Below are 54,980 nucleotides of genomic sequence, written 5' to 3' on the forward strand. Positions count from 1 at the left end.
GGGGACTCCCCTTCCCGGGCGGACCTTTCGGTCGTTCGCGGCGGTTCAGCAGCAGTCGTCGACGACCAGCCCGGCCGGCAGGTGCTCGCCGCCGAAGACGCTGACGGTCGCGTGGTCGCCGCCGAGCGCGGCGACGGCGAGCAGCAGCGCGCCGGCGGTCCAGGTGGTGCGTTCCTCGGGCCAGATCGCGTCGTCCTCGAAGACGTAGCCGGTCCAGTAGGAGCCGTCCTGGTGGCGCAGGTGCTGGATCCAGCGGAGGATCTCGACGGCCCGGTCGGACTGGCCGGCGGCCCACAGTGCGAGGGCGAGTTCGGCGCTCTCGCCGCCGGTGACCCAGGGGCGGTCGCTGACGCAGCGGACGCCGAGGCCGGGGACGACGAAGCGGTCCCAGTCGGCGGCCAGCCGGGCCGTCGCGTCCTCGCCGCGCAGCGCGGTGCCGAGGACGGGGTAGTACCAGTCCATGGAGTAGCGGTCCTTGTCGAGGAACCGCTCGGGGTGGTGGGCGATGGCGTGCTGGAGCCGTCCGGCGGCCAGCTCCCAGTCGGGCTGGGGCCGGTCGAGGTGGTCGGCGACGGCGAGTCCGCAGCGCAGGGCGTGCAGGATCGAGCAGGAGCCGGTGAGCAGGGCGTCCTGGGCGGTGTCGCCGTTCTCGTCCTGCCGCCAGGCGATCGCCCCGCCGGGGAGGCTGAGCCGGACGGTGTGGTCGAGGGCGCGGCTGACGGTGGGCCAGATCCGTTCCAGGAAGCGGTCGTCGCCGGTGGACAGGTGGTGGTGCCAGGCGCCGACGGCGACGTACGCGCAGAAGTTGGTCTCCCGGGCGCGGTCGGTGGCGGTGCCGTCGGGGATGCCGTCCTGGCCGTAGGCGTAGGCGGCGTACCAGGATCCGTCGGGGTTCTGCCGGTCGGCGAGCCACTGGTAGGCGGCTTCGGCGGCGGCGTGTTCGCCGGCGGTGTCGAGGGCCATCGCGGCCTCGGTGTGGTCCCACGGGTCGAGGTGGCCGCCGTGGAACCAGGGGATCGCGCCGTCGGGCTGCTGCTGGGCGAGGATCGAGCGGACCGTGTCGGCGGCCCGGTCGGCGTCGAGGACGCCGTCCAGCAGCAGCGCCGCGGGGACGGCGGCCGTCACTCGCCGGTCCGGGGCTTGCTGGCGTACACCACGAAGGACTTGCCGATCACCGGGTTGAGCGCCTTCTCGGCGGCCTTGGTGAGGGTGGAGACCACGGGGGTGCCGACGATGTCCCAGACCAGCAGCTGGTGGTAGGCGCGCACCGGCAGGGCCTTGTCGTTGTTGACGCCGACGGCGCACTTGATCCACCAGTACGGGGAGTGCAGGGCGTGGGCGTGGTGGCTGCCGTAGGGCTGCAGGCCGGCTTCGCGGACCTTCCGGACGAGTTCGTCGCCCTTGTAGATGCGGATGTGGCCGCCCTCGACCTCGTGGTACTCGTCGGACAGCGCCCAGCAGATCTTCTCCGGCAGGTAGCGGGGCACGGTGACGGCGAGCAGGCCGCCCGGCTTGAGGACGCGGACCATCTCGGCGAGCACGCCCTTGTCGTCGGGGATGTGCTCCATCACCTCGGAGATGATGATCTTGTCGAAGGTGTCGTCGTCGAACGGGAGGTTCAGCGCGTCGCCCTCCATGGCGGTGGCGCTGGCCCCGGCGGGCGCCTCGCCGGCCTGCTCCATGGCGGCGAACCACTTGCGGACCTCGGCGATCTCCTCGCCGTTCTGGTCCAGGGCGACCACGTTGGCGCCGCGCCGGTAGCACTCGAACGCGTGCCGGCCGCCGCCGCAGCCCAGGTCGAGCACCCGGTCGCCTGGGGCGAGCGGGAAGCGGGAGAAGTCGACGGTCAGCACTGCGGGGCTCCCATTCACGAAGGGGTGTTGCGAGAGTTGACGGGCCGTCGGCCGGCCGCGGCGTCAGCCGACGTAGCGCCAGCCGGGCCCGGAGCGGGCGGCGGCGCCCGCTCCGGTGGCGATGGCGGCCCGGTAGCGGTCGGCGGTCAGTTCGGCGGCCCGGGCCCAGGTGAACCGGTCCAGCACCCGGGCGCGTCCGGCCTCGCCGAGGCGGGCGCGCAGCCCGGGGTCGTCGAGCAGGCGGCCGAGGGCGGCGGCGAGCGCGCCGGCGTCGCCGGGCGGGACGGCCAGGCAGGTCTCGCCGTCGGGTCCGGCGACCTCGGGGATGGCGCCGCCGGTGGTGGCGACCAGCGGAGTGGCGGTGGCCATCGCCTCGGCGGCGGGCAGCGAGAAGCCCTCGTACAGGGACGGGACGCAGGCGGCCTCGGCGGAGCGGTACAGGTCGACGAGTTCGGCGTCGGTCAGGCCGGTGCGGAACTCGATGTGCTGCTCCAGGCCGAACCGGCGGACCGCGTCGGCGACCGGGCCGTCGCCCTTCTGCGGCTTGCCGACCACCACCAGGTGGGCGTCGCGTTCGGTGCGGACCTTGGCGAGCGCCTCGACCAGGTGCACCAGGCCCTTGAGCGGGACGTCGGCGCTGGAGGTGGCGACGATCCGGCCGGGCACCCGGGCGGTGTCCGCGGACGGCGACCAGAGGCGGGTGTCGGCGCCGATCGGGACGACCGAGATGGCGTGCGGGGCGGCGCCGAGGTGCTCGGCGATCTCGGCGCGGGAGCTCTCCGAGACGGTGATGACGTGCTCCAGCCGCCGGGCCACCCGCTGCTGCATCCGGGTGAAGGCGTACCAGCGGCGCTTGCCGAGCCGCTCCAGCCGGGTGGCGGCGGCGTCGATCTCCAACTGCCGGTCCACGGTGACCGGGTGATGGACCGTCGTGACCAGCGGGAAGCCGTGCCGGGCCAGGCCGAGCAGGCCGTAGCCGAGGGTCTGGTTGTCGTGCACCACGTCGTAGCGGCCCTTGTGCCGGGCCAGGTACTGGCGGGCGCGCAGCGAGAAGGTCAGCGGCTCGGGGAAGCCGCCGGTGCGCATCACCGCGAACTCCAGCAGGTCCACCGGGCCGCGGAACTCGGCGGCGGCGGGGGTGCGGAACGGGTCGTCGGAGCGGTACAGGTCGAGGCTGGGCAGTTCCACCAGGCGCACCGAGCCGGGTCCTTCGACCTCGTCGAGGACGGGGTACGGCTGGGCGCCGATCACGTCGACGTGATGGCCGAGCCGGGCGAGCTCCCGGGACAGGTGGCGCACGTACACGCCCTGGCCGCCGCAGAACGGGTCGCCGCGGTACGACAGCAGGGCGATCCGCAGCGACGGCGGCGGCAACGCGGTCATCCGGGGCCCCTCTTCCCTACTCACCGGGACCGGCGACGGACACGGCCGCCGACCGGTAAAGTAGATCACGTTTCACAGTGGTGCAGGCTCGCCGTCGGGGAAAGTGAACAACGGGAGACCTCGAAGATTACCGGGCCGTAGCTGGCCGTCAGGAGCCCTGGCAGGTGATTCACGCCACGCTGCACGGCCGCCCGTCCCCGGGGTTTCCGGCCCGCTCCAGCCGCCCGCCCTTCGATCCCCCGCCCCGGGAGTGAACGTGACCGCGAATGCCGCCGCCGACGGGACGCTGACGCCGCGCCAGGCCGAACGGCGCCGGGGCATCCTGCGGGCCGCCACCGCGCTGGCCGCCCGGGGCGGCTTCGAGGCGGTGCAGATGCGCGAGGTCGCGGAGAGCGCGCAGGTCGCGCTGGGCACCCTGTACCGCTACTTCCCGTCCAAGGTGCACCTGCTGGTGGCGGTGATGCGGGAGCAGCTGGAGCGGCTGCACGAGCAGGTGAGGCGGCGTCCGCCGACCGGGGCGGACCCGGCGGCGCGGGTCGCCGAGGCGCTCACCCACGCCTTCCACGCGCTGCAGCGCGAGCCGCGGCTGGCGGAGGCGATGGTGCGGGCGCTGTCGTTCGCGGACCGCTCGGTGGGCAGCGAGGTGGACGAGGTCGCGCAGGTCACCTCGGCGATCGTGCTGGAGGCCGCCCGGCTGCCGGACCCGCCGACGGCCGGCCAGCAGGCGGCGCTGCGGGTGGTCGCCCACACCTGGCACGCCACCCTGCTGGCGTGGCTGTCGGGGCGGGCGTCGCTGGCCGAGGTGCGGGCGGACCTGCACACCGCCGCCCGGCTGCTCACGCCCGCCGGACCCGAGACGGAACTGCAACTCGTTCCACCACCGGTCCGGGGCGGCGGCGCGCCGGTCGGCGGCTAGAGTCTTGGGGGCGCGGACCGGCCCCCACCGGACCGCCGACAACTTCATCCGCCTCCGAGGCCGGGGGAAGCCGGTGCGATTCCGGCACTGACCCGCAACCGTGAGCTGCGCCGTTCCGCGGCGGAGCGCAGTCGGACTGCCCGGCCGGAGACGAGCGGCCCTCCTCCGTCGTGGGTCTACGGGCGGCCCGTGCGCACGGGTCCGCTGCGACCGCTCCCGAAAGGCTTCTCCCATGCTGACCGCTGCCCGTCTGGGCGCCGCCGCGCTGGCCGGCGCCCTGCTCGCCGGTGTCGCCGCCGCGCCCGCCCTCGCCGACCCGTCGCCCGGGGCGTCCGCCTCCGGTTCCCCGTCCGGTTCGGCCTCGGGCTCCGCGTCGGGTTCGCCGTCGGCGTCCTCGGGCGTGCCGGCCGGGCTGTACGGCAAGGGCGACCCGCAGTACGACGGCGTGTGGCGGCAGTCGCTGGCGCTGATGGCGCTGCACCAGGAGAAGGTCGAGCCGGCCGACGCCGCGGTGCAGTGGCTGCTCGGCCAGCAGTGCGAGGACGGCGGCTGGCCGTCCTACCGGGCCGAGGGTGCCGCCTGCACGGCCGCCGCCGAGGACTCCAACGCCACCGCGATGGCGATCCAGGCGCTGACCGCGCTCGGCGGCCACCAGCAGCCGGTCACCCGCGGCATCGACTGGCTGCGGGCCCAGCAGACCGTGGACGGCACCTGGGCGTACAACCCGGGCACGCCCGGCGACGCCAACTCCACCGCGCTGGTGGTGAACGCGCTGCTGGCCGCCGGCCTCGACCCGGGTGCGACGGCCGCCGCCGGCGGGCAGTCCGCCTACCAGGGCCTGGCCTCGTTCCAGTTGGGCTGCTGGGCCGCCGCCGAGCAGCGCGGCGGGTTCGTCTACCAGCCGGTGCCGGGCGGCCCGGCCGCACCGAACACGCTCGCCTCCGCGCAGGCCCTGCTGGCCTCCGCGGGCGGCCACCTGCCGGTCACCACCGCGGACCGCAAGGACGCCGCCCCGAAGGCCCTCGCCTGCCCGACCGGGGTCACCGGCGACGGCCCGGTCGCGCACGCCGACTCCGCCGAGGCGGACGCCGCCTGGCTGACCGGCAGGCTCGCCGCCGGCGGGCAGCGCCTGCTGCTGGACACCCCGGGCGCGGCCGCCGCCGCCGACTTCAACTCGACCGCCTGGGCGGTGCTCGGCCTGGTCGCCGCCGGCCACGCCGCGGAGGCCGCCAGCGCGGCCGACTGGCTGGCCGGCAACGGCTACGCCTGGGCCGCGCAGGGCAGGAGCGGCACCGACCCGGCGGCCACCGCCACCCTGGTGCTGACCGCCCGCGCCGCCAAGCTCGACCCGTACAACTTCGGCGGCGCCAACCTGGTGCAGCTGCTGGCCGACTCCGGTCCCGAGCCGAAGGCCGGCCCGGTCGGCGGCGACCCGCAGGCCACCCGCGCGCCCGGCTCGGCGATCACCGAGCCCGACGAGAACAGCGGCTTCTCGGCCGGCTGGCTGATCGGCGTCGGCCTGCTGGTCGGCATCGGCGCGGGCATCCTGCTGAGCCTGAACCGCCGCCGCCAGAACCAGCCCGCCGCCGAGGCCGCGCCGTCCGCCGACGACGCCTCGGACGAGCGGCCGGAGCAGGACCGGTGACCGGCCGGCCGCACCGGACCGCCGCCCCCGCGGCGGCCGTCGCCGTGCTGCTCGGGCTGCTCGCGGCGCTGCTCGGCCCGGCCGCCGGGTCGGCGCACGCCGCGGAGTACCGCTACTGGTCGTTCTGGAAGGGCGGCCCGGACGGCTGGTCCTACCAGCAGGCCGGGCCGACCGGGACGGTGCCCGCGGACGGCGCGGTGGACGGCTGGCGGTTCGTGCTGAGCCCGGACGGCGGCCAGGACGCGCCCCGGCCGTCGGCGGCCGCCGACTTCGGCGCGATCTGTGCGGCCACCGCGCCCAGCGGCGGCCACAAGCGGGTCGCCGTGGTGCTCGACTTCGGCACCGCGAAGGACGCCCCGAACGGTGAACAGCCTGCCGCGGCACGCTCGTTGTGCGCCTCGGTGCCGACCGCCGCGAACTCCGCGGAGGTGCTGGCCGCGGTCGCGCCGCCGCTGCGCTACGACTCCGGCGGGCTGCTGTGCGCGATCGCCGGCTACCCGAAGGCGGGCTGCGGCGAGGCCGTCGGCGGCGCCGGCTCCGCCGCGTCGGGCGGCTCGGCCGGCCGGGGCGACGGCGGTCCGGACCTCGGCCTGATCGCCGGGGCCGGCGCGGTGGTCCTGCTGGGCGCCGGCGCGGTCTGGCAGGCCCGTCGCCGCCGCACCCGCTGACCATGTCCGTCGACCGCCTGCGCCGCACCGCCGCCGATCCCCCGAACTCGGCGGCGGTGCACAGCCGTTCGCTGTCCCGCCAGGTGCACCCCGGCGCGTGGTGGCTGTGGTCGCTGGGCCTCGCGGCGGCGGCCAGCCGGACCAGCAATCCGCTGCTCCTGCTGCTGGTGCTGGCGGTGGCGGGCTTCGTGGTGGCCGCCCGGCGCGGCGACGCCCCGTGGGCCCGCTCGTACGCCGCGTTCCTGCGCCTCGGCCTGCTGGTGCTGGCCGCCCGGATGGTGTTCGCGATCGTGCTGGGCTCCCCCGTCGGCGGCACCCACGTCCTGTTCACGCTTCCGCAACTCCCGCTGCCGGGCTGGGCGCAGGGCGTCCGGCTGGGCGGCTCGGTGACCCTGGAGGGCGTGCTGTTCGCCCTGTACGAGGGGCTGCGGCTGGCCGTGCTGCTGGCCTGCGTGGGCGCGGCGAACGCGCTGGCCTCCCCGTCCCGGCTGCTGCGCTCGCTGCCGGGCGCCCTGTACGAGGCGGGCGTGGCGGCCGTGGTGGCGATGACGTTCGCGCCGAACCTGGTCGCGGACGTCCGCCGCCTGCGCGCGGCCCGGCGGCTGCGCGGCCGCACCGACCGGGGGGTGCGGGCGGTGCTGTCGGTGGGACTGCCGGTGCTGGAGGGCGCGTTGGAGCGCTCGGTGGCCCTGGCGGCGGCGATGGACACCCGCGGCTTCGGCCGCACCGCCGACGTGCCGCGCCGAGTGGTGCGCACCGGCGGGGCGTTGACGCTCACCGGGCTGCTCGGCGTGTGCGCCGCCACGTACGGGCTGCTCACCGCGGGCAGTCATCCGTGGGCGCTGCCGGTGCTGGCGGCGGGCGTCCTCGCGCTGGGCGCGGGGCTCGCGCTCGGCAGCCGACGGGCCGTCAGAACCCGTTACCGGCCCGACCCGTGGGCGCTCCCGGAGTGGCTGACGGCGCTCTCCGGCGTGCTGGTCGCGGCCGCCCTGATCTGGTACGCGGGCCGCTGGCCGGAGGCCCTGACGCCGCCGGTGGTGCCGCCGGCCGCACCCCGTCTGCCGCTGCTGCCCGCCGTGGCCGTGCTGATCGGCCTGCTGCCCGCCTTCGCCACCCCCGAGCCGCCCCGGAGCACCCGGTGATCACTTTCGAGCAGGTCGGCGTGCGGTACGCCGACACCCCCGAACCCGCCCTGCGCGGCGTCGACCTGACGATTCCGGAGGGCGAACTCTGCCTGCTGGTCGGCCCGTCCGGCGCCGGCAAGTCCACCCTGCTCGGCACCGTGTCCGGGCTGGTGCCGCACTTCACCGGCGGCGTCCTGGAGGGCCGGGTCACCGTCGCCGGCCGCGACACCCGCACCCACCGGCCGCGCGAACTCGCCGACGTGGTCGGCACGGTGGGGCAGGACCCGGCCGGGCACTTCGTCACCGACACGGTCGAGGAGGAACTCGCCTACGGCATGGAGTCGCTGGGCCTGCCGCCCGCCGTGATGCGCCGCCGCGTCGAGGAGACCCTCGACCTGCTCGGCCTCGCCGACCTGCGCGGCCGCGCCCTGTCCGCGCTCTCCGGCGGCCAGCGCCAGCGGGTCGCGATCGGCTCGGTGCTCGCCGTCCACCCGAAGGTGCTGGTGCTGGACGAGCCCACCTCGGCGCTCGACCCGGGCGCCGCCGAGGAGGTCCTGGCCGTCCTGCAGCGGCTGGTGCACGACCTCGGCACCACCGTGCTGCTCTCCGAACACCGGCTGGAACGCGTCGTCCAGTACGCCGACCGGGTCCTGCTGCTGCCCGGCCCCGGCGAGCCCCCCGTCCTCGGCGACCCGGCCGCGCTGATGGCCCGCTCCCCCGTCCGCCCGCCCGTGGTGGACCTCGGGCGGCTGGCCGGCTGGGACCCGCTGCCGCTCACCGTCCGCGACGCCCGTCGCCGCGCGGCGGCGCTGCGCGAGCGGCTGCCCGCCCCCGCCGCTCCCGCCGACCGCCCGCCGGCCGGGCCGGCGGTCGCCACCGTCTCCGGGCTGGTGGTCCGGCGCGGCCCCGTCGCCGCCCTGCGCGGCGTCGAACTCGCCCTGTTCCCGGGGGAGATCACCGCGCTGATGGGACGCAACGGTGCCGGCAAGTCCACCCTGCTGGGCAGCCTGGTCGGCCTGCACGCCCCCGACTCCGGCACCGTCCGGGTGAACGGCCTCGTTCCGCACAAGTCCCGCCCCAAGGACCTGATCCGCTCCGTCGGCCTCGTCCCGCAGGACCCGCGCGACCTGCTGTACGCCGAGACCGTCGCCGAGGAGTGCGCCAGCGCCGACCGCGACGCCGCCGCCGAACCCGGCACCTGCCGGGACCTGTTGGGTGCCCTGCTGCCCGGCATCGACGACGAGCGCCACCCCCGCGACCTCTCCGAGGGCCAGCGCCTCACCCTCGCCCTCGCCGTCGTCCTCGCCGCCCGGCCGCCGCTCCTGCTCCTCGACGAACCCACCCGCGGCCTCGACTACGCCGCGAAGGCCCGCCTGGTCGACATCCTGCGCACCCTCGCCGCCGACGGCCACACCGTCCTGCTCGCCACCCACGACGTCGAACTCGCCGCCGAACTCGCCCACCGCACCGCGGTCCTCGCCGAGGGCGAGATCGTCGCCGACGGCCCCACCCCCGAGGTCGTCCTCGCCTCCCCGACCTTCGCCCCCCAGACCGCGAAGATCCTCCCCCCGTACCTGACCGTCCCCGACGTCGCCGCCGCCCTCGCCCACCAGGAGCAGTCGTGACACACCGCCGGCCGCGCCCCGCACCCCCGGAGCGCCCGCGATGAGCCCCCGACCGTCCCCCGAACCCGCCCGGCCCGTCGCGCCGTCCGCCCCGCGCGGCGAAACCGCCGGAGGCGAGCGCACCCGACACCGCCACCCCGAACGCGCCACCACAGGCCGTCAACTCCGCGCGCCGCACCGCCCCCTCGCCTCCCCCGCACCCCCGGAGCGCCCGCGATGAGCCCCCGACCGTCCCCCGAACCCGCCCGGCCCGTCGCGCTCGGGCGGCGCTCGGTGCTCGCGCTGGGCCTGGTGTCCGCGATCGGCGTGGCCGCGTTCGGGTGGCCGCTGCTGGCCTCGCGGGACTCCGACCTGGTGGGCCATTCCGCGGACGCGCCGTGGCTGTTCGCCCTGCTGCTGCCGCTGCTGCTGGCCGTGCTGGTCGCGCAGCTCTCCGAGGGCCGGAGCGCCGCGGGCGCGCCCGGCCTGGACGCCAAGGCCGTCGCGATGCTCGGCGTCCTCGCCGCCGCGGGCGCGGCGCTGCGTCCGCTCGGTGCGGGCACGGCCGGGCTGGAGCCGATGTTCTTCCTGATGGTGCTCTCCGGGCGCGCTCTCGGCCCGGGCTTCGGTTTCGTCCTCGGCGCGCTGTCGATGTTCGCGTCGGGTCTGCTCACCGGCGGCGTGGGCCCGTGGCTGCCGTTCCAGATGCTCGCCATGGGCTGGGTCTGTCTCGGCGCGGGGCTGCTCCCGGGCGCCGCCCGGCTGCGCGGCCGGGCCGAGCTGCTGCTGCTGGCCGGGTACGGCGTCGTCTCGGCGGTCGGCTACGGCGTGGTGATGAACCTTCAGGGCTGGCCGTACATCGGCGGGTTGAGCACGTCGATCTCGTTCGTCCCCGGCGACCCGCTGCCCGCCAACCTGGCCCGTTTCGCGGTGTACTGCCTGACCACGTCCCTCGGCTGGGACCTCCCGCGCGCGGCGCTCACGGCCGTCCTCTGCCTCACCGTCGGCGGCCCGCTGCTGCGCACGCTGCGCCGTGCCACCCGCCGGGCCGCGTTCCGGTGAGCGGGCGGGGCCGGCCCTTCCGGGGCCGGCCCCGCGCAGAGGGTGTCCTACTGCTTCGAGGCGGCCTGCTGGACGACCTCGAAGGACCACAGCTCCGAGCCGGTCGCGGCCGGCTTGGGCCGCTCGCCGCCCGCGCCGCCCTGGTGCGCGGCCTTCCGCGGGCCCTCCAGCCACGCCTGGTACGACTCCTCGTCGCGCCAGCGGGTGTACACCAGGTACTGGTCCGTTCCGTCGACCGGGCGCAGCAGCTCGAACCACTCGAAGCCGTCCGAGTTCTCGACCGCGCCGGCCCGCGCGGCGAACCGCTGCTCCAGCACCTCCCGCTGCTCGGCGGGAACAGTCAGCACATTGATCTTCACGACGCTCATGGGCCCATCCTTCCCCACCTCACATCGGGACGGCGCAGCGACGCCATGGCGGTGATCGTGGCGGTGATCCGGCGCCGGTCGTCGACCCGGCCGGCCACCTCCTCGGCGTGGTCGGGCAGGTCCTCCGCGGCCGCGCCGGCCGCGGCAGTGGTTGCGGGCGAGGTTGGTCGCGACGCCCAGCAGCCACGGCCGCAGCGACCCGCCGTCGGGGGTCACCCTGCCGCGCGACCGCCACGCCTCCATGAAGGTCGCCGACATGACGTCCTCGGCGGTCGACCAGTCCGCGGTGAGGCGGAAGGAATGGTTGTGGACGGTCCGGGCGTAGCGGTCGAACAGCTCCGCGAAGGCGCTCGGGCCCCCGTCCCGTACCCGGGTCCGGATATCTGTGGTCACCCCTGTGAACTGTCCGGCATCCGCGGACGGGTTCCCGTGACGTGCGCCACCGCGCGCCGACGGCCCGTCAGGAGCTGCGCCCGGACAGGGCGAGGGCCCAGGTGAGGCAGCCGAAGGCGGCGGTGGCGGCGACGGCCCGGACCAGGTTCCAGCGGACCCAGACGTCCTCGAACGCGGCGCGGACGGCGGCCGGGTCGGTGAGGCCGTCGGGGGCGCCGGCGGCGGCCAGCCGGTCGTTGAGCGGGACGTTCACCGCGCCGGTGACGACGAGCACCACCAGGTACAGGACGGCGGCGGCGCCGATCCACAGCAGGACGGTGCGGTCGCCGCCGCGCCACTGCAGGACGCCCGCGGCGACGATCAGCACCAGCGCGCCGAGGAAGCCGAGCATGAACCAGCCGTTCAGGATCGCCACGTTGATCCGCTGCATGGTGTCGACGAACGCGCGGTCGTCGACCCTGGCCAGGCCCGGCATCACCGAGCAGGCGTAGGAGTAGAAGAGTCCGGCGCCGAGCCCGGCGGTGAGGGTCGCGCCGATCAGCGTCAGGGTGCGGAGAACTGCCATGCCGTGGGCCCCCGTTCGTTCGGTCATGACGGTCAGTCAACTCGCCGCGGCGGTCAAGATCCATGGCCCGGAAGCTCGTTGGCATGCGCGAGCGTCCACCTCGCCGGCGCCGGGCGGCTACGCTGGCCGGCCATGGACGCGCTCGCCGCACTGCTGACCGGCCCCCGGGCCCGAGGGGCGTTCCTGCTGCGGTCGGTGTTCGACCCGCCGTGGTCGCTCCGGATCGAGGACCGGGCGCCGCTGACCGTGCTGACCCCGGTGCGCGGAGACGGCTGGATCGTCCCGGACGGCGGCGAGCCGGTACCGCTGCGCACCGGCGACCTGGCGATCGTCCGGGGCCCGGAGCCGTACACCGTCGCCGACCGGCCGCAGACCCCGCCGCAGGTGGTGGTCCACCCCGGCCAGGTGTCGACCACCCTCGGCGGCGAGCGGATGTGCGAGGCGCTCGACCAGGGCGTCCGCACCTGGGGCACGGCCAGGGACGCGGCGACCGTGCTGCTCAGCGGCAGCTACCCGTTGCACGGCGAGGTCGGCGGGCGGCTGCTGCGCGCCCTGCCGCCGGTGCTGCGGCTGCCCGCCGAGGAGTGGAGCTCGCCGCTGCCGGCCCTGCTGGAGGCGGAGATCGGGCGGGACGAGCCGGGCCAGGAGGTGGTGCTGGACCGGCTGCTCGACCTGCTGCTGATATCCGCGCTGCGCAGCTGGTTCTCCCGCGACGCCCGGCACGCCCCGGCCTGGTACCGGGCGCACTCCGACCCGGTGGTGGGCCGCGCGCTGGGCCTGCTGCACGGCGACCCGGCGCGCGCCTGGACGGTGCACGAGCTGGCGGCCGAGACCGGTGTCTCCCGGGCCGCGCTGGCCCGGCGCTTCACCGACCTGGTCGGCCAGCCGCCGATGGCGTACCTCACCGACTGGCGGCTCGCCCAGGCCGCCGACCTGCTGGCCGAACCGGACGCCACCCTCGCGGCGGTGGCCCGCCGGGTCGGCTACGGCAGCGGCTTCGCGCTCAGCGCCGCCTTCAAGCGGGTCCGGGGCCTGAGCCCGCAGCAGTTCCGCGACCGGGCGGGCGCCGCGACGGGCTGACGGGGCGTGGGGCGGGCAACCCGCGCCCCGCGCGGTTCCCCGCACATCGGACAGCGGGCACCCCGCCCCGAGCGTCCCTGTCGTCCCGTGGGATGGTCCTGCATAATCACCCCGTTCGATTCCGACCCGAGGAGGACCGGCCCATGTCGGCAGACCGCTGCCCCCGCTGCGGCACCGCACGGACCGCCGGCGGCTGCGCGTGCCCCGCCGCCTCCCCGGTCGAACAGACCGAGCTCCTGCCGCCGTTGGACGGCCCGCAGCTGGTGCGCCCGTACGTCGCCGGCACCCCCGTGGTGGACGCGGGCGACCCGTCCGTCGACCCCTTCGCCACCCGGGTCGGCCCGCCGCCGGTCCAGCCGATCACGGGCCCGCAGGCCGGACCGGCCCCGTTCGCCGCGCCGCAGCCGCCCGCCCGGCCGCCGCACGTGCCGCAGGCCGCCAGCCCGTTCGGTCCGCCGCAGCCGGCCGCCCCCGCCCAGCCGCTCGCGCACGAGCCGTTCGCGCCGCAGCCGGACGCTGCGGCGACCCGGCTGCTGCCGCCCGTCCCGCCGCAGGGGCCGCCCGCGCCGGAGCAGTCCGGGCCGGCCGGAGCGCCGGAGCAGGGCGTCCCGTTCACGCTGGGCCGGGTGGTTCCGCCGCCGCAGGCCGAGCAGCCGACCGCGCTGATACCTCCGGTACCGGCCGGCCCCGAACCGGCCACCGCGCTGCTGCCGCCGGTCCCGGCCGAGGACGCCGGAGCGATCCGGCCGCTCGGTGCGCACCCGCAGGACGGGTCCGAGCCGCCCGGCCGTCCCGCCCCCGCCGACCTCGGCATGTTCGCCTTCCGGGGCGACGACGAGGCCGCACCGGTCAGCCGGGCGGACCGCCGTTCGCAGCGCCGGCAGAGCGCCGACCGCAAGCGGCTGGTGATCGCGGGCGGAGCGGTGGGCGTGACCGCGCTCGGCGCGAGCCTCGCGATGCTGCTCTCCTCCTCGCCGACCAAGGTCGACAAGGCGCTGCCGGCGCCGACCGCCCCGTCGGTGGTCTCGTCCGCCTCGGCCACCCCGAGTGCGCCGCCGAGTACCGACGCCTCCCCGACCGCCTCCGCGACGACGGCGGGCCCGTCGCCGGTCCGCACCACCGCCCGGCCGACGCAGACCGTCACCACCCACCCGGCGGTCACCCCGACCACCGCCGCGCCGCCCGCGCCGACCTCCGCACCCCCGACCCAGCCGTCCTCGCCGCCCGCGTTCCGAACACTGCGGCTCAACGACACCGGGCCGGAGGTGACGCAGCTCCAGCGGCTGCTGATGGCGTACAGGTGCGACATGATCGGCCCGCTCGACACCGACCGGACGAACACCGACCCCAGGCGACCGGGGTTCGGCTCCTGGACGCAGTCCGTGCTGAGCACCTTCCAGATCGACAACCGCAAGAGCCTGCCGGGTGTCCAACGGGGCGTCTACGACCAGCAGACCCAGGCCCTGCTCCAGACGTTGGCGCAGAACCCGGACTGCTGACCGGACGGACTGACGGCGCGTCAGCCGGTGACCGCCTTGAACAGGCTGAACCCGGCCAGCGCGATCATCGCCAGCGCGGCGACCCGCACGATGACCTTCATCGGCACGTGCCGCAGCAGCTTCTGCCCGCCGACGACGGCGATGCCGCCGACCGCGCACAGCGCCAGCCAGGAGCCCAGGCCGACGGCCAACGGGTCGGCGTACTTGGCGGCCAGGTTGGCCGTCATGATCTGGGTCAGGTCGCCGAACTCGGCGACCGCGACGATCACGAAGCCGGTGCCGGCGACCCGCCAGAACGAGCTGTTCCTGGGCTCCTTGCCCTCGGCCCCGTCGTCCTCGTCCTCCCTGTGCCACAGCAGCATGCCCGCGCCGAGCAGGAACAGGGCGCCGGTGACGCCCTCCACCCAGCGCTGCGGGAGCAGGGCCAGCAGGCTGCCCGCCACGAGCGCGAGCGCGACCTGGACGGCGAACGCGGCGGCGATGCCCGCGAACACGTAGCCCGCCCGGTACTTGGTGCCGAGGACCAGGCTGGCCAGGGCGGTCTTGTCCGGCAGTTCGGAGAGGAAGACGATGCCGAACGTCAGCGCGGCGATGGACAGGCTGTTCATCGGAAAAGGGCAGTCTCTCGGTCTCGGGCCGCCGGCCGGGTGCCCGTGGAAGGGGGCGCCTCGGCCCGGCAGCACTGGTTCATGGTCACAGCACTGCGGCCGAAGGTCTCGCCGACACCCCGCGAGGTGCGGCGCGCCTATCGAGCGCCGACCAGCCCCCGGCCCACCAGTTCCAGCACCGCCGCGACCGCGACCGCCTCCACCGCCAGCAGCGCCACCAGGACGAACAGTTGCACCGCCCCGGCCTGCACGGGCGTCGCGCCGCCGAGCAGCATGCCGACGAACGCGCCGGGCAGGGTGACCAGTCCGACCGTCCGGGTCTGGTCGAGGGCCGGGACGAGCGAGGTCGCGGCGGCGGTCCGGCAGATCTCCAGCCGGGCGTCGCGGCCCTCGAACCCGAGCGCCAGCGCCGCCTCCACCTCGCCGTGCCGCAACCGCAGTTCGTCCAGCGCCCGCCGCCCGGCCAGCGAGGTCGCGGTGAGCGCCCCGCCGATCAGGATGCCCGCGACCGGGATCACGCTCAGGCCCTTCGGCGGCAGCAGGCCGGTCGCGGCCAGCAGGAGCAGCACCGGCAGCACCCCGGCGGCGATCGGCACCGCCGCCCACGCCCATTCCCACCGGCCGCCCGGACCGGCCCGGCCCTCGCCGATCCGCCGGCCCGCGGTGCGCACCGCGACGGCGAACATCAGCACCACGAACAGCGCCGACGCCCATAGCGAGCGCACCACCCAGGTGATCACCAGTGCGACGGCCGCCAGCTGCACGGCCGCCCGCACCCCGGCGCGCAGCACCGCCCGCCCGTGGCCGAGCCCGCCCTTCCCGGCGACCAGCGCGGCCGCCCCGAGCAGCACCGCGCACGCCGCGCCGAGCGCCCAGGTGACCGGCAGCAGTTGCGAACCCGCGCCTGCGGAAAGCGCTTTCACGACACCTCAGATCCAACTGGTGAACCACATCCGGTCGCGCCACTCGGACATCGGGATCACCTCCGCCGTGTACAGCGGGTGAAAGTACGCGAAGCACCCGACGATCGCCAGCACGATCAGCCCCGCCCCGGCCGCGCCCCACCGCCGCCGGCGCGGCGGGCAGCCCGCCGGGCCGAGCATCGCCCCCAGCATCTGCGTCACCGCCAGACAGAGGAACGGCACCAGCAGCACCATGTAGAAGGAGAAGGTGGTCCGGTGCTGGTACTGGAACCACGGCAGGTAGATCCCGGCGACCCCGGCCAGGATCGCGCCGGAGCGCCAGTCCCGCCGGAAGAACCACCGGTACAGCGCGTACGCCAGCGCGAAGCAGGCCGTCCACCACAGGAACGGCGTCCCCAGCGCCAGGATCTGGCTCGCGCAGCCGTCGGCGGAGGCGCAGCCGCGCTGCCCGTCCGGCACCTGCTCCCAGTACATGGACACCGGCCGGCTCTGCACCAGCCAACTCCACGGATTCGACTGGTAGGTGTGCGGGGACGACAGGCCGGTGTTGAAGTCGTACATCTGCGCGTGGTAGTGCCACAGGCTGCGCAGCGGCGCGGGCACCCAGCTCATCGACACCTGCGGCAGCGGAACGTCCACCAGCGGCGTCCGCTCCGGCGACAGCCCGGCCCGGCCGTCCGCCCAGTGCCGGCCGTACCCGCCGTCGGACGCGAGCCAGCCGCTCCACGAGAGCACGTACACCACCAGCGCACTGCCCACCATGGACAGCGCCGCCGGCCACAGGTCGCGCCGCAGCATCGACCGCCACGGGCGCCACGCACCGGCCGCCCGCCGGCCCGCCCGGTCCCACAGCAGGGTCAGCACCGTGAACACCGCCAGGACCTGCAGCCCGTTCCACTTCACGGCGCACGCCGCCCCCAGCAGCACCCCGGCGGTCAGCCGCCACGGCCGCCCGCCGAGCCGGACCTCGTCCCCGGCCCGGCCGCCCTCCGCCCGGGCGGCCCGCAGCAGGTCCCGGGTGCGGTCGCGGTCGATCAGCAGGCAGCCGAACGCGGCCAGCACGAAGAACGCGGACACCCCGTCCAGCAGGCCCACCCGGCTCATCACGAACTGCAGTCCGTCCACGGCCAGTAGCAGCGCCGCGACGCACCCCAGCAGCGTCGAGCGGAACAGCCGCCGCCCGATCCGCGCCAGCATCAGCACGCTCAGCGAGCCCAGCACCGCCACCACGATCCGCCAGCCGAAGGGGTGCAGCCCCCAGAACCGCTCCCCCACCGCGATCGCCCACTTGCCCAGGGGCGGATGCGCGACGAACGCCCCCTCCTGGCTGAGCGGGATCACCTGCGGCACACCGAGGATCAGCTCGTTGGCGTTGTCCGGCCACACCGCCTCGTAGCCCTGCTGCAGCAGCGACCACGCGTCCTTCGGGTAGTACGTCTCGTCGAACACGAAGGCGTTCGGGTACGGCAGGTCCCACAGCCGCAGCACCCCCGCGAACACCGCCACCCCGACCGGCCCCCACCACCGGAACCGGTCCCGCACCTCGGCCGCCTGCGCCATACCCTCCCCTGTCCGCCCGCAAGTTGACGACATGTCCGCAATGTCGCAAATCCTAGCCGGTGGCGAATGCGCGGACGGGAGCGGCAACCGGGGCGCGCGGGGACGCCTCCCGGCTCGCCGGGGCACCCGCCGCGGCCGGGCGCCCCACCGCTACCGTTTGACCCTCGACCTGGTCGAGGGCCCAGGGTCTACCGCGTGGAGAGCACATTGCGCAGCATCGGCGAGATGGCCCGGGCCAGCGGCCTGAGCGTCAGCGCCCTGCGGTTCTACGACGGCGCCGGCGTCTTCGCCCCCGCCGTCGTCGACCCGCACACGGGCTACCGCTGGTACGCGGACGAGCAACTGCCGGACGCCCGGCTGCTGACCCGCCTGCGTCGGGTCGGCATGCCACTGGCCGGGATCACCCGCGTCCTGACCGGCACCCCGGCCGAGGCCCGCGCCGAACTGGACGCGCACCTGCGCCGGCTGGAGGACGGCCTGTCCGATGCCCGCCGTGAACTCTCCACGGTCCGTGCCCTGCTCGACTCGAGGGAGTCCCCCATGCCGCAGACCCGACTGACCGTCCCCGCCGCCCGCCTCGCGGCCGCCCTGGACGCGGTGCGCTTCGCCGCCCCGGCCGACGCCGCCGCCCCCGCCGTCGCGGGGATCTTCCTGGACGCGGAGGACGGCGTGCTGCACCTGGTCGCCACCGACCGCTACCGCCTGGCCGTCGCCGACTGCCCGGCCGCACTGGCCGGCCCGGCCGCCTCCGCCCTGCTGCCGACCGCCCTGGCGGACGCCGCCCGAGCCCTGCTCGACGACGCCGACGAGGCCGAACTCGTCCTGGACGGCGGGCAGTTCACCGTCCGCGCCGGGGGCCGCGAGCTCTCCGGCGCGCCCGCCGACCACGACTTCCCGGACTACCGCCGCCTGCTGCACCTGGAGCCCACCCACCGGCTGACCCTGACGGCGGACCAGCTGCACAGCATGCTCACCGCCGCCGAGCCGACCGTCGAGACCCGCTCCCAGGACGGTGTCGACTTCCCGGTGAGCGCCCTCACCGCGACCGCGGCCGACGCCCTTCCGGGCGCCTCCCCGGCCGAGCTGCTGGTCCACGTGAACCGGGACTTCCTGCTGGAGGCGGTCGGCGGCGCCGACCAGCTCGTCCTCGAACTCGGCGGCCCGATCGCCCCGTTGGCGATCCGCTTCCCGTCCCGGGAGGACACCTTCTCGCTCCTGATGCCCACCCGGCGCTGAACCCCGCCCCGCCGCTGCCGGCCCGGGCGTTCCCGGGCCGGCAGCGGGATCCACCCGCTGCCGACCGACGACGGCCGGCCCGCGGCCTTCACCGAACGGCTCCTCGGCGACCGGACCGCGCGGAGCCGCCGCGCCGGTGACCGGTCAGGCCACCGCCTCCAGCTCCCGCAGCTCGCGCTGCGGGACGTTCAGCACCCGGACGTTGTCCTGCGCCGGCGTCAGGTGGCCGCGCAGGCGGACCGCCAGGGCGACGATCAGCAGGGTGCAGGCCGCCATCGAGGCCAGGTAGAGCGGCCAGGTGCCGGAGCCGACCAGCAGCACGCCGACGGCGGGGCCGACCGCGACGGCGGTCTGCTTCACCAGCGCGTAGCCGGAGTTGTAGGTGCCGAGCAGCCGCGCCGGGGCGAGGTCCGCCACGATCGGGCCCATGGTGGGGGCGAGCAGCGACTCGCCCACGCCGAACAGGGCGTAGATCGCCACGACGGCGACGGTCGCGGCCAGCTGGTCCTCGCGGATCAGGCCGGCCACCAGGGCCATGCCCCAGGCGGCGAGCCAGACCACGCCGGCGGCGGCCATCGCGGTGGTGCGGCGGCGCCGCTCGGTGATCCGGACGACGAACATCTGCAGCACCACGATGGTCAGCGCGTTGGCGCCGATCGCCAGGCCCAGGGTGGAGGGCGCGGTGCCGACGGTGTCGGTGGCGAACGCGGCGACACCGGACTCGAACTGGCCGTAGCAGGTGAAGAAGATCAGCCCGGCGAGCAGGCAGAGCCGCAGCATCGCCTTGTCGGCGACCAGCGCCCGCAGGCCGCTGCCCTTCGCAGCGCCGGCCGGCCCGGCCGGCTCGACGTCCGCCGCGGGCATCCGCGCGGTGCCGGTGACGGCGGCCAGGCCGAGGAAGGTCAGCGCCTCGATGGTGAACAGCCTGGTCAGGCTGGCCGGGTCGGCGGTGTCGACGATCTGGCCGCCGACCAGCGCGCCGATGCCCATGCCCAGGTTGACCAGGGTGAACTGGAGCGCGAAGGCGCGCGACCGCTCGGCCTTGCGGGTGCAGCGGACGATCATCGTGGCCAGCGCGGGCTGGCAGGTGGTGACGCCGGCACCGAACAGGAAGGAGGAGATCAGCAGCGCGGGCGTGCTCGCGGCCTGGCCGAAGGCGAACGCGCCGGCGGCGGCCATCGCGGTGCCGGCCAGCAGCACCGGGCGCGGGCCGTACCGGTCGATGCCGCGGCCGGTGAACGGCAGCACGGCCAGCGCGGCGAGCGCGAACACGGTGAACACCGCGCCCGCCGCCGCGGCGCCGAGGCCCCGCACCTGGTCCACGTACACGAACATGTACGGCAGCGTGAAGCCGCTGCCGAATGCGCTGAGCGCGTTGCCGATCTGGACGCGACGCAGTCGGCCGCCCCACTCCTTCACGTGACACCCCTCGAAAGACACGAAGCCGGGCCCTCGCAGCCCCGGCTTTACCCCGTAAGATTTCAGACCTAAAGTCTATGCATGGAAACCTTAAGGAGTCAAAGGCTTAACGGCTGCACCATGCGTGGAACAATGACCGCATGAGCGCACGCAGAGCGGAGCCCGCCTCCGCCACCGAACTCGGCATCGCCGAGCAGGTGGCCCTCTACCAGCGGGAGTTCCCCACCGTGGATCCCCAGGTGGAGACCATCGTCTCCACCCTCTCCCGGCTCTCCCGCCGGATGAACGTGGCCTACAGCCGCCAGCTGGCCACCCTCGGCATCACCAACGCCGAGTGGGAGGTGCTCAAGGCACTGGTGTTCGCCGGCAGCCCGTACCGGCTCGGCCCCGGCGAGCTCGCCAAGCGCCTCGGCCTGACCCCGGCCGCGATGACCCACCGGATCGACCGGATGGTCACCGAGGGCCTGGTCACCCGGGAGCGCGACGAGGCCAACCGGGTCCGGGTGATCATCGAGCTCACCCCGCTCGGCCGCGACAAGTGGCTCGAACTGATGCGGATGGCCGCCGTCTTCGAGGCCGACCTGCTCCAGGACGTCACCGGCGACGCCCGCCCCGAACTGGCCGCCACGCTCACCCGGATGCTCCGCCGCATCGAGGAGTCCCAGCCGGACGCCCTGGGCCGCACCGACGACCTGACCTGCTGAGCCGCCCCGGGCTACCGCGGGAAAGACGGACGAGGGGCGCAGGGAGAGAAGATCTCCCTGCGCCCCTCGCGTTCAAGGGCCGCTACTGATCAGCCGTCAGCAGGCGCCGTTGTCGGTCCACACGCCCCACGCGCCGCTCAGGCTGGGGTCCTCGTTGGTGGTCCACCACTTGTTGGTGTAGTAGTGGCCCTTCCACGAGACCTTGGTGGGGGTGGCGTACACGGCGGCCGCGCTCCAGCTCGGCGCACCGGAGCAGGTGCCGGCGGTGGCGGACTGCGACGGCGAGGCCGAGGCGGACGCCGACGCGGAGGCCGAAGCCGACGCGGAGGCCGAGGCGGACGGGCTGGCCGACTGCGAGGCGGAGGCCGAGGCCGACGGGGTCGGGGCGGCCGGGCAGTTCGCGGCGGAGCCGTTGGTGGCGCTCACCATCTTGTCGAACAGGGCGGTCTGGGTGCCCAGGTCGTACATCGAGAAGGCGAAGGAGCCGCCGAGGCCGTTGCAGTGCGCGTAGTCGAGCTTGGCCTGGATGGACTGCGCGTTCTCGCCGGACCAGAAGGTGGTGCCGTCGTAGAAGTACGCGGCCTTCGCGGCGTCGTCCCAGTAGGTGTAGGACGGGTTGTCGACGAATCCGTTGAGCTCCTTGAACATCCGGATGCCGTTGACGTTGCCGGAGTAGCTGCCGCCGGCCGCCGGGCCGGTCGCCTTCTGGAACAGGCCGTGGTTGCTGCCGGCGGTGACGCCGGTCCAGCCGCGGTAGTAGAACGGGATGCCGACGTTGATCTTCTTCGCCGGGAAGCCGCCGGGGATGCCGTACTGCGGGTCGCCCACCGTGTACGCCTTGATGGCGTTGTCCAGCGAGTACTTGCCGTTGCCGCCCGGGACCGGGTTCATCGGGTCGTTCGGGTTGGTGTAGATCGGGGCCTGGTGGTTGGTCGGGCCCTGCGCCTCCCAACCGCCGTGCATGTCGTACGTCATGATGTCGAGGAAGGTCAGGTACTGGCCGATCTTGTCGGTCTCGACGTACTTGATCTTGTCCTGACCGGCGCCGACCGCGGCCGCGAGGCTGTAGGTCTTGCCGTCCGTCTTGCCCTGGGCGTCCAGCTGGCTGCGGAACTCGGCGAGCAGCGAGGTGAAGTTCTGCTTGTCGTTCGGGGAGGAGTGGTTGCCGGTGTGGCCGTTGCCGCCCGGGTACTCCCAGTCGATGTCGATGCCGTCGAAGATGCCGGCGCCGGTGCCCGGGCCGCCGTAGCCGCCCTGCACGGGCAGGTTGCCCTTGATGTACAGGTCGACGCAGGAGGAGACGAACTTCTTGCGGGACGCGTCGGTGGCGGCGGCGTCGGAGAAGTACTTCGAGTAGGTCCAGCCGCCGATCGACAGCAGCACCTTGAGGTTGGGGTTCTTCGCCTTCAGCTTCTTCAGCTGGTTGAAGTTGCCCACGATCGGCTGGTTCCAGGTGTCGCCCACGCCGTCGACCGAGATGTCGGCGCCGAAGCTCTTCTGGTAGTCGGCGAAGGAGTCGCCCGCGCCGTCGCCCGCGTTGGGGTCGTCCTCGTTCTGCGACGCGGCCTTGTTGGCCTCGAAACAGGTGAGGTTGGTCGGGTCGATGTTGCCGAAGTCGTAGATCAGGTAGTCGAGCTTCCCGGCGGCGCCGGTGTCGTTCACGGTCTTCAGGTAGTAGGCGTTGGTGTAGATCGACCACTGGTCGAAGTAGGCCACCTTGATGCCGCCGCTGGTGGCGGGCGCGCCGGTCGAGTTGGTGGGGGCCGCCTGGGCGGTGCCGCCGGACAGCGCCAGGGTGCCGCCGAGCAGCAGCGAGGCCGCGGTGCCGGCCGCGAGCGCGGCCCAGCCCTTGGGCCGCCGCGTGGGCGACTGGGGGGAAACGGAACGAAGCATGGCTGCGAGACTCCTGGTTGTGGGGGTCCTGACAAACCCGGGTGCGAACCGTGCGAGGTGGGGCCGCACAGCCAGGGGGCATGACAGGGGAATCGAGCTTTGGCCTGCACAAACGCGAGGTACGGGATAAGCCGAACCGGCGCCGGTGGTCTGAACCACCGGCGCCGGCCCAGGGGCTCCCTGCACCTGCCAAGTAAAATGGACTAGACCAACTCGGGCGTCAAGAGCGGGATCTGACGCTTACGCCCCGCTTAAGGTTCGGTGTCCGGTCAGTACCGCAGCGCATTCGCCACCACAGCCGTCACAGGACCGTTCAGCGAGCGGTTGCTCCGTGCCGTGGCCTGCGACGTCGCCCCCGCGGCCACCTCCGGCACGCTCACCACGGTGGCGTCCAGCAGGTTCCCCGACGCGTCGTCGAAGTTGACCTGAATCGTGTACTTGCCGGGCTGGGAGCCGTGGTTGGTGACCGTCAGCGTCGCCTCCGCCTTCCCGTCCGACCCGGTGGTCGCCGCTCCCACCGCCACGTCGTCCTTCGCGTTCAGCCCGCCCTTGACGCTCGCCAGCGCCGAGGACGCGGCGGCCGCCGCCGAGGACGCCGCCGAGGCGCCCGCCGAGGCCGCCGCCGAGCCGATCTTGGCGGTCGCCGACTCGGCGGCCGAGGCCAGCGCCGACTTGGCGCCCTGCAGCGCCGAGGACACCTCCGCGGTCGGCTTGCCCTCCGAGGTGCAGCCGGCCAGCGCCGCCGAAGCCAGCAGTACGGCCGCCGTCCAACCCGCGGCCGCCCCGATCCGTCGCTCCATCGGTGAATCTCCCTGTCTCGTCGCGGCGCTCAGGAGAGCCCGGTGCCGTTCTCGTGGGCCGCCTCGTCCGCGGCCCGCGCCTCCCGCCTGCGCACCACGTCCTGGCGGCGCGACACCACCACCACCGCGCCCAGCGCGCTCGCCGCGAACGCCAGCACCCCCATCCAGGGGCGGCCCAGCGCGTGCCCGGACACGGCGTCCACCGAGTAGCAGCCCGGGCCGGACACCGCCAGCGCCAGGCCGCAGGCGCCCAGCAGCGCCGGGTACTCGTAGCCGCCGCCGTGCGCGAAGAACCCCGCCGGGTAGTGCACGGCGATCGCGCCCGCCATCGTCCCGGCGACCACCGACCCGGCGACCGGCGTGGCCAGGCCCGCCGCCAGCAGCGCGCCGCCGCCCGCCTCGCCGAGGCCCGCCGCCAGCGCGTTGCGCCGGCCCGGCTCGAAGCCCATCTGCTCCATGGCCTGCGCGGTGCCCTCCGGGCCGCCGCCGCCGAACCAGCCGAACAGCTTCTGGGCGCCGTGCGCGAACAGGACACCGCCCACGGCCGTGCGCAGTGCCAACAGGCCGAGATCCTTGCGGTGCAGACTGGTCATGGTGTTGCCCCTGGTGTGGAAGAGAAGACCGTAGGGCCCATCCCAGCGTGCGCACCGGCCCCGTTCGACCCGGCGAACCCATCCGGGCGACCCGATCCACCCCGCAGGGAGACTCCCGATGCCCACCGCACCGCAGCCGCCCGAGTACGTCCTGCACGGCGACCGGGTCACCGACGAGCCGGCCTTCTGGGCCGAACTCGGCCGCGCCGTGCACGCCCCGGACGGCTACTACGGCCGCAACCTGGACGCCCTCGCCGACGTGCTGCGCGGCGGCTTCACCCCCGAGCCCCCGTACGTCCTGATCTGGCGCCACGCGATGGTCTCCGCCCAGGCCCTCACCCGCCGGGTCACCGGCCCCGACGACGAGGAGCGCTCCTACTTCGACGCGATCCTCGACGTGCTCCGCCAGGGTGGCGTCGTCGTCCGGCTGCGCTGACGGCCCATCATGGGGCCATGTCGGCGATCACCCTGAGCACCGTCTTCGTCACCTTCTTCGCCGTGGTCGGCCCGCCCAAGGTGCTGCTGGCCTTCGCCCGGCTCAGCCAGACCCGCACGCTCGCCGAACTGCGCCGGCTCACCCTGGTGTCCTCGCTGGTCGCGGCGCTGGTCGGGCTGGCGCTGGCGTACACCGCGGACTTCACGGCGGCGCTGTTCCACATCTCCGACCAGTCGCTGCAGATCGCCGGCGGGGTGATCTTCTTCATCTACGCGGTGGCCCTGGTGCTCGGCGTCCACCTCGGCGGCGGCAGCAGCGAGGGCCACCTCGCCAACCCCCTGGCCGACGGCATCCGCGAACTGCTGCTGCCGTACGTGGCCAGTCCGCTGGCGATCACCGCGCTGCTGGTCGAGTCGCTCACCCGCGACAGCCTCGAATGGCACTCCACGGTCGCCGCCATGTACATCGCGGTGATCGCCGTCGACTGCGTGTGCGTGCTGCTGCTCGCCCCGCTGCTGCGGGCCAGCCGGCGCACCTCGCTGGAGGTGGTGTCCCGACTGCTCGGGCTGCTGCTGGCCGCCGTCGGCGTGGAGATGTTCCTGTACGGCCTGGAGAGCCTCGGCGTGCACCTCGCCCCGTCCGAGAACGGCTACTGACCGCCCGTCAGGACGCCTGGATCGCCCGCCACGGCACCGGGCTGGACAGGATCATCGAGCTGGTCGGCTGGCCGTAGCCGCCGAGCCGGTCGGTCAGCCGCTCGAAGGCCGGCATGTCGGGGACGCCGACCAGCAGGACGCAGCACGCGCCGCCGGTCACCCGGTGCAGCTGGAAGACCTCCGGCCAGTGCGCCACCTCCGGGTCGCGCAGCACGCAGCGCGGCCCGTAGCACTGCACCGTCACCAGGGCCATCACGGCCGCGCCGGCCTTCGCCGGGTCCAGGTGCGCGTGGTAGCCGGTGATCACGCCGTCCGCCTCCAGCCGGCGGACCCGCTCGGCGACCGCCGGCGGGGACAGGTTCACCCGGCGCGACAGCTCGTTGTACGACAGCCGGGCATCGGCCTGCAGCTCGGCCAGCAGCAGGCGGTCCACCGCGTCCATCGTCGGCTCCTTTGCGTTCGTCAGGCGATCGGGGCGCAGCGCCTTTCGAACAGCAGGCCATTGCCGCCGATCGGGCTACGACGCCCATTCAAGTGCAGGCCGCCGCGCCGCACAATGGTGGCGCCCGCCGCACCCCGGAGCGGGCGGAACCAGGAGGTACCGGCCATGACCGGGCAGACCCACCGGCCCAACCTGCGGTTCGGCGACGAGCAGGCACCCGACGCGACCACCCCGTACGCCCGGTACGTGCGCCTGTCGGAACTGCACTCGCTCCAGCAGCCCCGCAGCGCGGAGCCCTCGGAGTACACGTTCATCGTCACCACCCAGGTGATGGAGCTGCTGTTCGACCTGCTGCACCGCGACTGGACCGCCGCCCGCGCCGCGCTCCGCGAGGACGACCTGCAGGCCGCCGGCGACGCGCTGCGGCGCGGCCAGCACACCCAGGACGTGCTCGTCTCGTCCTGGGACCTGCTGGCCGCCATGACGCCCGCCGAGTTCAACTCGTTCCGGCCGGTGCTCGGCGAGGCCTCCGGCTTCCAGTCCTCGGCGTTCCTGCGGCTGGAGTTCCTGCTCGGCAACAAGAGCGAGAACCTGCTCACCATGTACCAGGACTCCCCCGCCGAGTACGACGACCTGTTCGCCGAGCTGCGCACCCCCAGCCTGTACGACGAGGCGCTGGCCGTGCTGGCCCGGCGCGGCCTGACGATACCCGCCTCCCCGGCCGCCGCCCGCCGCCCGCACGACGACGCCGTCGAGGCCGCCTGGCGCGCCGTCTACACCGACCCGGAGCTCGCCGACCTGGCGCGCCTCGGAGAGGCGCTGCTCGACACCGCGGAGCGGGTCACCCGCTGGCGGCAGCGCCACTACTCCGCCGTGAAGCGCACCATGGGCGGCAAGCCCGGCACCGGCGGCTCCAGCGGACTGAGCTGGCTGAAGCACTCCGCCGACCAGGACGTCTTCCCCGAACTGTGGTCCGTCAGGAACGAACTGTGACAACGCACATGATGGCTCCCACCCGCGAGCAGTGCGCGGCCCTCGACGCCGCCGACCCGCTGCACCCGCTGCGCGAGCGCTTCACGCTGCCCGAGGGCGTGCTCTACCTGGACGGCAACTCGCTCGGCGCGCTGCCCCGCCACACGCCCGCCCACCTGGCGAAGGTGGTCGCCGACGAGTGGGGCACCGGGCTGATCCGGTCCTGGAACGACGCCGGGTGGTTCCACCAGCCGGGCCGGCTCGGCGACCGCCTCGGCGCGCACCTGCTGGGCGCGGCGAACGGCCAGGTGGTGGTCTGCGACTCGACCTCCGTCAACCTGTTCAAGGTGCTCGGGGCGGCCCTGCGGCTGCGCCCCGGGCGCGGCGCCCTGGTGGCCGAGCGGCACGCGTTCCCCACCGACCTGTACATCGCGGACGGCCTGGCCGGCCTCCACCCGGGCACCCGGCCGGTGCTGCTGGACTCGGCGGCGCAGCTGGACGCGGTGCTCGACGAGGACACCGCCGTGGTGCTGCTGTCGCACGTCGACTACCGCACCGGCGAGCTGCTGGACATGGCGGCCGTCACCGAGCGGATCCACCGGGCCGGGGCGCTCGCCGTCTGGGACCTGTGCCACACCGCCGGCGCGCTGCCGATCGAACTCGACGCCGCCGGCGTGGACTTCGCGGTCGGCTGCGGCTACAAGTACCTGAACGGCGGCCCGGGCGCGCCCGCCTTCCTGTACGCGGCCGAGCGCCACCACGCGGCCGCCCGGCAGCCGCTGACCGGCTGGTTCGGCCACGCCCGGCAGTTCGACTTCGAGCCCGGCTACCGCCCCGCCGAGGGCGTCACCCGCTTCCTGACCGGCACGCCGCCGGTGCTCGGCCTGGCCGCACTGGAGGCCTCGCTCGACGTGTGGGAGCTGGCCGACCCGGCCGCGGTGCGCGCCAAGAGCCTCGAACTCACCGACCTGTTCATGCATCTGACGGCCGATCTGGACGTCGAGGCGGTGACGCCCCGCGACCCCGCCCGGCGCGGCAGCCAGGTCGCGCTGCGGCACCCGGAGGGCTACCGGATCGTCCAGGCGCTGATCGCCCGCGGCGTCATCGGCGACTTCCGGGCTCCCGACCTGATGCGGTTCGGCTTCACCCCGCTGTACCTGTCCCGGACGGACGTGCACGACGCGGCGACGGCGCTGCGCGAGGTGCTGGCCTCCGGGGAGTGGCGCGAGGACCGCTTCGCCCGGCGCGGCGAGGTCACCTGACGGCCCGTCGGACACGCCGGAGCGGCCGGAGCCCCGCGGGGTTCCGGCCGCTCACGCGTTCTTCAGTTGTCGGCCGTCCGCCTCGGGGCGTCAGTGCCGGCGGCTGCGACCGCGGCGCGCGAAGGCGAACACCGCGCCGCCCAGGCCCAGCAGCACCGCGGCGGCACCGGCCACCGGGGCGACCAGGTCACTGCCGGTGTTCGGCAGGTGGCCGCCGGGGTGGGTGGTCTCCACGCTCGGCGAGGGCTTGTTGTGCTCGTGCGTGTGCGAGGGCGTGGGGTGCTCGCTGTGCTCGTGCGTGTGCGAGGGCGTCGGGTGCGGGCTGTGGGTGTGGGTGTGCGACGGCGTCGGGTGCGGGCTGTGGGTGTGGGTGTGCGACGGCGTCGGATGCGGGCTGTGCGTGTGCGTGTGCGACGGCGACGGGTGCGGACTGTGCGTGTGCGTGTGCGACGGCGACGGGCTCGGCGGGCAGTCCGTCTCCGACGGCGACGGGTGCGGACTGTGCGTGTGGGTGTGCGACGGCGTCGGAGTCGGCGGGCAGTCCGTCTCCGACGGCGACGGGTGCGGACTGTGCGTGTGCGTGTGCGACGGAGTCGGAGTCGGGCTCGGCGTCGGCGTGGGGCTCGGCGTCGGCGTGGGGCTCGGGCTGGGGGTGGGGCTCGGGCTCTCGGTGGGGCTGGGGCTGGGGCTCGTCGGCGTGGGCGACGGGCTCTCCGCACAGGTCGGCAGGTCGCCGTTGAACGGGTAGGCGTGCAGTTCGGTGCCCGCGGAGCCTTCCTGGACCAGGTTGCCGGCGAGGTACACCCGGCCGTTGGTGCCGGGGGTGGAGATGGTGACGGTGCCGGCCGGGTTGCCCGCCATGATCGAGCCCTGGAACTGGGCGCCGCCGGAGATCGTCGCGTTCGCGGCCTCCGGGAAGTTCCACATCAGCAGCGGCTGCATCTCCGTCAGCTGGTCGCCGGGGAAGCCGCTGCCCGTGTTGGTGCGGATCAGCACCGGGTCCGGGCCGACCATGTTGACGATCACCGTCGCGCCGGCCGGGATGCCGGCGAAGACGATGTCGCCGGCGGCGGTGTCGCTGCCGATGTTCCGGTCGACGTTGAAGACCTGGCGCATGCTCCGGCCGTCGCCGACGAAGGTGTACAGGTTGCCCTCCACGAGCAGTTCGCCGGTGGCGGTCTGCTCGCCCATGCAGCTGGAGTGGCCCTCGATCACCGGGGTGAGGCCGGCGAACGGCTCGATCGCCGCCGGGTCCTGGCGCAGTGCGCCGGGGGGCGCGAACTCGACGGTGCCGGTCTCGGTGGTGCCGTAGACCATGTTGCCCCAGCGGGTCTCCTGCGAGTCGACGCCGCCGATCGCCACCCGGTTGCCGGGCAGGATGTCGACCGCGCCGCCGACCGTGACGTGGTCGGTGCCGGTCGGCGGGGCGACCCGGGAGCCGACGCCGACCACGCCCATGTTGAACAGGCCGCCGCCGTCCTTGTTGACGACGAGGTCGTGGACGGTGACGATCTTCCCCTCGGCCTCGGCGGACCGGCCCTGCACGGTGTAGTCGCCGCCGACGAACACGTTGATGGTGCTGTCGGAGCCGGCGAAGTCGCCGTTGTTCAGCGGTGGGAACGGATCGGGACAGGTGCCGACGCACGGCCCGAGCGGCGGGGCCAGCTGGTCCGCCTGTCCGATCGAGGCCAGAGTGATCACTGGAGCGGCGGTGAGCACTGTCACCGCCGCAAGCCGGGCCATCCGGTTCTTGGTTCGGATGCCGTGTCGCACGGACACCCCTCTCGTTGACGGTCGGTCAGTCCGCGGGCAGCAGACACCGTCAGCAAAAGCGCCGAACCGGCACGAACCGGACCTCCGGCCCCGGACACGCCGAAAACTCATTCGAACGGGCTAGGTTGGCAGGACAACCGGTCACGGCGCCCGCACGGACAAGGAGACCTGTGTCGAACCACCCGCTCGCCCTGCTCGCCACCACGGCCGAGGTGCTGGCCCGCCCGGACGCCGACGAACGGCTGCTCAGCGACGTCGAACGCGCCCGCGCCGACCGGTTCCGCCGTCCCGCCGACCGCGACGACTACCTGGCGGCCCACCTGCTGGTCCGGTACTGTGCGGCCGCGCATCTCGGCATCGACGCCGCCGAGGTCGCGTTCGGCCAGCAGTGCCCCGGCTGCGGGCGGACCGGCCACGGCCGGCCGCTGCTCACCGACCGCCCCGGCGTCCACCTGAGCCTGTCCCACACCGGCGGGACCATCGCCGCCGCGGCCGGCCCCGTCCCGGTCGGCGTGGACGTCGAACACCTGGGCCCGCGCGCCAACGACCCGGCCGCGCTCGGCCACGTGCTCAGCCCCGCCGAGACCGAGCTGCTCCGCAGCCACCCGGACCCGACCCGGGCGTTCCTGCGGCAGTGGGTGCGCAAGGAGGCGATGATCAAGCTCGGCCGGGCCACCCTGGACACCCTGCCGCAGCTCGACCTGTCCGCACTGCCGCTCGACCCGCCCCTCCGGCACCGGCACGGCGACCTGCACTACCTCGAACTCACCACCCCGGACGCGGTGTTCACCGCGGCGGCCACTCTCCCGCCGGAGCTGGGCAGGCTGTGACCCCGGTTCCCAGACCGCTCCGCGTCGAGCGGCGCCGGCCCGGAGCAGGGGCTCGGGAAGCGCCGACCACTCCCCGTTCCGGGCCGATTGACACCACGTCCGCCCGGTGGCGGTGACGGCCCCGCCGGGCCGGTCGGCCGCCCCGTGGTCACACCGGCCGCAGCACGTCCAGGAGTTCGGCGTGCACGCCGGGCGCTGCGGCGACGAAGGACGGCGCGGACGGCGTCCACGGCCGGCCCTCGGCGTCGGTGACGGCGGCCCCGGCCTCGGCGGCCAGCAGCGCGCCCGGCAGCAGGTTCGCCGGGTCGGCGCCGAACTGCCAGAACAGCGCCAGGTGTCCGGAGGCGACCTGGGCGATCTGCAGCGCCGTCGGGCCGAGGTTGCGCACCGCGAGGACGCGCGGCAGGACGGCGGCCAGCGAGGCCCCGGCGGCGTGCAGCGCCCGCGGGTCGCGGCCGACCAGCGGCGGCTGCGAGGTGGCGGCGACCGCGCCGGCCAGGGTGCGCGGACGCGGCGCGCAGGGGCGGCCGTTCAGCCGGGCGCCGCCGCCGGCGGTCGCCGTGTGGGTGGTGCCGGCGAGCGGCGCGTGCACCACGGCGAGCACGGGCGCGCCGTCGCGCAGCAGGGTCGCGGTGACCGCCCACTGCGGCAGCGCGCTCAGGTACTGCACGGCGCCGTCGGTGGCGTCGCACAGCCACCACTCGCCGCTGCGCGGCACGTCCTGCTCCCATTCGCCGTCCAGCCAGCCGGCCGCCGGGCGCAGCGCGGTGAGCCGTTCGCGGAGCAGGGCGGCGGCGGGCCGGTCGATCGCCTCGAACGCGGCGTGCGCCTGCTGCGGAGTGGCGGCCTCGACGGGCTCGGCGGGCTGACGCTCCCTCAGCCGTTCTCCGACCTCGCGCAGGGCCTTCTCGGTGCCGGCCAGGACGTCCTTCACGGTGGGTGCTCCTTCGGTGCGACGGGCCTCCAGGAGTACCGTCAGGGCGGCGCTTCGGGACGTCCCGGGCGGGGAATTCGACGGGGATCGGACAGCATGGACACGGACGCGGCGGATCCCGCCACGGTGTTGGACGCGCTCGACCGGCAGCTGGTGCACGCGCTGCAGGTGGACGGGCGGGCGGAGGTCGGGCGGATCGCGCAGGTGCTGGGAGTGTCGGCGCGCACCGTGACCAGGCGGCTGGGCCGGCTGCAGGGCACCGGCGCGGTCCGGGTGGTGCGGATGCCGGACACCCGGGCGGCGGCGCTCGACGCGCTGCTGCTGCGGGTGCGGGTGCTGCGCGGCCGGGTCGACGCGATCGCGCTGGCCCTGGCCGCCCGGGACGACGTCCCGTTCGTGGACGTCATGCTGGGCGGGCAGGAGGTGTCGGCGGTGGTGCTCGGCGGCGCGGCCGGACGCGACCGGCTGCTGTACGGGCAGCTCCCGGCCACCGACGCGGTGGTGGAGTCCACCGCGCACGCCGTTCTGCACCTGTTCGCGGACGCCTCGGCGTGGCGCTGCGGCGCGCTGACGGCCGATCAGGAGGCGCTGCTGGCCCCGCCGCCGCCGACCGGCCCGCCGCCGGAGCCGGACCCGCTCGACCACCGCCTGCTGGACCTGCTGGCGGTGGACGCCCGCCGCTCGCACGCCGCGCTGGCCGCGGCCTCGGGCACGCCCGAGTCGACGGTCCGGCGGCGGCTGCGCCGGCTCGCGGAGGGCGGACTGCTGCGGACCCACGTGAGCGTGGACCCGCGGCTGCTGGGCGTCGGGGTGGACGCCAACCTGTGGCTGGAGGTGCCGCCCGGGCGGCTCGCCGCGGCCGGCGCGGCGCTGGCCCGGCACCCGCAGGTGCACGGGGTGCTGGCCACCGGCGGGCCGACCAACCTGATGGCCGCCGTGTTCTGCCCGGACCACGCGGCGCTGTACCGCTTCCACACCGAGGTGCTGGGCGCGCTCGGGGTGCGGCGCGCCGAGACGGCGGTCGTGGCGCGTGCCGTCAAGCGGGCCGGGGTGCGGATCCGCCGGTTCCCCGGCTGAGTGTCGGCCCGGCGGAGCAGACTGGAGGCATGTGCCGAAGCATCAAGACGCTCCGCCCGCCGATGACGCCCGACGCCACCCCCGAGGACGTGCACGCGGCGGCGCTCCAGTACGTCCGGAAGATCTCCGGGTTCCGGGCCCCCGCCGCCCACAACCGGGAGGCGTTCGACGCGGCGGTGGCCGCCGTCGCGGCCGCCACCGCCGAGCTACTGGCCGGGTTGGAGGTGCGCGGCGTCACGCACCGTTCGTCGACCCCGGCCGGATGACCATCAGCACCAGGACGACCGCCCACAGCAGGTTGAACAGGCCCGCGGTCATCGGCAGCATCTTCAGCATGCCGGTGGCCCGGGCCGTCTCCGCCTCCTGGTTCTCGGTCGCGTCCAGCGCGTCCACGGTGGCCTGCTGACCGGGCAGCACGAACAGCAGCAGCACGCCCGCCGCGACGGCGGTCAGCACCATCGAGGCGATCAGCCAGGCGTTGCCCAGCACGTGCATCGCCTGCGCGGTGCCCACGCCGAGCAGCGGCACCGCGATCCCGATCAGCGCGTACACGTTGGTGATCCGGTGCAGCATCCGCACCGAGGCCTGCGCGCTCGCCTGCTCCGGCCCCGCCGCCAGCGCGGCCTTCGCCTTGCGCGGGAACATGCTCACCGTCACCGCGACAGGGCCGACGCACAGCACGGCGACCAGCAGATGCAGACTCAGCAGGAACTTGGCCATCGCCGGCGCAACCCTTCACAGCACACGGGGGAATCGAACTCGCCCGCCACGCTAGCAGCGCTTATCCGTCGCCCCGGGCGCCGGTCGGCAGGGACGGGACGCGGGCGAGGATCGCCTCCGTGTCGACGCCGGCGGGCAGGGTGCCGTAGGCGAGGCCGGAGTCCCCGGCCAGGCGGGTCGCGGTGAACGCCTCGGCGACGGCGGGGTGGCCGTGGCGCAGCAGCACGGACGCCTGGACGGTCAGGGCGAGGCGCTCGACCAGCCGCCGGGTGCGGTACTCCAGGTGCTCGGGGTCGGCGAGGTCCTTGCGGAGGTCGGCGACGGCGGCGTCGAAGTGCCGGTCGAGTCCGCTCGCGGCGTCGAGCTCGGCGAACACGGCGGCCACCGACTCGGGCTGGCGGGCCATCGCGCGCAGCGCGTCCAGCGCGGCGACGTTGCCGGAGCCCTCCCAGATCGACACCAGCGGGGCCTCCCGGTAGAGCCGCGGCATGCCGGACTCCTCGACGTAGCCGTTGCCGCCCAGGCATTCCAGGGCCTCGGCGGCGTGGCCCGGGCCGCGCTTGCACACCCAGTACTTGGCGACGGCCAGGCCCAGGCGGCGGAACCGGGCCTCCTGCTCGTCGCCCCCGAGGGCCCGGTCGGTGGCCTCGGCCAGCCGCATCGCGATCGCGGTGGCGGCCTCCGACTCGACGACCAGGTCCGCGAGGACGTTGCGCATCAGCGGCTGCTCGACCAGCGCCTTGCCGAACGCCCGCCGGTGGGTGGCGTGGTGGACGGCCCGCAGCGCGCCGTACCGCATCGCGGACGCGCCGCCGACGGTGCAGTCCAGCCGGGTCATGTTGACCATCTCGATGATGGTGCGCACCCCGCGGCCCTCTTCGCCGACCAGCCAGCCCACCGCGTCCTCGTACTCGAGCTCCGCGGACGCGTTGGACTTGTTGCCGAGCTTGTCCTTCAGCCGCTGCAGGCGCAGCGCGTTGCGGCTGCCGTCGGGCAGCACCCGCGGCAGCACGAAGCAGGACAGCCCGCCCGGCGCCTGGGCGAGCGTCAGGAACAGGTCGGACATCGGGGCGGAGGTGAACCACTTGTGCCCGACCAGCCGGTACGTGCCGTCGCCGGCCGGGACGGCGCGCGTGGTGTTGGTGCGGACGTCCGAGCCGCCCTGCTTCTCCGTCATCGACATGCCGGCGATCAGCCCGCGCTTGCCGTGCGGCTCGCGCAGCCCGAAGTCGTACTCCCGGGCCGCGAGCAACGGCTCGTACGCGGCCGCCAGTTCGGGGCTGGTGCGCAGGGCCGGCACGGCGGCGTACGTCATCGAGATCGGGCAGGTGTGGCCCGCCTCGACCTGGCCCCAGACGTAGAACTTCGCGGCCCGGGCGGTGTGCGCACCCGGCCGGTCGTCCCGCCACGGCGCCGCGTGCAGGCCGTGCTCGACCGCGGTCCGCATCAACTCGTGCCAGTAGGGGTGGAATTCGACCTCGTCGACCCGGTGCCCGTAGCGGTCGTGGGTGCGCAGCACCGGCGGGTTCTCGTTGGCCAGCCGGCCCCAGTCGGCGGCCCGCTCGGTGCCGGCCAGCCGCCCGAGGGCGTGCAGTTCGCCGGCGGCCCACCCCGCGCCGGCCCGCTCCAGGGCGCCCAGCAGGGTGGGGTCCTCGGCGACGTCGTGCCCGTACGGGTCGGGCACCTGGTTGGTGACCTCGTGGGTGCTTGCCATCAGTGCCCTCCCAGGGCGCGCAGGGTGAAGGTGACGAGCGCGGGCAGCACGGCCTCCGGCGGCTGCCCGTCGGTCAGCGGGCCGACCAGCGCCTCCCCGACCGCGCCGACGATCGCGGCGGCAGTCAATCGGGCTTCCTGGGGCGGGAGTTGGCCGGCCGCGACGGCCCGGTCGATCCGCCCGGCGATCAGGTCCCGGAACGCCCGCCGGAACACCAGCCGCTCGGCCTCGACGACCGTGTCGGCGGGCTCGGCGAGCAGCGCGTACGCCAGCCGCGGCGACTTCATGGCCCGGGCGGCGAAGGTCGCCACCACCGCGGCGATCCCGTCCAGCGGATCCGCCGCCCGCTCGGCCGCCTCCGTGACGGCGTCGATCTCCCGGCCGCAGACCGTCCGGAACAGCGTCACCGCGAGATCGGCCTTGCCGTCGAAGTGCTGGTACATGCTGCCGGTGGCGATCCCGGCCCGCTCCGCGACGGCCGCCATCGAACACCCCGCGTACCCGCGCTCCGCGAGCAGCGCGACGGCGGCCCGCACGACGGCCTCGCGCTGCCCGTCGAGCCGGGCCTGAACGGCGGCGGTGCGTCGATAGGCCACGCCAAGGATTGAAGCACCGATTCACCGCTTCAGAAAGACCATCGGCGAAAGCCCCGTCGGGGGCTCGGGGAACGGCGAGGCCGAGCTGCGGGCGCGCGGTCAGAACCGCTTCGGGTCGACGGCCGCCCCCGGAGCCCCCACCGCCCGGAGCGCGAACGGCAGGAAGCGGTCGGCCGTGGCCTGCGCCGTGGCCGGGTCGACCTGGTCCGGGCGGGGGGTGAGCAGGAAGCGGCTCATGAGCGGCCCGACCACCACCGCGCCGAGCAGCTCCGCGTCCGGGACGGCCCCGATCTCGCCGCGCTCCACCGCCCGTCGCACCGCCTCGTCGACGCGCCGGTGCACGGGTTCGAGGAAGGCGGTGGTGAGGGCGTCGGCCAGCGCGGTGTTCTGGGCGGCCTCGCCGACCAGTGCCTGCATCAGGCGGCCGGGCTCGCCGGTGAGCGCCGCGGCCTTGTCGCGGAGCAGGACCCGCAGGTCGCCTTCGAGGCTGCCGGTGTCGGGCTGGGCGCGGACGTCCTCGATGTGGGTGGCGGCCGCGGCGACGACCAGTTCGTCCTTGGAGGACCAGCGCCGGTACAGGGTGGCGGTGGAGACGCCGGCGCGGGCGGCGACCGCGGCGGTGGTCAGGGCGCGGTAGCCGCTCTCGGCGAGGACGGCCAGGGTGGCGTCCAGGATGGCCCGGTCGCGGGCGGCGTCGCGGGGGCGGCCCCGGCGCGGCGCGCTCTTCGCGGCCGGCTGCGGGGTCGCTGGGGGTGCGGTGCGGGTCATGGGGACCAGGTTACGGGGCGAGCCAAAACGAAACGAAACTCCTTCGTTTCGTTTAAGCTCGACGCCATGAACGCTCCCACCGGCGTTTCCACGCCCGCCCAGCCCCTGCCCGCCGCCGCCCCGGCCGCCGCCGCTCCCGCCGTCGTCGTCGCCCGCCTGCAGGCCGCATTCGCCACCGGCCGGACCAGGCCGATCGCCTGGCGGAAAGCCCAACTCCGCGCCCTGCGGAGCCTGTTGGTCGAGCAGGAGGAGGTGTTCGCCGCCGCCCTGGAGGCCGACCTCGGCAAGAGCCCGACCGAGGCGTACGTCACCGAGATCGGGTTCACGATCAAGGAGATCGACCACACCCTGCGCCACCTGGCCCGCTGGCTGCGCCCGCGCCGGGTCGCGGTGCCGCTGGCGCTCGCGCCGGCCCGGGCCCGCACCGTGCGCGAGCCGCTCGGCACGGTGCTGGTGATCAGCCCGTGGAACTACCCGCTGCAGCTGGCGCTGGCACCCCTGGTCGGTGCGCTCGCCGCCGGCAACTGCGTGCTGGTGAAGCCCAGCGAGCTCGCCCCGGCGACCTCGGCGGCGCTCGCGCACTGGCTGCCGCGGGTGCTCGATCCGCAGGCCGTGGCCGTGGTCGAGGGCGGCGTGCCGGAGACCACCGCCGTACTGGAGCAGCGCTTCGACCACGTCTTCTACACCGGCAACGGGGCCGTCGGCCGGATCGTGATGGCCGCCGCGGCCCGCCATCTCACGCCCGTGACGCTGGAGTTGGGCGGCAAGAGCCCCGCCGTGGTGGATCCGGGCGCCGATCTGGCGGCGGCGGCCCGCCGGATCGTCTGGGGCAAGTTCATGAACGCGGGCCAGACCTGCGTCGCCCCCGACTACGTGCTGGCGATCGGCGACACCGCGCCCGCGCTGGAGTCCGAACTGACCGCCGCGATCCGCGAGATGTACGGCGAGGACCCGTCCCGCAGCGCGGACTACGGGCGGATCGTCAACGAGCGCCACTTCGACCGGCTGACGGCGCTGCTGGCGGACGGCCGGCTGGTGACCGGCGGCGGCCACGACCGGGCCGAGCGCTACCTGGCGCCGACGGTGCTGGCGGACGTCGACCCGCAGGCGCCGGTGATGCGCGAGGAGATCTTCGGCCCGGTGCTGCCGATCGTCCGGGTGCCGGACCTGGACGCCGCGATCGCGTTCATCACGGCCCGGGACAAGCCGCTGGCGCTGTACGCCTTCACGGCGTCCGCGCGGACCCGGCGGCGACTGACCGCCGAGACCTCCTCGGGGGCGCTGTCGTTCGGCATCCCGAACGCCCATCTCACCGTCCCCGGGCTGCCGTTCGGCGGTGTCGGCGAGAGCGGGCAGGGCGGCTACCACGGCCGGTACTCGGTGGACACGTTCAGCCACACCAAGGCGGTGCTGGCGAAGCCGCTGGCCCTGGACACCCTGCGACTGGCCTACCCGCCGTTCACCCCGGGGAAGTCCCGGCTGCTGCGCCGCCTGCTCTGACCGGCGAACGCGCGCAGCCACCCGAGGAGGGGATGCCCGGGTGGCTGCGCGCGGGTGGGCTCGGCTACGGGCGGGGCAGCACGCAGCCTGCCCGGGTCAGGTCGAGCACGTTGCCGGCGGCGAAGCAGTTCGGGATGGTGTAGGTCTCCTGGGCGTAGCCGATGCCCTGGTGGATCGCCACCGCGCCGTTCGGGTCCACCTCGCACGGGTTGTTCAACGTACAGGTCTGGCCGTCCTCGTTCATGGTGTTGTTCACGGCGACGACCTGGCCGCTGTTGACGTCGACCACCGGGGAGCCGGAGGTGCCGCCGATGATGTTGCAGCCGGAGGTGTAGCGCAGCGAGTCCTTGAAGGTCCAGCCGCCCTCCTTCAACTGGTAGGCGAAGCCGTCCACGTTGCAGGAGTAGATGGTCTTCCAGTAGCCCGAGGGGACCTTGATCGCGCTGCCGGCCACCGGGTGGGTGGTGGACATGGTCAGCGGCGATATCCCGTAGCGGCTCTTGATGCTCGCGTAGGTGGTGCTCAGCCGGTAGATCGTGACGTCGGTGTCGGTCATCGTCGAGTAGACGACCCGGTTGGCGCGCACCGTGCCGAGGCTGCCGCCGGTGGAGCTGAGCAGGGTGAAGCTGCGCGAGGACGCCTTGTCGGTGATCACCTGGCCGGGCGACGGCATGCCGGTCTCCAGGCAGTGGCCGTTGGTGAGGATCAGCCCGGGGTCGGTGTCCACCGAGTTGGGCATCCGGATCAGCGAGCCGGAGCAGTTGCTGAGCGCGACCGTCCCGGCCAGGTTCACGGTGACGGCGGACGCGGGGGTGGCGGTGACCAGGGCGGTCCCGGCGAGCAGGACGGTGCCGAGCGCGCCGATGAGCGGCTTCTTCATGAGGGTGCCTCTCGGGATGCGGGGTCCCTGTGGGGGTGCCGTGGGGTCCCCCTAAATTGGCGCGCCCATGACATCCTGTCAAGGGCGGCGGCACCCTCGACCGCCGCCCGACGGTCCGTCAACCCGCCTTCCAGTGACGGCTTCCCAGGTGGATCAGCCGCAACTGGGTGCGCGCCGTCCCCGCGATCGCCGCCCGCTCGGCCGGGTCGGCCTCGACCAGCGCCAGCGCGGTGCTGACCATCCGGTCCACGTACAGCTCGGCCAGCATCCGGCGGTCGCCCGCCGACCAGTCGGCCAGCTCCGGGCGCAGCGCCAGCAGCTCGGCCAACTCCTCGGCGAAGCGCCGCAGTTCCGTGCCGACCGCGTCCCGCACCGGCTTCACCCCGCCGTGCCGTTCGCGGGCCAGGAAGCGGATGTACGCGGCGTGCTCGGCGACGTGGGCGTCGATCACCTCGACCGAGCGGTCGATCAGCTGCTCCGGGCCACCGCTGCCGGCGAACACCGCGCGGACCATCTCGTGCAGGTTGGCCAGCGACTCCTGGACCAGCACCACGCCCAGTTCGGCCAGGTCGGCGAAGTGCCGGTAGAAGCCGGCCGGGGACAGGCCGGCGGCCCTGGTCACCTCGCGCACGCCGAGGCCGCTCAGGTTCTGCTGCTCCAGCAGGGCGAGCGCGGCGTCCAGCAGGGCGCGGCGACTGGCCTGCTTCTGGGCCTGCCGGCTCCTGGGAGTCGGGTGGGGGGTCTCGATCACGGCGTTCAGTAAACAACTGTTTGCCCAAAATGGCCAGCGCCGCTAGAGTACTGACCAGCTTTCAGCGAACAGTTGTTAGCCGAAATTGGGAAGGTGTCATCGTGCTGCTCTTCGCCCTGCTCGCCCTCGGCCTGCTCGCCGGGGCCGCCGCCCACCTGCCCGGCCCGGTGTTCCTGGTCGCCGCCGCCGCCGTCGCCGGCTGGCTGCTGCTGTTCGCGGCCCGCGAGCGGCTCGCCCGCACCCACCGCCACTGACCAGGAGGGTCCGCCGTGTCCACCCCGCGCACCACCGCCCCGCGCACCACCCGCCCGGAGGCCGACCAGCTCGCGGTCGCCTCCTTCGTCCTCGGCCTGCTCGGCCTGCTGCTGTTCAACCTGGTCCTCGGCCCGCTGGCCGTCGCCCTCGCCGCGCTCGCCCTGCACCGCGGCACCGCCCGCCCGGTCCGGGCCCGCCTCGGCCTGCTCCTCGGCCTCGCCGACCTGGCCGTCCTCGCCGCCACCGTGGCCGCCGGCCACGGCTCCCTGTTCCACCTGGGCTGACCGGGCGGCTGTCGGTTTTTCACCATGGGCTGTCGGCTCGGCACCTCGTCCACCGGGCACGGCCCGCCGTACCGTCGGACAGCAGACGGAAAACGGCAAAGGAGACCCTCCACCATGAGCACCATCACCCTGTACGGCGCCACCGGCACCATCGGCTCCCGGGTGCTGGCCGAGGCGCTGCGCCGCGGCCACACCGTCACCGCCGTGGTCCGCGACCCCGCGAAGCTGACGCTCAGCCACCCCGCGCTGACCGTGGCGGTCGGCGACGTGCTGGACCCGGCGTCGGTCGCCGAGCACGCCAAGGGCGCGGACGTCGTGGTCAGCGCGGTCGGCGGCGGGGACGGCCCGGGCCACCAGGCGCTGATCGAGCCGTCCTTCGAGTCGCTGGTGGCGGGCCTGCGCACGCTGGGCGCGGACGCGCCGCGGCTGATCACGGTGGGCGGCGCGGGCTCGCTGCGCACGCCCGACGGAAAGCAGGTGTGGGACGCCGAGGGCCTGCCGGAGTTCCTGCTGCAGATCATGCACGCGCACGGCGACGCGCTGGACTACCTGCGCACCGTCACCGACCTGCGGTGGACCAACCTCTCCCCGGCCGGCACCATCGCCCCCGGCGAGCGCACCGGCGCCTACCGCACCGGCCTGGAGGACCTGCTGATCGGCGCGGACGGCGAGAGCCGGATCTCCACCGAGGACTACGCGGTGGCCCTGGTCGACGAGATCGAGCAGCCGAAGCACATCGGCGAGCGCTTCACCGTCGCGTACTGACGGCGCGCCCCGAACGCACGAAGGGCCCCGGTTCCGGGGCCCTTCGCACGTGCTCCCCGGCTCAGTCGGGGATGATCAGCGCGGGGGTGTCGCGGGTGAGCACCTCGCCGCGGAAGAACGCGGGGCTGCGGCGGACCATCACGGCCATCACGACCAGGCCCAGCGCCAGCAGACCGGCACCGACCACGAAGACGCTGCCGATGCCGAACACCGAACTGCCGCTGCCGTAGGACGGGTCGATCATGTCGACCATCGACTTGCCGAAGATCGCGGCCAGGGTGACGCCGCCGATCACCGGGAAGACCACCTTGAGCACCGCGTCGCGCAGCGACCTGCGGAAGTCGCCGCGGAAGTACCAGGCGCAGGCGAACGCGGTCAGCGAGTAGTAGAAGCAGATCATCAGCGTCAGTGCGGCGATGGTGTCGGCCAGCACGTGCGAACTGACCAGCGTCATCACGGTGTAGAACGCGCCGGTGCCGACGCCGGCCGTGACGATCGCCCGGCCCGGGGTCTTGTACCGCTCGTTGACCGTGGTGAAGGAGGCGGGCAGCGCCTCGTAGACGCTCATCGCCAGCACGGTGCGGCTGACCGGGATGAAGGTGGTCTGCAGGCTGGCGGAGGCGGAGGCCAGCACGGCGACGAACAGCAGCACACCGAGGACCGGGCCCATCACCGGGCCGGCCAGCACGGCGAGCACGTTGGACGAGGTCTCCGGGTTGCCGAGGCCGGTGCCGGTGGTGCCGACGCCCGCGTACATCTGCACCGCGACGGCGGTGAACAGGTAGGAGCCGACCAGCACGACCATGGCGAGCATCGCGGCCCGCCCGGGGGTCTTCTCGCTGCCGCCGGTCTCCTCGTTGGCGCTCAGGCAGGCGTCCCAGCCCCAGTACATGAACAGCGACAGCGACAGGCCGGCCACGAACGCGGTGAAGGAGCTGGCCGCGAACGGGTTGAGCCAGCTCCAGGAGAAGTGCAGCGACCCGGCGGCGCCGTGGCCGGTGGCCTTGACGACCGCCATGACGCCGAACAGGCCCAGGACGGCCAGTTGCAGGCCGACCAGGGCGTATTGGACGCCCTTGGTGGCGGTCATGCCGCGGTAGCTGATCATCGTGGCGATCGCGATCAGCCCCAGGCAGGTGACCACGTGCACCAGCTTGTTGTCGTTGAGCGCGGCGACCGAGTCGCTGCGGGTGATCTCGCCGAGCAGCAGGTACAGGTACTCGGTGGCGACGCCCGCGAGGTTGGACAGCACGATGATGGTGGCGATCACCAGGCCCCAGCCGCACATCCAGCCGACCTTCGGGCCGAACGCCTTCACCGTCCAGGTGAAGGAGGTCCCGCTGTCGGGGATCGCCTTGTTCAGCTCCCGGTAGGCGAAGGCCACCAGCATCATCGGCAGGAAGCCGGCCAGGAAGAGCGCCGGCATCTGCAGGCCGACGGCTGCCACGGTGGTACCCAGCGTCGTGGTCAGGCAGTACACCGGGGCAACCGTGGACACGCCGATCACGGCGTTGCCGAGCAGGCCCACCGAGTTGCTGTTGAGGCCCTTGGACCGGACGCCGCCGGGGGCGTCCGACCCGGCGGCGACGTCGGCGCCGGGCCGCGGGCGATTGTCGAGCTGAACCATGCGGGAACCGTAACTCCCACTGTTTCCGCAGCTTGTCAGGGTGACAGCCCACCGTTTACCTGGGTTTCAATGCACTGATAGGCTCAGTTTCCGTCGATTGCATGATCGTCCAAGGGGATTCGCCTTCGTTTCGGCCCCGCAAGTCGGGTCTCATCCCGGGACGAAAACCGCACCTCGCCCCGTTCCGGCCCTTTCGGACATCAGTATGAGAAACGCCACATACCTGTCCGAAGCAGGAACCGGTCCCCCGGACGCCGCGTCAACGACCGTTCGAACACCTCTGGTTTCCGCCGCCCGCAGGCCCCTATGGTTCCCCCGTCACTCCAGGGAGGGGACCGGCATGACCGGCACGCTGACGTCCGACACCGAAATCCGCACCGTCCGGGCCGGCCGCCCCGGGCCCGGTCCCGTCCGCTGCTCCGTCGGCGACCTGCTGCTCGCCGACCTCCCCGTCTCCGTGGTCCTCTTCCACGACCGCCACCTCGACGCCGACGCCCTCGCCGCCGGACTCGCCCGCGCCCTCGACCGGCTGCCCGAGTTCGCCGGCCGCCTGCGCACCGGCACCGACGGCGACCTCCACATCGACACCGACGACTCCGGCGTCCCCTTCACCGTCGCCGACGCCCCCTGGATCCTCACCGAGGCCCTCGACCGGACGGCACTGCCCGCCAACGGCCTGGTCGACCACGTCCGCGCCGCCGACGCCCGCCGCGAACGCCTGCCGCTGCTCACCGTCCGGCTCAACCGCCTCGCCGACGGCACCGGCGCCCTCGGCGTCTCCTGGCACCACGCCGTCGGCGACATGCACACCTTCGCCCTGCTGCTGCGCACCTGGTCCGCCTGCACCGAGGGCACCGCACCGCCCGCCCTCTCCCCCACCGCCGACCGCGACCGCCAACTCGACGCCCACCTGCCCGCCCAGGACGGCGGCACCCCCTCGCTGCGCCTGCCCTCCCCCGAGGAGGCCGCCGAACTGCGGCGCACCGTCGCCGCCGCCGGCCTCGCCAACCGCACCGTGCAGCTCTGGTTCTCCTCCGCCGAGGCCGAACGCCTGCGCACCGCCCTCGCCGCCGAGGCCGGCCGCCGGCTCTCCGTCAACGACGCGTTCTGCGCCCACCTGCTGCACACCCTGCGCGAACTCGACGGCCGGGCGGACCGGGAACAGACCCTCACCGTGCCGGTCAACCTGCGACGCATCCTCGGCCTGCCCGACGGCGCCCTCGGCAACCTGCTCGGCGAGATCCGCCTGCCGCTCCGCCCCGGCACTACCCCCGCCCGGTACGCCGCCGAACTGCGCACCGCCGTCGAGGAGTTCACCGAACGGCACCTCTCCGCCCGGAGCAACCTGCGGTTCCTGCGGAGCATCGGACCGGACCGGATCACCGACTGCGTGCCCGCCGGCTTCGACCCCGCCCGACGCACCCTCACCCTCTCCAGCTGGTGCCGCCTCGGCCTGCACGACCTCCCGCTGGCCGGCCACCGCCCGATCGCCTTCAGCCCCGCCGCCACCCTCCAACTCCCCTGGAGCTCCTGGCTCGTCGAAGGCCCCGGCGGCGAAGGACTGCTCTGCACCCTGGTGCTCCCGACCCGCCTCGCCGCGAAGCTGCGCGGCGAGGCGGCGCAGGCCCTCCTGCACCGCTACCGGGAGGACTCCGACCCGCTTCCGTCCGTCGGACCGCGCAAGCTGCTCTGAACGTCGGGCCGGGCTCGGCTTCCGCCCGACGGGCTGCCCACGCTGCGCCGGGCGTCGGGCCGCACGCCGGCTCGCGCGTCGGCCCGCAGGCTGGTCGGCCTCAGTGCGCGATCCTCTCCCGGACGACGGCGTCCGTGTACAGCTCGGTGGTGAGGTCCGCGTCCGGCACGCCGAGGCGGCGCAGCGCGCGGCGGACGGCCGCCAGGGCCGCCGGCAGGTCCGCGGCGTCCCGGGCCGGGGTCTCCACCTCCAGGAACACTCCGGCCAGTTCGGGCACCTCCACCACGGTCGCCAGCAGCGGACGGCCGTCCTCGGTCAACTCCCAGTTCCGGCAGTGCTTCTCGAAGGCGAGCGTCTCCACCAGGCCGGCCCCGCGCAGGATCGCCCGCGCCGCCGCCGGGTCACCGACCGCCGTCTCGGTCTCCGGCTTCGACCCCGACGCCTCGTCCACCGCCGCACCCTTGTAGGTCAGCACCGCCCGCGTCCCGGCCGCCCCGGTCACCGTCCGCACCCGCACCTCGGCCCCGCCCGCCCCCAACTCCCCACCGGGACGGTCGAAGTACACGTCCCGGTACACCTCCTCCCGTCCCGGCTCCCCGGCCCACGCCGTCAGCCGCGCCACCAGTCCCGCCGGGTCCGCCACCCGGGCCTTCAACTCCGCCTCAATCGTCACCGCCCCAGCACCTCCGCCACCGCCCGCAGCGCCGCGTCCCACGGATACGGGCGGGCGTCACCGCTGCCGGGCTCGCTCGGGACGAAGCCGCCCGCACCGAGCAGGACGTGAACGCCCGCCCCGCGCAGCGTCGCCACACTGCGGACGAACTGGGGGTGGGCGGCGAGCGCCGTGTTGACGCACGGCATGACGAGCACCGGGACGCCCTTGCCGAGAGCCTCGGCCGCGTAGCCGACCACCCAGGACGTGGTCAGGCCGAGAGCCAGGCTGTTGAAGGAGTTGAACGTGGCCGGGGCGAACAGCACCGCGTCCGGCGGCGGCAGCACATCCGGCTGCCCCGGCCACCGGTACGCCGACTTCACCGGATACCCCGTCAACTCCTCCAACTCAGGCACCTGCGCCTCCAACCACCCCCGCGCCGTCGGCGTCAGCCCGACCGCCACCTCCCACCCCCGCCCCCGAGCCTCCCGCACCGCCCCGGGCAACCCGAACACCGCCCCCGCCGCCGCCCCCAACACGTACACCACCGGCCGGCCGGCCCCACCGTTCTCCATCCCGCCATGCAACCGGGCCACCAGCCGCCCCGCAATCACCTCCCGCCGACGAAACGAGAGGAGCGGCCCCCGGGACCGCGATCGGGTCCGGGGCTGCTGTCACTGGTCACACCGTGTCTCCACCGCCTACTTCCACCTGCTGTCAGCCCGCGCCGGGGCGGCCCTTGAGGAAGTGGCGAAACTCGCAACCAGCCAGCCCCTCTATGACGTCTCCCTCGCTCCGTTCGGCGCCGTCCCTGTCCAGCCTGCTGCTCCGGGGAGGCCGAACGCACCGAACAGCCTCACGCAGAGCGGACAATGCGGTGGTCACGTGGCCGGCAACGGCGGCTTCGGACGACGTCCACGGCGATCAGGGGAGCATGGCTTGACGAGCAGGGGCAGCGAAGAGCGGGACGTCACCCCGAGCGCGTGGCGCGACGCGCAGGTGGTCTGGGACTACCAGCTGATGCACCACACGCCCAAGCGGTGCTCGGTCGGAATCGGATTGGGCAGCCACGACCTGGGAGTGGCGAGCCACTCCGCGCGGCTCTACCGCGACGGCCTGTTTCCGCTGGTGGTCTTCACCGGGGCGACCAGCCCGACCACCGCCGCACGCTTTCCGCGCGGTGAAGCGGTTCACTACCGCGAGCACGCCATGGCTCTCGGCGTCCCCGATTCGGCGATCCTGGCTGAGCCGAACGCGGCGAACACCGGTCAGAACGTCGTCTTCTCCCGAGAGGTGCTGGCTGCCGCGCGGGTTCCGGTCACCTCGGTGCTCGTGGTGTGCAAGCCGTACGAGGAACGACGGTCCTTCGCCACCTTCCGGCAGCTGTGGCCCGACGTGGACGTGGTGTGCGCCTCGGAGCCGGTGGAGTTCAGCGACTACGTCGCCGGCATCGGCGACGCGAAGCTCGTCATCGACATGCTCGCGGGCGCCATGCAGCGGGTGATGCTGTACCCCGCCAAGGGATTCACCATCCCGCAGGAAGTCCCGACCGAGGTCCGGGCCGCGTTCGAGCGCCTGTGTGCGGCCGGTTTCGTCAGCCGTCTGATCCGCAGCTGACGAACCCGACGGAGCGGGAGGGAGCGGCGGCCGTGGAATGAGCTCCCGAGGTCGCCGCTCCTACGGCGAATTGGTGAGCTTCCTCGTTCCTCGGGGTCCAGGCTCGCGGGCCGTGTCGGGTACAGCGCGCGGGCACCGGCCGGACCGGTGCCGAGGACGGCGGCTCCCAGGTGCTCCTGTGCCGCAGGGCCTCCCGCATGAGGAGCGGCGGGCCTCGCGCAACGGCCCGGACTCCGGGCTGGACCGGGATCGAGTGGCCGCTGCAAGGGCGTCGGGACACCCGGCGCGAGGCGCCGGCGGACATCGACCGGCTGCTCCGCAAGCCCCGTCGATGTCGGACGGAGATGTCAAAAGCCCCGGACCGGTTCTGGTCCGGGGCTCCGGTGCTGTTCACACACTGTGGGCGCAGACGGTTTCGAACCGCCGACATCCGCCTTGTAAGGGCGGCGCTCTACCGCTGAGCTATGCGCCCCCGCCGCGGTGGACCGGTGGGGCCGGTCGCACGACGAGTGGACAGACTACCTGGTCCCGGGAGTGGTTCGCCGCCCCGTGCGGAAGGGGGGTGTCCCGGGGGGTGCCGGGCGGGGCGGGTGATCGGGAAGAATGGCGAGTGGCGTGACTGGACGGAACGGAGCAGGGAGCGCGTGGTGAGGGTGGCCGGCGGCGGTGGCGGGGGTCGGGGCGGCTGGTGGGGCGGCGGCCGTCGGGACGGCGCGCGCGCGGACGCCAGGGCGGCCCGGGAGGCGGCGCAGGAGTCGTTCTACGAGCTGGACTCGGCGCAGCGGGACGCCCTGCTCGCCGTGGAGACGGTGAAGTCGGCGGGCGAGCCGGCCACCGCCCGTCGGGTGGAGCAGGAGTTCGCGGACCTGGTGGCCCGGATCGACCAGGTGACGGTGGCCTACCTGGGCGCGCTGGACGCGGTCGACCTGGAGGCGGCCGAGCTGGACCCGTCGGCGGCGTTCCGCGCCAAGCAGCAGTTGGAGCAGGCGAAGCGCGAGCTGGACGCCAAGCGGACCGAGCTGGGCACGTTCGTGGGACGGCTGCAGCCGCTGGTGGAGCACGCCGAGGCGCAGCTGATCCGGGTCACGCCGGCCGTGGAGCGGGCCAAGCAGGCGCTGCTGGCCGCGCACACCGCGCTGGAGCAGGCCCGCGGCGCCGGGCTGAAGGCGGACGACCTGGCGGCCCGGCTGGCCGAGCTGGCGCCGGAGCTGACCAGGCTGAACCAGGGGGTGTCGCAGCACGGCGTGCCGGCCACCCTGCAGCGCGCGGAGGACGTGGTGCGGCGGGCCGAGGCGGTCCGGGCGGAGGCGGCGGGCCTGCCGGAGCGGGCCGGGGAGATCGACCGCCGGGTGGGCACCCTGCGGACCCGCATCGACGCGCTGGAGAACCGGGCCGGCACCGTGGAGCCCGCGCTGAGCGAGCTGCGGCGGCGGTTCTCGATGGCCTGCTGGCAGGACCTGCAGCACGTGTCCGCGCAGACCGCGGACGCGGTGCGCAGCGCCCGGTCGCGGCTGACGGACGCGGTGAAGGCCCGCGGCGACCAGCGCTGGGCGGACGCCACGGCGGCGATCGGCACGGTGCGGGCGCTGCTGGACACTGCGGAGGGCTCGGTGACGGCGGTCAACGAGCGGCTGCGACAGCTGAACGAGGTGCAGCACGACCCGCAGCGGGAGATCGAGCGGGCCCGGTTCGCGCTGCGCGACGCGCAGCGGCTGGCGATGGCGGGCCGGCAAGCGCCGGATCCGCGGCACGCCGGTCCGCTGGACGCGGCGGTGGGCCGCCTGGACCGGGCGGTGGCCTCGCTGGAGGAGGCGGGACGGCACCCCGACTACTGGCAGTTCCTGACCGAGTTGGCGGCGGTGCGGGAGACCGCGGCCGAGGTGGTCACGATGATCCGGGGCCACTGACCGGACACACCGAACACACCGGACACACCGGTCGTTCGAGCGGAGACGCCGGGCGGACCCGGTGCGGCCGGCCGACGCAAACCGGACCGGCCCGGACCGGGGGCCGAGGGGGCACCGGTTCGCGGCCGCCCCTCGGTACCCTGCTGACCATGCCTCGTTACGACTTCCGCTGCCGCTCCTGCGGAGCCACGTTCGAACTGAACCGCCCGATGGCCCAGGCCAACGACCCGGCCGTCTGCCCCCAGGGCCACCCCGACACGGTGAAGCTGCTGTCGACCGTCGCCGTCACCGGCGCGGCCGGTGCCGCCGCCCCCGCGCCGAGCGGCGGCGGTGGCGGCTGCTGCGGTGGCGGCTGCTGCGGCTGACCGCCCGCGCGGTGACGGTGCGTCAGACGGCGGCGGCCGTCACCGCGCCGGCCCGGACCCGGGCCAGCATCCGGCGGACGATCTCCTCGCCGGCGGCGACGCCGATCTCGGTGAGCGCGGTGACGCCGTCGGCGACCCATCCGGTCTCGGCGAGTTCGCCGTGGCCGGGCCGCCAGCCGTGGTCGGCGGTGAGCAGCAGTTCCGCGTCGAGCAGGGAGTCGCCGGCGGCGAGGACCGTCTGCGCGCCGGTGCGGCGGCGGACCTCGGCGAGCGCGGCGCTCTTGGAGAGCGGTGCGGGCACCGCGTAGACCTTGCGGCCCTGGAGGGAGACCGTCCAGCCGCGGTCGGCGCACCAGGCGGTGAGGTCGTCGATCCAGCCGGCGGGGAGTTCGGCGCGTTCGACCACCAGGTAGGCGAACAGGTCGTCGGCGACCCGCCGCTTGTGCGTCCACTCCGGGTCGGCGGCGATGGCGAGGTGTTCGACCACCTCGGGCAGGGGGGCGCTGGCGGCGTCCAGCCTGGTGCGGATCTCGCGCTGCCAGTCGGGGTCGGGCACGCCGTCGACCAGCAGGTGGCCGCCGTTGGAGCAGACCGCGTACGGGGGGATCCAGCCGGGGGTGGGGCCGGGCAGGTTGATCCGCTCGTACTGGGTGCGGGTGCGGGTGGTGATCGGGACCACCGGGACCTGCTCGGCGAGTTCGGCGAGCAGTTCGGCGGCCTTCTCGGTCATGAAGGAGAGCGCCTTGCCGTCGTGCACCTCCACCGAGAGCAGCCGCGGGGCGAGCCGGTCGGGCACGTCCAGGGCGAGCGCGCGGTTGGAGTAGACGAGGGTGCGGTCGAGGTCGCTGGCGACCAGGAACTGCGGCACGGGCGGGGTCTCCTTCGGTCGGGGGCAGGGTCAGGTGTGGACGGCGGTGCCGTCCGCGCCGGTGGCGCCACGGGTGTAGCGCGGGTGGATCAGGCCGACGCAGCTGTACGGCAGGTCGTCGACCTCTTCGACGGGGACGCCGCGCCGGTCGGCGAGCAGCCGGACGTGGTCGAGGTCGGCGCCGGTGCCGCGGCGGGCGAGGATGCGCCAGGGGACGCGGCGCAGCAGGACCCGGGTGGTCTCGCCGACGCCGGGCTTGACCAGGTTGACGCTGTCGATGCCGTACTCGGCGCTGATGCGTTCGACGGCCGCCCAGCCCTCCCAGGTGGGGGTGCGGTCGGCGGTGGCGAGGCGGGCGCTCTCGGCGGCGACGGCGTCGGCGACGGCGGGGAACGCGGCGGCGACGGTGTCGACGAACCGGGCGGAGACGTCGGCGCCGGCCAGCTGCCGGTAGAACTTGGCTCCGTGGAACTCGCCCGGCCCGGTCAGGTCGGCGCGCAGCACGGTGCGGGAGATCAGGCCGGAGACGGTGGAGTTGAGGCAGGCGGACGGGATCAGGAAGTCGTCGCGGGTGCCGTAGGTGCGCACGCAGCTGCCGGGGTCGGCGAGGACGGCGAGGTCGGGGTCGAAGCCGGTGCCGGCGAGCGCCTGGTCGAGTTCGCGGGTGATGGCGCCCTTGCCCGTCCAGCCGTCGACGAAGACGACGTCGGCGGGGCGGTGGTGGGCGGCGAGGTGCTGGAGCGCGACCCGGTCGATGCCGCGGCCGCGGACGATGGAGACGGTGTAGTGCGGCACGTCGAGGCCGTGGGCGTGGGCCAGCCAGCGGCGGATCAGGACGCCGACGGGTGTGCCGGCGCGGGCCAGCGAGGCGAGCACCAGGTGCGGTCCGCGTTCGCGCAGCAGCGTCTCGGCGACGGCGCCGACGGCGGTGGCGAGGCGGGCCGCGGAGGCGTCCAGCGCGGTGTGGAACAGCTGCTGGTACTCGGCGTCGGGCTGGTACTCGACGGGCAGCGATTCGGCGTAGTGGGCGCCGCCGGACTGCACGGCCTCCTCGCGCTCCTCGGTGGGCGCTTCGAGGTGGACGTCGGAGAGGTCCTTGAGCAGCCAGGTGACGTCCTCGGCCGGGTAGCTGGAGAAGGCCGGTCCGTGCAGCGGGCGGGCGGTGGGCGGGGACGGGGCGGTGTGTGGGGTCATGCCGGGCCTTCGGTGGGGTGCGCAGGGGTGATGCTCGGTCAGCGGGTGGTCGGCGGGGCGTCAGGCGGGTGGCGCGGGGCGGTACGACGGGAGAACGGCGAGCACCACGTGGTCGGTGGTGGTGCGCAGGCGTGGCAGCAGGGCGTCGGGGCCGTAGTGCAGGGCGGGGGTGTCGGCGGGGTCGTCGACGACCAGGACGACGGTGTCGAAGCGGCGGGCCGGGTCGCTGCCGGGGGCGACGTTGTAGGCGTAGCGCTCGGTGGAGTCGTCGCCGGCCGGGTCGTCGTGGGCGGTGAAGGCGAGCCGGGTGCGGATCGCGTAGCCGGGGTGGTCGTGGGCGAACACCGGGGAGCGGGTGGTGGTGGAGAACCGCACCTCGGCGTCCGGGAGTTCGCGTTGCAGGGCGTCGGCGAGGCGCAGCGGGGCGTACATCAGCTCCTCGCAGCCGAGCACCAGGACGCGGCGGGGGCGGGGGCCGACGGCGCCGGCGAGGGCGGCGCCGAGGGCGGGGAGCGCGGCGTCGAGGCGGCGGCGGTGGGCGGGCGTGAAGCCGTGCCGGCCGCCGTCGGGCAGGCCGTCGGGCCAGGGCAGCCGAAGGCGGGTCAGCTCGCCCTGCGGGTCGGCCGGTTGCGGTTGTTCGGGGGCGGCGTCGATGAGCGCGCGGGCGCGGTCCAGCACGTCGTCGGGCAGGTGGACGCCGCCGCCCGCGGTGGCCACCAGGTCGAGGCGGGCGCCGAGGGCGGCCGCGGCGTCCTGCAGGCGGGCCCGGTCGGCGGGGGTGCGCAGGTCGACCAGGGCGACCACGACGTACCGCTCGCGGGGGTGGGCGGCGTGCAGGGCGCGGACGGTGTTGAGGACGGTGGTGCCGGTGGAGAACTCGTCGTCGACCAGGACCAGCGGGCCGTCGCCGGCGAGCAGTGCCGGGTCCTCGGGGAGGAGCAGGTGGCTGGTGGCGTGCGAGTGCTCCTCCTCGAAGCCGCCGAGCGGGGCGAGGCCGGGCACGGGGCGGCGGGTGGAGTGCAGGTAGGGCGCGTCGAGGCCGTCGGCGACGCTGTGGCCGAGGGCGGTGGCGGTCTCCGCGTAGCCGAGCACCACGGCGCGCGCGGTGTCGGCGGGGCCGAGCAGTTCGGCGACCCGGCGGCCGAGTTCGAGGCCGGCGCCGTGCACCACCTCGGGCCGCTGCGGGACGTGTTTGCCGAGGACCTGGGAGACCAGCAGATGGGCGCGCTTGGGGTTGCGGCGCAGTGCGAGGCCGATCAGCGCGGTGAGTTCCGGCCCGCCGGTGAGGCGCAGGCCGAGCCGGTCGGTGACCCACTGGCCGGTCCAGGGCTCTGCCCCGACCGGCCCGGGGGCGGTGGTGTCGGCGGTCATCGGGGCTCCTCTCATCGCGACGACGGGCGGTACGCGTGGTGCGGGTGGTGCTGGTGGTGCCTGGTAGGACGCACGGGTGCGCGTCCGGGTTCGAGCGTACGGGGCCCGCGGATCGGCCGTCCGGCGATGCCCGGCGCGCCGATCGGGGCGGCTCCGGTCGCCGTCCGGTGGAGGCGGCGGTCGTCCGATCGGTTGACGCCGGGTCAGGCGACGCAGGCGGAGAGCAGTTCGGCGAAGGAGACCTCGGCGCGGGCGACGCCGAACACCTCGGCGCGCAGCAGGACCCGCTCGGCCCAGGCCCGGTGCGGCTTGGCCTCGTTCATCTTGTTGGTGTAGGTGGAGCGGCTGACCCCGCCGCCGCCGCGGTGCTGCTGCAGGATGTCGCGGGCGTCGCACAGCTCCTCGTGGGTGACCACGGACAGCGCGTGCACGGCGGCGACGTGGCTGGGGTGGATGCAGGTCTTGCCGAGCAGGCCGTTGGCGCGGTCGAGTTCGATCTCCCGGATCAGCCCGTCCAGGTCGTGTTCGATGAGCCGCTGCCGGACCCGGTCGGCGGGCGGGGTGGCCTCGGCGAACGGGGTGCGGCGCAGCTGCGGTTTGAACATCCGCTCCTGGAGCGGGAAGTACTCCCAGACCGGCCCGGTGACGGTGAACCCGGTGCCGTCGGCGCGGCCCAGCACGTTGACCACGTCGCCGATCACCTGCGCGACCAGCGCCACGTCGTACGCGGTCAGGTCGGGCGAGCGGCGCAGCCCGTACGCGGAGCACAGGTCGGTGACGCCCAGCCGGACGGCGAGGACCCGTTCGCGGTGCTTGTCGAGCAGCCGGGCGATGCCGAACAGCTGCTCGCGGCGGCTCTCCAGGTGGGCGAGTTCCGGCGACTCCAGCACCGGCATGACGAACAGCCGCTGCCCGCCCGCCTCTTCGGCGCCGGTCAGCGCCTCCAGGAACGGCAGCCCGCTGTCCTCGGTGAACTTGGGCACCACGAAGCCGCTGAGCAGCCGCAGCGCGGGGCCGAGCCGCCGGGCCAGGTCGGTGATCTGCTCGGGGGCGCGGACCCGGACGAACAGCAGCGGCAGGTCGGCGCCGCCGGAGTCCGCGTCCAGTTCGGCGAGTTGGGCGACCAGGTTGTGCTCGGCGCCGGCGACCTCGTGGTCGGCGATCGCGTCCTCCAGGCACAGCACCATGGAGACGACGCCGCGGGCGGCCTGCCTGCGGATGTCGCGGGCCAGGGTGGGGCGGGTCGCGGGGCTGTAGAGCGTGGCGCCGAGCGCGGTGGCCAGGACGTCCGCCGGGCTGTCCCGGTCGAAGGCGGCGGGCTGCTCGTGAAAGAGCCGGTTGCGGACGTCGTCCGCGAGATGCCCGAAGTGGCGCAAAGTGCTCTCCCGCTGTGGTCTGTGGGGGCCCCGTCCGGGGCCGGGAACGGCTGAGGCCTCGACACTTGGACGGTTGGCGCGGCCGGATAGTTCGCCGGTGCGCGGTCGCCGCGGCGGGGTGGGGGGCACCGGGCCGCCGGCCGCCCATCGTACGACCGGACGAGGCCGGTGGAGGCGTTCGAAACATCGAATTCTCGCAAGCTTGTCGGCACCGTCATCCGCCGCTGCGGCCGGCGTCCGTCCGCACCGCCGCGGTGGCTCGCCGATGCCGCGCCCCGCGTTGTCCCGGGCCCCCGGCAGGCGGCAGGATGGTGCGTTATGACGCATGTGATGGCGAAGGGCGCCAACATCCCGCTGACGGCCGGCGCCGTCCGTGCCGTCCTGCGTTGGACGGACACCCCGGGCATCCCGGACGTGGACGCCTCGGCCCTGCTGCTGGCCGGCGACGGCAGGGTCCGCGACGACGCGGACTTCGTGTTCTACAACCAGCCCCGGCACCCGTCCGGCCTGGTCCGCCACCTGCCCAAGCAGGCCGCGGACGGCTGGATCTGGGACGCGGTGGAGATCGACCTGGCGAAGCTGCCGGCCGGGGTGGACCGGGTGGTGCTGGCCGGCTCCTCCGAGGGCGGCGCGTTCCCGGCGGTGCCCGGCCTGCGGGTGCTGCTGTTCGACGCCGGCGCGCCCGAAGGGACGCCCGCGCTGGCCGAGTTCGCCGTCGACGAGCACGAGCAGGTGACGGCGCTGGTCGCCGCCGAGCTGTACCGGCGCTCGGGCGGCTGGAAGTTCCGCGCGGTCGGCCAGGGGTACGTGGACGGGCTGATCGCGCTGGCCACCGACTTCGGCATCACCGTGGAGGACTCCGCCGGCGACGGCGGCGCCCCGCTGGCCGCCGACCCGCGGCTGCCCGGTCCGGCGGCGGCCGCCGAGCCGGTCGCCGCGCCGCTCGCGGTGGACGAGGACGACTGGACGCTCGCCCCGGCCCTGCCCGCCGCCGCCCCCGCGGCTGCCCCCGCCGCCGCGGTCGCCGAGCCGGTCGCCGCGCCGCCCGCCCCGATCGCGCCCCCGCCGCCGCCCGCGCTGCCGCCGACCGTCCACCACGCCGCGCAGGCCGCCGGGTACGGCTACCCGCCGCCGCAGCCCCAGCCGCAGGGGTACGGCTACCCGCCGGTCCCGCCCCAGCCGGCCGCCGGCGGGTACGGCTACCCGCAGCCGCAGGCCGCGGGCTACGGCTACCCGCAGCAACCCCCGGCCCATCAGCAGCCGTTGCCGCAGCAGCCGGCCGCGCCGCAGCCCCAGCAGCCGGGCGCGCCGTTCGCGCTGCCGCCGCAGGGCCCGCAGTTCCAGCCGCGCTGAGCCGCGCGGGACTTCAGCCGGCCGGCTCGGAGGGCGTCTTGTAGCCGCGCTCCCACTGCATGCCGAAGCCGTACAGCCGGTCCAGGTCGGACTGGAAGCCGTGCACGTACCGGACTTCGCGGCGGATCGTCAGCTTGCCGTCGCCGTCGTTCTCGATCAGCACCACGGCGCAGGAGCGGGCCGCGGCGGCCCGCTCGTCCAGCTTGATCTCGATCCGCGGGCCGCTCTGCGGGACGATGGTGACCACCGCCTGGGTGCGGTCGAACGCCGGGGTGTCGTCGTAGATGTAGACGAACACCAGCAGCCGCTTGAACTGGTCCTTCTTCTCCAGGTTGATGTGCATCGTCTCGCCGGAGGGCGCGCCTGACACGTCGTCACCGGAGAGCTTGATGTAGGGCGGCTTGTTCAGGTCGCCGAACAGCCGGCCGAGCGGCTGCACCACGCCC

53 protein-coding genes, 1 tRNA gene, 2 pseudogenes and 1 riboswitch (1 of these 57 running past the window's edge) are annotated in these 54,980 nt (G+C 74.5%); of the genes and pseudogenes, 26 read left to right on the forward strand and 30 right to left on the reverse strand.

The features are described from left to right. Positions 1-45: 45 nt before the first annotated feature. The 3 genes from ACFV1L_RS28050 to ACFV1L_RS28060 form a co-directional block, all read right to left on the reverse strand. Positions 46-1,125 (reverse strand): prenyltransferase, encoded by a 1,080-nt coding sequence (locus tag ACFV1L_RS28050; protein WP_380370816.1) that lies wholly within the window; start codon positions 1,123-1,125, stop codon positions 46-48. After that, positions 1,122-1,853 carry a class I SAM-dependent methyltransferase gene (locus ACFV1L_RS28055; RefSeq protein ID WP_380370819.1) on the reverse strand — a complete coding sequence of 244 codons (732 nt, stop codon included), beginning with the start codon at positions 1,851-1,853 and terminating at the stop codon, positions 1,122-1,124. Before ACFV1L_RS28055 ends, ACFV1L_RS28050 begins: the two co-directional genes overlap by 4 nt. 63 nt (positions 1,854-1,916) lie before the next feature. Continuing rightward, on the reverse strand, positions 1,917-3,236 hold the full coding sequence (locus ACFV1L_RS28060) for a glycosyltransferase family 4 protein (RefSeq protein ID WP_380370821.1): 1,320 nt from the start codon (positions 3,234-3,236) through the stop codon (positions 1,917-1,919). Positions 3,237-3,492: 256 nt separating this feature from the next. Between ACFV1L_RS28060 and ACFV1L_RS28065 the strand changes: the two genes are divergently transcribed. From ACFV1L_RS28065 to ACFV1L_RS28090, 6 genes are all read left to right on the forward strand, one after another. Next, positions 3,493-4,152 (forward strand): TetR family transcriptional regulator, encoded by a 660-nt coding sequence (locus tag ACFV1L_RS28065; protein WP_380370823.1) that lies wholly within the window; start codon positions 3,493-3,495, stop codon positions 4,150-4,152. A gap of 65 nt (positions 4,153-4,217) precedes the next feature. Next, positions 4,218-4,304, forward strand: a riboswitch (cobalamin riboswitch). Positions 4,305-4,384: 80 nt separating this feature from the next. Then, positions 4,385-5,797, forward strand: a complete 1,413-nt coding sequence (locus ACFV1L_RS28070) for a prenyltransferase/squalene oxidase repeat-containing protein (protein WP_380370826.1) — start codon at positions 4,385-4,387, stop codon at positions 5,795-5,797. After that, a complete protein-coding gene (locus tag ACFV1L_RS28075) occupies positions 5,794-6,465 on the forward strand; it encodes an SCO2322 family protein (protein WP_380370828.1) in 672 nt (223 codons plus the stop codon). Before ACFV1L_RS28070 ends, ACFV1L_RS28075 begins: the two co-directional genes overlap by 4 nt. Before the next feature lie 2 nt (positions 6,466-6,467). Beyond that, positions 6,468-7,607: an energy-coupling factor transporter transmembrane component T gene (locus tag ACFV1L_RS28080; RefSeq protein ID WP_380370831.1), complete on the forward strand. Its 1,140-nt coding sequence runs from the start codon at positions 6,468-6,470 to the stop codon at positions 7,605-7,607. Then, on the forward strand, positions 7,604-9,214 hold the full coding sequence (locus ACFV1L_RS28085; protein WP_380370834.1) for an ABC transporter ATP-binding protein: 1,611 nt from the start codon (positions 7,604-7,606) through the stop codon (positions 9,212-9,214). The genes ACFV1L_RS28080 and ACFV1L_RS28085 overlap by 4 nt, the downstream gene beginning before the upstream one ends. A gap of 216 nt (positions 9,215-9,430) precedes the next feature. Next, positions 9,431-10,255 (forward strand): ECF transporter S component, encoded by an 825-nt coding sequence (locus ACFV1L_RS28090; RefSeq protein WP_380370836.1) that lies wholly within the window; start codon positions 9,431-9,433, stop codon positions 10,253-10,255. Positions 10,256-10,302: 47 nt separating this feature from the next. On the opposite strand, the gene ACFV1L_RS28095 is transcribed toward ACFV1L_RS28090, so the two are convergent. From ACFV1L_RS28095 to ACFV1L_RS28105, 3 genes and pseudogenes are all read right to left on the reverse strand, one after another. Next, on the reverse strand, positions 10,303-10,623 hold the full coding sequence (locus ACFV1L_RS28095) for an antibiotic biosynthesis monooxygenase family protein (protein WP_380370838.1): 321 nt from the start codon (positions 10,621-10,623) through the stop codon (positions 10,303-10,305). A gap of 23 nt (positions 10,624-10,646) precedes the next feature. Further along, a pseudogene (locus ACFV1L_RS28100) lies at positions 10,647-11,016 on the reverse strand (RNA polymerase sigma factor); the annotation flags it as partial. 67 nt (positions 11,017-11,083) lie between these two features. Then, a complete protein-coding gene (locus ACFV1L_RS28105; protein ID WP_380370840.1) occupies positions 11,084-11,608 on the reverse strand; it encodes a DUF1772 domain-containing protein in 525 nt (174 codons plus the stop codon). A gap of 105 nt (positions 11,609-11,713) precedes the next feature. On the opposite strand from ACFV1L_RS28105, the gene ACFV1L_RS28110 reads away from it, so the two are divergent. Further along, the gene (locus ACFV1L_RS28110; protein ID WP_380370843.1) at positions 11,714-12,661 is read left to right on the forward strand and encodes an AraC family transcriptional regulator; all 948 of its coding nucleotides are present in this window, start codon (positions 11,714-11,716) and stop codon (positions 12,659-12,661) included. Between the two features lie 143 nt (positions 12,662-12,804). Continuing rightward, positions 12,805-14,160 (forward strand): hypothetical protein, encoded by a 1,356-nt coding sequence (locus ACFV1L_RS28115; protein ID WP_380370845.1) that lies wholly within the window; start codon positions 12,805-12,807, stop codon positions 14,158-14,160. Positions 14,161-14,180: 20 nt separating this feature from the next. Here ACFV1L_RS28115 and ACFV1L_RS28120 read toward each other — a convergent pair whose 3' ends face one another. From ACFV1L_RS28120 to ACFV1L_RS28130, 3 genes are all read right to left on the reverse strand, one after another. Then, positions 14,181-14,768: a TMEM165/GDT1 family protein gene (locus ACFV1L_RS28120; protein ID WP_380370847.1), complete on the reverse strand. Its 588-nt coding sequence runs from the start codon at positions 14,766-14,768 to the stop codon at positions 14,181-14,183. A 137-nt stretch (positions 14,769-14,905) separates the two neighbouring features. Then, a complete protein-coding gene (locus ACFV1L_RS28125; RefSeq protein WP_380370850.1) occupies positions 14,906-15,691 on the reverse strand; it encodes an ABC transporter permease in 786 nt (261 codons plus the stop codon). Between the two features lie 6 nt (positions 15,692-15,697). Beyond that, a complete protein-coding gene (locus tag ACFV1L_RS28130; RefSeq protein ID WP_380370853.1) occupies positions 15,698-17,251 on the reverse strand; it encodes a dolichyl-phosphate-mannose--protein mannosyltransferase in 1,554 nt (517 codons plus the stop codon). Positions 17,252-17,446: 195 nt separating this feature from the next. Here ACFV1L_RS28130 and ACFV1L_RS28135 point away from each other — a divergent pair, with 195 nt between their 5' ends. After that, positions 17,447-18,487, forward strand: coding sequence for a MerR family transcriptional regulator (locus tag ACFV1L_RS28135; RefSeq protein WP_380370855.1), 1,041 nt, complete (start codon positions 17,447-17,449; stop codon positions 18,485-18,487). 144 nt (positions 18,488-18,631) lie between these two features. Here the strand turns inward: ACFV1L_RS28135 and ACFV1L_RS28140 are convergent, their stop codons facing one another. Beyond that, entirely contained in the window at positions 18,632-19,906 is a 1,275-nt protein-coding gene (locus ACFV1L_RS28140; RefSeq protein ID WP_380370857.1) for an MFS transporter, read from the reverse strand. 140 nt (positions 19,907-20,046) lie between these two features. Here ACFV1L_RS28140 and ACFV1L_RS28145 point away from each other — a divergent pair, with 140 nt between their 5' ends. Next, the gene (locus tag ACFV1L_RS28145) at positions 20,047-20,610 is read left to right on the forward strand and encodes a MarR family winged helix-turn-helix transcriptional regulator (RefSeq protein WP_380370859.1); all 564 of its coding nucleotides are present in this window, start codon (positions 20,047-20,049) and stop codon (positions 20,608-20,610) included. A gap of 96 nt (positions 20,611-20,706) precedes the next feature. On the opposite strand, the gene ACFV1L_RS28150 is transcribed toward ACFV1L_RS28145, so the two are convergent. The 3 genes from ACFV1L_RS28150 to ACFV1L_RS28160 form a co-directional block, all read right to left on the reverse strand. Beyond that, positions 20,707-22,503, reverse strand: coding sequence for a glycosyl hydrolase family 18 protein (locus ACFV1L_RS28150; protein ID WP_380370861.1), 1,797 nt, complete (start codon positions 22,501-22,503; stop codon positions 20,707-20,709). A 269-nt stretch (positions 22,504-22,772) separates the two neighbouring features. After that, positions 22,773-23,303, reverse strand: a complete 531-nt coding sequence (locus ACFV1L_RS28155) for a hypothetical protein (protein ID WP_380370863.1) — start codon at positions 23,301-23,303, stop codon at positions 22,773-22,775. Between the two features lie 29 nt (positions 23,304-23,332). After that, positions 23,333-23,896, reverse strand: coding sequence for a DoxX family protein (locus tag ACFV1L_RS28160; RefSeq protein ID WP_380370865.1), 564 nt, complete (start codon positions 23,894-23,896; stop codon positions 23,333-23,335). A gap of 118 nt (positions 23,897-24,014) precedes the next feature. Between ACFV1L_RS28160 and ACFV1L_RS28165 the strand changes: the two genes are divergently transcribed. Next, complete coding sequence (locus ACFV1L_RS28165; RefSeq protein WP_380370868.1) at positions 24,015-24,332, forward strand: barstar family protein; 318 nt, start codon at positions 24,015-24,017, stop codon at positions 24,330-24,332. Between the two features lie 17 nt (positions 24,333-24,349). Then, the gene (locus ACFV1L_RS28170; protein ID WP_380370870.1) at positions 24,350-24,988 is read left to right on the forward strand and encodes a MarC family protein; all 639 of its coding nucleotides are present in this window, start codon (positions 24,350-24,352) and stop codon (positions 24,986-24,988) included. Between the two features lie 7 nt (positions 24,989-24,995). Here ACFV1L_RS28170 and ACFV1L_RS28175 read toward each other — a convergent pair whose 3' ends face one another. Further along, a complete protein-coding gene (locus ACFV1L_RS28175; protein ID WP_380370872.1) occupies positions 24,996-25,430 on the reverse strand; it encodes an Lrp/AsnC family transcriptional regulator in 435 nt (144 codons plus the stop codon). A 165-nt stretch (positions 25,431-25,595) separates the two neighbouring features. Between ACFV1L_RS28175 and ACFV1L_RS28180 the strand changes: the two genes are divergently transcribed. Then, positions 25,596-26,423, forward strand: coding sequence for a tryptophan 2,3-dioxygenase (locus tag ACFV1L_RS28180; protein WP_380370875.1), 828 nt, complete (start codon positions 25,596-25,598; stop codon positions 26,421-26,423). An 11-nt stretch (positions 26,424-26,434) separates the two neighbouring features. Next, complete coding sequence (kynU, locus tag ACFV1L_RS28185; protein ID WP_380370954.1) at positions 26,435-27,664, forward strand: kynureninase; 1,230 nt, start codon at positions 26,435-26,437, stop codon at positions 27,662-27,664. 90 nt (positions 27,665-27,754) lie between these two features. Here kynU and ACFV1L_RS28190 read toward each other — a convergent pair whose 3' ends face one another. Next, positions 27,755-29,437 carry a choice-of-anchor A family protein gene (locus ACFV1L_RS28190; protein WP_380370877.1) on the reverse strand — a complete coding sequence of 561 codons (1,683 nt, stop codon included), beginning with the start codon at positions 29,435-29,437 and terminating at the stop codon, positions 27,755-27,757. 170 nt (positions 29,438-29,607) lie between these two features. Here ACFV1L_RS28190 and ACFV1L_RS28195 point away from each other — a divergent pair, with 170 nt between their 5' ends. Further along, positions 29,608-30,267: a 4'-phosphopantetheinyl transferase family protein gene (locus ACFV1L_RS28195; RefSeq protein WP_380370880.1), complete on the forward strand. Its 660-nt coding sequence runs from the start codon at positions 29,608-29,610 to the stop codon at positions 30,265-30,267. 148 nt (positions 30,268-30,415) lie between these two features. On the opposite strand, the gene ACFV1L_RS28200 is transcribed toward ACFV1L_RS28195, so the two are convergent. After that, on the reverse strand, positions 30,416-31,201 hold the full coding sequence (locus ACFV1L_RS28200) for an inositol monophosphatase family protein (protein WP_380370883.1): 786 nt from the start codon (positions 31,199-31,201) through the stop codon (positions 30,416-30,418). Between the two features lie 96 nt (positions 31,202-31,297). Here ACFV1L_RS28200 and ACFV1L_RS28205 point away from each other — a divergent pair, with 96 nt between their 5' ends. Together ACFV1L_RS28205 and ACFV1L_RS28210 are read left to right on the forward strand one after the other, a co-directional pair. After that, complete coding sequence (locus ACFV1L_RS28205) at positions 31,298-32,278, forward strand: Lrp/AsnC family transcriptional regulator (protein WP_380370885.1); 981 nt, start codon at positions 31,298-31,300, stop codon at positions 32,276-32,278. Positions 32,279-32,307: 29 nt separating this feature from the next. Further along, positions 32,308-32,544, forward strand: coding sequence for a DUF2277 family protein (locus ACFV1L_RS28210; RefSeq protein ID WP_380370887.1), 237 nt, complete (start codon positions 32,308-32,310; stop codon positions 32,542-32,544). Here the strand turns inward: ACFV1L_RS28210 and ACFV1L_RS28215 are convergent. From ACFV1L_RS28215 to ACFV1L_RS28230, 4 genes are all read right to left on the reverse strand, one after another. Next, positions 32,513-32,998: a hypothetical protein gene (locus tag ACFV1L_RS28215; RefSeq protein WP_380370890.1), complete on the reverse strand. Its 486-nt coding sequence runs from the start codon at positions 32,996-32,998 to the stop codon at positions 32,513-32,515. The two genes, ACFV1L_RS28210 and ACFV1L_RS28215, sit on opposite strands and share 32 nt — an antisense overlap. A 61-nt stretch (positions 32,999-33,059) precedes the next feature. Then, positions 33,060-34,712, reverse strand: a complete 1,653-nt coding sequence (locus ACFV1L_RS28220) for an isovaleryl-CoA dehydrogenase (RefSeq protein WP_380370891.1) — start codon at positions 34,710-34,712, stop codon at positions 33,060-33,062. Further along, positions 34,712-35,308 (reverse strand): TetR/AcrR family transcriptional regulator, encoded by a 597-nt coding sequence (locus ACFV1L_RS28225; protein WP_380370894.1) that lies wholly within the window; start codon positions 35,306-35,308, stop codon positions 34,712-34,714. Before ACFV1L_RS28225 ends, ACFV1L_RS28220 begins: the two co-directional genes overlap by 1 nt. Positions 35,309-35,407: 99 nt before the next feature. Beyond that, positions 35,408-36,076, reverse strand: coding sequence for a TetR/AcrR family transcriptional regulator (locus tag ACFV1L_RS28230; RefSeq protein ID WP_380370897.1), 669 nt, complete (start codon positions 36,074-36,076; stop codon positions 35,408-35,410). A 66-nt stretch (positions 36,077-36,142) separates the two neighbouring features. On the opposite strand from ACFV1L_RS28230, the gene ACFV1L_RS28235 reads away from it, so the two are divergent. Continuing rightward, positions 36,143-37,576 carry an aldehyde dehydrogenase family protein gene (locus ACFV1L_RS28235; RefSeq protein WP_380370899.1) on the forward strand — a complete coding sequence of 478 codons (1,434 nt, stop codon included), beginning with the start codon at positions 36,143-36,145 and terminating at the stop codon, positions 37,574-37,576. A gap of 64 nt (positions 37,577-37,640) precedes the next feature. Here the strand turns inward: ACFV1L_RS28235 and ACFV1L_RS28240 are convergent, their stop codons facing one another. Continuing rightward, entirely contained in the window at positions 37,641-38,456 is an 816-nt protein-coding gene (locus tag ACFV1L_RS28240; protein ID WP_380370902.1) for a serine protease, read from the reverse strand. Positions 38,457-38,574: 118 nt separating this feature from the next. After that, complete coding sequence (locus ACFV1L_RS28245) at positions 38,575-39,207, reverse strand: TetR family transcriptional regulator (protein ID WP_380370904.1); 633 nt, start codon at positions 39,205-39,207, stop codon at positions 38,575-38,577. A 101-nt stretch (positions 39,208-39,308) separates the two neighbouring features. Here ACFV1L_RS28245 and ACFV1L_RS28250 point away from each other — a divergent pair, with 101 nt between their 5' ends. The 3 genes from ACFV1L_RS28250 (at position 39,309) to ACFV1L_RS28260 (ending at position 40,511) form a co-directional block, all read left to right on the forward strand. Next, entirely contained in the window at positions 39,309-39,461 is a 153-nt protein-coding gene (locus ACFV1L_RS28250; RefSeq protein WP_380370907.1) for a hypothetical protein, read from the forward strand. A gap of 15 nt (positions 39,462-39,476) precedes the next feature. After that, the gene (locus tag ACFV1L_RS28255) at positions 39,477-39,746 is read left to right on the forward strand and encodes a DUF4190 domain-containing protein (protein ID WP_380370910.1); all 270 of its coding nucleotides are present in this window, start codon (positions 39,477-39,479) and stop codon (positions 39,744-39,746) included. Positions 39,747-39,860: 114 nt separating this feature from the next. Further along, the gene (locus tag ACFV1L_RS28260) at positions 39,861-40,511 is read left to right on the forward strand and encodes an NAD(P)-dependent oxidoreductase (RefSeq protein WP_380370913.1); all 651 of its coding nucleotides are present in this window, start codon (positions 39,861-39,863) and stop codon (positions 40,509-40,511) included. A 61-nt stretch (positions 40,512-40,572) separates the two neighbouring features. Here the strand turns inward: ACFV1L_RS28260 and ACFV1L_RS28265 are convergent, their stop codons facing one another. Beyond that, entirely contained in the window at positions 40,573-42,138 is a 1,566-nt protein-coding gene (locus tag ACFV1L_RS28265) for an APC family permease (protein WP_380370916.1), read from the reverse strand. Between the two features lie 340 nt (positions 42,139-42,478). Here ACFV1L_RS28265 and ACFV1L_RS28270 point away from each other — a divergent pair, with 340 nt between their 5' ends. Further along, entirely contained in the window at positions 42,479-43,831 is a 1,353-nt protein-coding gene (locus ACFV1L_RS28270; protein ID WP_380370918.1) for an acyltransferase, read from the forward strand. Positions 43,832-43,931: 100 nt separating this feature from the next. On the opposite strand, the gene ACFV1L_RS28275 is transcribed toward ACFV1L_RS28270, so the two are convergent. Both ACFV1L_RS28275 and ACFV1L_RS28280 read right to left on the reverse strand, forming a co-directional pair. Next, positions 43,932-44,504 (reverse strand): class IV adenylate cyclase, encoded by a 573-nt coding sequence (locus ACFV1L_RS28275; protein ID WP_380370921.1) that lies wholly within the window; start codon positions 44,502-44,504, stop codon positions 43,932-43,934. Beyond that, complete coding sequence (locus ACFV1L_RS28280; RefSeq protein ID WP_380370923.1) at positions 44,501-45,058, reverse strand: flavoprotein; 558 nt, start codon at positions 45,056-45,058, stop codon at positions 44,501-44,503. The genes ACFV1L_RS28275 and ACFV1L_RS28280 overlap by 4 nt, the downstream gene beginning before the upstream one ends. A gap of 445 nt (positions 45,059-45,503) precedes the next feature. Between ACFV1L_RS28280 and ACFV1L_RS28285 the strand changes: the two genes are divergently transcribed. Next, complete coding sequence (locus ACFV1L_RS28285; protein ID WP_380370955.1) at positions 45,504-46,100, forward strand: YdcF family protein; 597 nt, start codon at positions 45,504-45,506, stop codon at positions 46,098-46,100. Between the two features lie 400 nt (positions 46,101-46,500). Here the strand turns inward: ACFV1L_RS28285 and ACFV1L_RS28290 are convergent. Further along, a tRNA-Val gene (locus ACFV1L_RS28290) sits at positions 46,501-46,572 on the reverse strand. Between the two features lie 181 nt (positions 46,573-46,753). Between ACFV1L_RS28290 and ACFV1L_RS28295 the strand changes: the two genes are divergently transcribed. Both ACFV1L_RS28295 and ACFV1L_RS28300 read left to right on the forward strand, forming a co-directional pair. Next, positions 46,754-48,007, forward strand: coding sequence for a hypothetical protein (locus tag ACFV1L_RS28295; protein ID WP_380370957.1), 1,254 nt, complete (start codon positions 46,754-46,756; stop codon positions 48,005-48,007). Positions 48,008-48,156: 149 nt separating this feature from the next. Further along, positions 48,157-48,372, forward strand: a complete 216-nt coding sequence (locus tag ACFV1L_RS28300) for a zinc ribbon domain-containing protein (RefSeq protein ID WP_380370926.1) — start codon at positions 48,157-48,159, stop codon at positions 48,370-48,372. Between the two features lie 22 nt (positions 48,373-48,394). On the opposite strand, the gene ACFV1L_RS28305 is transcribed toward ACFV1L_RS28300, so the two are convergent. From ACFV1L_RS28305 to ACFV1L_RS28315, 3 genes and pseudogenes are all read right to left on the reverse strand, one after another. After that, positions 48,395-49,240 (reverse strand): HAD family hydrolase, encoded by an 846-nt coding sequence (locus ACFV1L_RS28305; RefSeq protein WP_380370929.1) that lies wholly within the window; start codon positions 49,238-49,240, stop codon positions 48,395-48,397. A 30-nt stretch (positions 49,241-49,270) separates the two neighbouring features. After that, positions 49,271-51,820 (reverse strand): annotated as a pseudogene (locus tag ACFV1L_RS28310) (phosphoribosyltransferase). 188 nt (positions 51,821-52,008) lie between these two features. After that, complete coding sequence (locus ACFV1L_RS28315; protein WP_380370932.1) at positions 52,009-53,181, reverse strand: HpcH/HpaI aldolase/citrate lyase family protein; 1,173 nt, start codon at positions 53,179-53,181, stop codon at positions 52,009-52,011. 318 nt (positions 53,182-53,499) lie between these two features. Between ACFV1L_RS28315 and ACFV1L_RS28320 the strand changes: the two genes are divergently transcribed. Continuing rightward, a complete protein-coding gene (locus ACFV1L_RS28320) occupies positions 53,500-54,534 on the forward strand; it encodes a TerD family protein (protein ID WP_380370935.1) in 1,035 nt (344 codons plus the stop codon). A 13-nt stretch (positions 54,535-54,547) separates the two neighbouring features. Here ACFV1L_RS28320 and ACFV1L_RS28325 read toward each other — a convergent pair whose 3' ends face one another. Continuing rightward, positions 54,548-54,980 carry the 3' portion of a Tellurium resistance gene (locus tag ACFV1L_RS28325; RefSeq protein ID WP_380370937.1) on the reverse strand. It continues 359 nt past the right edge of the window, so the window shows 433 of its 792 coding nt (coding positions 360-792); its start codon lies beyond the right edge, outside the window; its stop codon occupies positions 54,548-54,550.

The organism is Kitasatospora sp. NPDC059646 (assembly GCF_042734615.1).
GTDB lineage: Bacteria > Actinomycetota > Actinomycetes > Streptomycetales > Streptomycetaceae > Kitasatospora.

Coding starts and splice junctions, on each gene's coding strand:
- ACFV1L_RS28180 (WP_380370875.1), top strand. CDS start 25,596: ATGACCGGGCAGACCCACCGGCCCAACCTGCGGTTCGGCGACGAGCAG.
- ACFV1L_RS28175 (WP_380370872.1), bottom strand. CDS start 25,430: ATGGACGCGGTGGACCGCCTGCTGCTGGCCGAGCTGCAGGCCGATGCC.
- ACFV1L_RS28105 (WP_380370840.1), bottom strand. CDS start 11,608: ATGACCGAACGAACGGGGGCCCACGGCATGGCAGTTCTCCGCACCCTG.
- ACFV1L_RS28060 (WP_380370821.1), bottom strand. CDS start 3,236: ATGACCGCGTTGCCGCCGCCGTCGCTGCGGATCGCCCTGCTGTCGTAC.
- ACFV1L_RS28110 (WP_380370843.1), top strand. CDS start 11,714: ATGGACGCGCTCGCCGCACTGCTGACCGGCCCCCGGGCCCGAGGGGCG.
- ACFV1L_RS28090 (WP_380370836.1), top strand. CDS start 9,431: ATGAGCCCCCGACCGTCCCCCGAACCCGCCCGGCCCGTCGCGCTCGGG.
- ACFV1L_RS28145 (WP_380370859.1), top strand. CDS start 20,047: ATGAGCGCACGCAGAGCGGAGCCCGCCTCCGCCACCGAACTCGGCATC.
- ACFV1L_RS28210 (WP_380370887.1), top strand. CDS start 32,308: ATGTGCCGAAGCATCAAGACGCTCCGCCCGCCGATGACGCCCGACGCC.
- ACFV1L_RS28300 (WP_380370926.1), top strand. CDS start 48,157: ATGCCTCGTTACGACTTCCGCTGCCGCTCCTGCGGAGCCACGTTCGAA.
- ACFV1L_RS28115 (WP_380370845.1), top strand. CDS start 12,805: ATGTCGGCAGACCGCTGCCCCCGCTGCGGCACCGCACGGACCGCCGGC.
- ACFV1L_RS28270 (WP_380370918.1), top strand. CDS start 42,479: ATGACCGGCACGCTGACGTCCGACACCGAAATCCGCACCGTCCGGGCC.
- ACFV1L_RS28215 (WP_380370890.1), bottom strand. CDS start 32,998: ATGGCCAAGTTCCTGCTGAGTCTGCATCTGCTGGTCGCCGTGCTGTGC.
- ACFV1L_RS28230 (WP_380370897.1), bottom strand. CDS start 36,076: ATGACCCGCACCGCACCCCCAGCGACCCCGCAGCCGGCCGCGAAGAGC.
- ACFV1L_RS28280 (WP_380370923.1), bottom strand. CDS start 45,058: ATGGAGAACGGTGGGGCCGGCCGGCCGGTGGTGTACGTGTTGGGGGCG.
- ACFV1L_RS28260 (WP_380370913.1), top strand. CDS start 39,861: ATGAGCACCATCACCCTGTACGGCGCCACCGGCACCATCGGCTCCCGG.
- kynU (WP_380370954.1), top strand. CDS start 26,435: ATGGCTCCCACCCGCGAGCAGTGCGCGGCCCTCGACGCCGCCGACCCG.
- ACFV1L_RS28170 (WP_380370870.1), top strand. CDS start 24,350: ATGTCGGCGATCACCCTGAGCACCGTCTTCGTCACCTTCTTCGCCGTG.
- ACFV1L_RS28160 (WP_380370865.1), bottom strand. CDS start 23,896: ATGACCAGTCTGCACCGCAAGGATCTCGGCCTGTTGGCACTGCGCACG.
- ACFV1L_RS28155 (WP_380370863.1), bottom strand. CDS start 23,303: ATGGAGCGACGGATCGGGGCGGCCGCGGGTTGGACGGCGGCCGTACTG.
- ACFV1L_RS28285 (WP_380370955.1), top strand. CDS start 45,504: ATGCACCACACGCCCAAGCGGTGCTCGGTCGGAATCGGATTGGGCAGC.
- ACFV1L_RS28080 (WP_380370831.1), top strand. CDS start 6,468: ATGTCCGTCGACCGCCTGCGCCGCACCGCCGCCGATCCCCCGAACTCG.
- ACFV1L_RS28070 (WP_380370826.1), top strand. CDS start 4,385: ATGCTGACCGCTGCCCGTCTGGGCGCCGCCGCGCTGGCCGGCGCCCTG.
- ACFV1L_RS28220 (WP_380370891.1), bottom strand. CDS start 34,712: ATGGCAAGCACCCACGAGGTCACCAACCAGGTGCCCGACCCGTACGGG.
- ACFV1L_RS28165 (WP_380370868.1), top strand. CDS start 24,015: ATGCCCACCGCACCGCAGCCGCCCGAGTACGTCCTGCACGGCGACCGG.
- ACFV1L_RS28205 (WP_380370885.1), top strand. CDS start 31,298: ATGGACACGGACGCGGCGGATCCCGCCACGGTGTTGGACGCGCTCGAC.
- ACFV1L_RS28235 (WP_380370899.1), top strand. CDS start 36,143: ATGAACGCTCCCACCGGCGTTTCCACGCCCGCCCAGCCCCTGCCCGCC.
- ACFV1L_RS28150 (WP_380370861.1), bottom strand. CDS start 22,503: ATGCTTCGTTCCGTTTCCCCCCAGTCGCCCACGCGGCGGCCCAAGGGC.
- ACFV1L_RS28320 (WP_380370935.1), top strand. CDS start 53,500: ATGACGCATGTGATGGCGAAGGGCGCCAACATCCCGCTGACGGCCGGC.
- ACFV1L_RS28130 (WP_380370853.1), bottom strand. CDS start 17,251: ATGGCGCAGGCGGCCGAGGTGCGGGACCGGTTCCGGTGGTGGGGGCCG.
- ACFV1L_RS28265 (WP_380370916.1), bottom strand. CDS start 42,138: ATGGTTCAGCTCGACAATCGCCCGCGGCCCGGCGCCGACGTCGCCGCC.
- ACFV1L_RS28240 (WP_380370902.1), bottom strand. CDS start 38,456: ATGAAGAAGCCGCTCATCGGCGCGCTCGGCACCGTCCTGCTCGCCGGG.
- ACFV1L_RS28120 (WP_380370847.1), bottom strand. CDS start 14,768: ATGAACAGCCTGTCCATCGCCGCGCTGACGTTCGGCATCGTCTTCCTC.
- ACFV1L_RS28095 (WP_380370838.1), bottom strand. CDS start 10,623: ATGAGCGTCGTGAAGATCAATGTGCTGACTGTTCCCGCCGAGCAGCGG.